General features: G+C 72.6%; 42 protein-coding genes and 2 tRNA genes (2 of these 44 cut by a window edge). 16 read left to right on the top strand and 28 right to left on the bottom strand.

The annotated features are described in order from the left end of the window. Together WME85_RS16870 and WME85_RS16865 are read right to left on the bottom strand one after the other, a co-directional pair. Positions 1–87 carry the 5' portion of a hypothetical protein gene (locus WME85_RS16870; protein ID WP_437839503.1) on the bottom strand. It extends 666 nt beyond the left edge of the window, so only the first 87 of its 753 coding nucleotides appear in the window; the start codon lies at positions 85–87; its stop codon lies off the left edge, out of view. After that, the gene (locus tag WME85_RS16865; RefSeq protein ID WP_437839500.1) at positions 80–1201 is read right to left on the bottom strand and encodes an AAA family ATPase; all 1122 of its coding nucleotides are present in this window, start codon (positions 1199–1201) and stop codon (positions 80–82) included. The genes WME85_RS16870 and WME85_RS16865 overlap by 8 nt, the downstream gene beginning before the upstream one ends. A gap of 403 nt (positions 1202–1604) precedes the next feature. Between WME85_RS16865 and WME85_RS16860 the strand changes: the two genes are divergently transcribed. Both WME85_RS16860 and WME85_RS16855 read left to right on the top strand, forming a co-directional pair. Then, positions 1605–3296 (top strand): L,D-transpeptidase, encoded by a 1692-nt coding sequence (locus WME85_RS16860; protein WP_437839498.1) that lies wholly within the window; start codon positions 1605–1607, stop codon positions 3294–3296. A gap of 155 nt (positions 3297–3451) precedes the next feature. Beyond that, complete coding sequence (locus WME85_RS16855) at positions 3452–4753, top strand: UDP-glucose dehydrogenase family protein (RefSeq protein ID WP_437839496.1); 1302 nt, start codon at positions 3452–3454, stop codon at positions 4751–4753. Between the two features lie 17 nt (positions 4754–4770). Here the strand turns inward: WME85_RS16855 and WME85_RS16850 are convergent, their stop codons facing one another. From WME85_RS16850 to WME85_RS16825, 6 genes are all read right to left on the bottom strand, one after another. Then, the gene (locus WME85_RS16850) at positions 4771–6318 is read right to left on the bottom strand and encodes a sigma-54-dependent transcriptional regulator (protein WP_437839493.1); all 1548 of its coding nucleotides are present in this window, start codon (positions 6316–6318) and stop codon (positions 4771–4773) included. After that, positions 6315–8663, bottom strand: coding sequence for an ATP-binding protein (locus tag WME85_RS16845; RefSeq protein ID WP_437839492.1), 2349 nt, complete (start codon positions 8661–8663; stop codon positions 6315–6317). Before WME85_RS16845 ends, WME85_RS16850 begins: the two co-directional genes overlap by 4 nt. A gap of 183 nt (positions 8664–8846) precedes the next feature. After that, positions 8847–10853, bottom strand: coding sequence for a hypothetical protein (locus WME85_RS16840; protein ID WP_437839489.1), 2007 nt, complete (start codon positions 10851–10853; stop codon positions 8847–8849). Next, positions 10850–11956, bottom strand: a complete 1107-nt coding sequence (locus WME85_RS16835) for a hypothetical protein (protein WP_437839487.1) — start codon at positions 11954–11956, stop codon at positions 10850–10852. The genes WME85_RS16840 and WME85_RS16835 overlap by 4 nt, the downstream gene beginning before the upstream one ends. Positions 11957–12130: 174 nt before the next feature. Beyond that, positions 12131–12439, bottom strand: coding sequence for a hypothetical protein (locus tag WME85_RS16830; protein WP_437310345.1), 309 nt, complete (start codon positions 12437–12439; stop codon positions 12131–12133). A 310-nt stretch (positions 12440–12749) separates the two neighbouring features. Continuing rightward, positions 12750–14225 carry a DUF4178 domain-containing protein gene (locus tag WME85_RS16825; protein ID WP_437839484.1) on the bottom strand — a complete coding sequence of 492 codons (1476 nt, stop codon included), beginning with the start codon at positions 14223–14225 and terminating at the stop codon, positions 12750–12752. A gap of 205 nt (positions 14226–14430) precedes the next feature. On the opposite strand from WME85_RS16825, the gene WME85_RS16820 reads away from it, so the two are divergent. From WME85_RS16820 to WME85_RS16810, 3 genes are all read left to right on the top strand, one after another. Further along, positions 14431–16023, top strand: a complete 1593-nt coding sequence (locus tag WME85_RS16820; protein WP_437839482.1) for a polyamine aminopropyltransferase — start codon at positions 14431–14433, stop codon at positions 16021–16023. A 4-nt stretch (positions 16024–16027) separates the two neighbouring features. Further along, entirely contained in the window at positions 16028–17668 is a 1641-nt protein-coding gene (locus tag WME85_RS16815; RefSeq protein WP_437839479.1) for an FAD-dependent oxidoreductase, read from the top strand. A gap of 289 nt (positions 17669–17957) precedes the next feature. After that, the gene (locus WME85_RS16810) at positions 17958–18776 is read left to right on the top strand and encodes a PP2C family protein-serine/threonine phosphatase (protein WP_437514176.1); all 819 of its coding nucleotides are present in this window, start codon (positions 17958–17960) and stop codon (positions 18774–18776) included. Positions 18777–18972: 196 nt separating this feature from the next. Here WME85_RS16810 and WME85_RS16805 read toward each other — a convergent pair whose 3' ends face one another. The 4 genes from WME85_RS16805 to groES form a co-directional block, all read right to left on the bottom strand. Beyond that, positions 18973–19740 (bottom strand): MBL fold metallo-hydrolase, encoded by a 768-nt coding sequence (locus WME85_RS16805; protein ID WP_437310340.1) that lies wholly within the window; start codon positions 19738–19740, stop codon positions 18973–18975. 4 nt (positions 19741–19744) lie between these two features. Continuing rightward, a complete protein-coding gene (locus WME85_RS16800) occupies positions 19745–19888 on the bottom strand; it encodes a hypothetical protein (RefSeq protein ID WP_437839477.1) in 144 nt (47 codons plus the stop codon). 195 nt (positions 19889–20083) lie between these two features. Further along, on the bottom strand, positions 20084–21772 hold the full coding sequence (groL, locus tag WME85_RS16795; protein WP_437839475.1) for a chaperonin GroEL: 1689 nt from the start codon (positions 21770–21772) through the stop codon (positions 20084–20086). A gap of 65 nt (positions 21773–21837) precedes the next feature. Next, positions 21838–22143, bottom strand: a complete 306-nt coding sequence (gene groES, locus WME85_RS16790) for a co-chaperone GroES (protein WP_436617414.1) — start codon at positions 22141–22143, stop codon at positions 21838–21840. Positions 22144–22690: 547 nt separating this feature from the next. On the opposite strand from groES, the gene WME85_RS16785 reads away from it, so the two are divergent. The 4 genes from WME85_RS16785 (at position 22691) to WME85_RS16770 (ending at position 24373) form a co-directional block, all read left to right on the top strand. After that, positions 22691–22764 (top strand) — tRNA-Gln (locus WME85_RS16785). Between the two features lie 39 nt (positions 22765–22803). Next, positions 22804–22878 (top strand) — tRNA-Glu (locus WME85_RS16780). A gap of 338 nt (positions 22879–23216) precedes the next feature. After that, positions 23217–23912 carry an NUDIX hydrolase gene (locus tag WME85_RS16775; protein WP_437839473.1) on the top strand — a complete coding sequence of 232 codons (696 nt, stop codon included), beginning with the start codon at positions 23217–23219 and terminating at the stop codon, positions 23910–23912. Between the two features lie 77 nt (positions 23913–23989). Then, entirely contained in the window at positions 23990–24373 is a 384-nt protein-coding gene (locus WME85_RS16770; protein ID WP_437839471.1) for a hypothetical protein, read from the top strand. Here WME85_RS16770 and WME85_RS16765 read toward each other — a convergent pair. Beyond that, positions 24365–25345 (bottom strand): hypothetical protein, encoded by a 981-nt coding sequence (locus WME85_RS16765; RefSeq protein ID WP_437839469.1) that lies wholly within the window; start codon positions 25343–25345, stop codon positions 24365–24367. The two genes, WME85_RS16770 and WME85_RS16765, sit on opposite strands and share 9 nt — an antisense overlap. A gap of 528 nt (positions 25346–25873) precedes the next feature. On the opposite strand from WME85_RS16765, the gene WME85_RS16760 reads away from it, so the two are divergent. After that, positions 25874–26761: a DNA adenine methylase gene (locus tag WME85_RS16760; protein ID WP_437839467.1), complete on the top strand. Its 888-nt coding sequence runs from the start codon at positions 25874–25876 to the stop codon at positions 26759–26761. Between the two features lie 27 nt (positions 26762–26788). On the opposite strand, the gene WME85_RS16755 is transcribed toward WME85_RS16760, so the two are convergent. Further along, positions 26789–27055: a hypothetical protein gene (locus tag WME85_RS16755; protein WP_437839465.1), complete on the bottom strand. Its 267-nt coding sequence runs from the start codon at positions 27053–27055 to the stop codon at positions 26789–26791. A gap of 295 nt (positions 27056–27350) precedes the next feature. Here WME85_RS16755 and WME85_RS16750 point away from each other — a divergent pair, with 295 nt between their 5' ends. The 3 genes from WME85_RS16750 (at position 27351) to WME85_RS16740 (ending at position 34743) form a co-directional block, all read left to right on the top strand. Further along, a complete protein-coding gene (locus WME85_RS16750; protein WP_437839462.1) occupies positions 27351–31988 on the top strand; it encodes a DUF2339 domain-containing protein in 4638 nt (1545 codons plus the stop codon). Positions 31989–32115: 127 nt separating this feature from the next. After that, entirely contained in the window at positions 32116–33009 is an 894-nt protein-coding gene (locus WME85_RS16745) for a LysR family transcriptional regulator (RefSeq protein WP_437759057.1), read from the top strand. Between the two features lie 42 nt (positions 33010–33051). Further along, the gene (locus tag WME85_RS16740; protein ID WP_437839459.1) at positions 33052–34743 is read left to right on the top strand and encodes a right-handed parallel beta-helix repeat-containing protein; all 1692 of its coding nucleotides are present in this window, start codon (positions 33052–33054) and stop codon (positions 34741–34743) included. A 24-nt stretch (positions 34744–34767) separates the two neighbouring features. Here the strand turns inward: WME85_RS16740 and WME85_RS16735 are convergent, their stop codons facing one another. The 3 genes from WME85_RS16735 to WME85_RS16725 all read right to left on the bottom strand — a co-directional run bounded on the left by WME85_RS16735 (position 34768) and on the right by WME85_RS16725 (position 38921). Further along, positions 34768–35493: a type II toxin-antitoxin system RatA family toxin gene (locus tag WME85_RS16735; protein ID WP_437839457.1), complete on the bottom strand. Its 726-nt coding sequence runs from the start codon at positions 35491–35493 to the stop codon at positions 34768–34770. Positions 35494–35926: 433 nt separating this feature from the next. Beyond that, positions 35927–37468 carry an aminopeptidase gene (locus tag WME85_RS16730; protein ID WP_437839455.1) on the bottom strand — a complete coding sequence of 514 codons (1542 nt, stop codon included), beginning with the start codon at positions 37466–37468 and terminating at the stop codon, positions 35927–35929. A gap of 340 nt (positions 37469–37808) precedes the next feature. Further along, positions 37809–38921 (bottom strand): S-(hydroxymethyl)glutathione dehydrogenase/class III alcohol dehydrogenase, encoded by a 1113-nt coding sequence (locus tag WME85_RS16725; protein ID WP_437839452.1) that lies wholly within the window; start codon positions 38919–38921, stop codon positions 37809–37811. Between the two features lie 430 nt (positions 38922–39351). On the opposite strand from WME85_RS16725, the gene WME85_RS16720 reads away from it, so the two are divergent. Next, positions 39352–40560 carry a hypothetical protein gene (locus WME85_RS16720; protein WP_437839449.1) on the top strand — a complete coding sequence of 403 codons (1209 nt, stop codon included), beginning with the start codon at positions 39352–39354 and terminating at the stop codon, positions 40558–40560. Positions 40561–40894: 334 nt separating this feature from the next. On the opposite strand, the gene WME85_RS16715 is transcribed toward WME85_RS16720, so the two are convergent. Then, on the bottom strand, positions 40895–41911 hold the full coding sequence (locus tag WME85_RS16715) for a serine/threonine-protein kinase (RefSeq protein ID WP_437839447.1): 1017 nt from the start codon (positions 41909–41911) through the stop codon (positions 40895–40897). 599 nt (positions 41912–42510) lie between these two features. Then, positions 42511–42933 carry a TerB family tellurite resistance protein gene (locus tag WME85_RS16710; protein ID WP_437839445.1) on the bottom strand — a complete coding sequence of 141 codons (423 nt, stop codon included), beginning with the start codon at positions 42931–42933 and terminating at the stop codon, positions 42511–42513. A 156-nt stretch (positions 42934–43089) separates the two neighbouring features. Between WME85_RS16710 and WME85_RS16705 the strand changes: the two genes are divergently transcribed. Further along, complete coding sequence (locus WME85_RS16705; RefSeq protein ID WP_437839443.1) at positions 43090–44136, top strand: serine/threonine protein kinase; 1047 nt, start codon at positions 43090–43092, stop codon at positions 44134–44136. 55 nt (positions 44137–44191) lie between these two features. On the opposite strand, the gene WME85_RS16700 is transcribed toward WME85_RS16705, so the two are convergent. From WME85_RS16700 to WME85_RS16660, 9 genes are all read right to left on the bottom strand, one after another. Continuing rightward, on the bottom strand, positions 44192–44677 hold the full coding sequence (locus WME85_RS16700; protein WP_437839441.1) for an SET domain-containing protein-lysine N-methyltransferase: 486 nt from the start codon (positions 44675–44677) through the stop codon (positions 44192–44194). Between the two features lie 6 nt (positions 44678–44683). Further along, positions 44684–46411, bottom strand: a complete 1728-nt coding sequence (ftsH, locus tag WME85_RS16695; RefSeq protein WP_437839439.1) for an ATP-dependent zinc metalloprotease FtsH — start codon at positions 46409–46411, stop codon at positions 44684–44686. 454 nt (positions 46412–46865) lie between these two features. Further along, positions 46866–47321, bottom strand: a complete 456-nt coding sequence (locus WME85_RS16690; protein WP_437839436.1) for a DoxX family protein — start codon at positions 47319–47321, stop codon at positions 46866–46868. Positions 47322–47473: 152 nt separating this feature from the next. Next, a complete protein-coding gene (locus tag WME85_RS16685; protein WP_437839434.1) occupies positions 47474–48310 on the bottom strand; it encodes an ABC transporter ATP-binding protein in 837 nt (278 codons plus the stop codon). Then, entirely contained in the window at positions 48307–49251 is a 945-nt protein-coding gene (locus WME85_RS16680) for an ABC transporter permease (protein WP_437839432.1), read from the bottom strand. Before WME85_RS16680 ends, WME85_RS16685 begins: the two co-directional genes overlap by 4 nt. Continuing rightward, positions 49248–50678, bottom strand: a complete 1431-nt coding sequence (locus WME85_RS16675) for an ABC transporter substrate-binding protein (protein ID WP_437839429.1) — start codon at positions 50676–50678, stop codon at positions 49248–49250. Before WME85_RS16675 ends, WME85_RS16680 begins: the two co-directional genes overlap by 4 nt. A 4-nt stretch (positions 50679–50682) precedes the next feature. Beyond that, positions 50683–51750 carry a HEAT repeat domain-containing protein gene (locus WME85_RS16670; protein WP_437839426.1) on the bottom strand — a complete coding sequence of 356 codons (1068 nt, stop codon included), beginning with the start codon at positions 51748–51750 and terminating at the stop codon, positions 50683–50685. Between the two features lie 21 nt (positions 51751–51771). Beyond that, complete coding sequence (locus WME85_RS16665) at positions 51772–52056, bottom strand: 4Fe-4S dicluster domain-containing protein (RefSeq protein WP_437310314.1); 285 nt, start codon at positions 52054–52056, stop codon at positions 51772–51774. A gap of 18 nt (positions 52057–52074) precedes the next feature. Next, positions 52075–53808, bottom strand: coding sequence for a fumarate reductase/succinate dehydrogenase flavoprotein subunit (locus tag WME85_RS16660; protein ID WP_437310313.1), 1734 nt, complete (start codon positions 53806–53808; stop codon positions 52075–52077). A 639-nt stretch (positions 53809–54447) separates the two neighbouring features. On the opposite strand from WME85_RS16660, the gene WME85_RS16655 reads away from it, so the two are divergent. Further along, positions 54448–57671, top strand: partial view of a serine/threonine-protein kinase gene (locus tag WME85_RS16655; protein WP_437839423.1) — the 5' portion only. It continues 1234 nt past the right edge of the window; only the first 3224 of its 4458 coding nucleotides appear in the window; it begins with the start codon at positions 54448–54450; its stop codon lies beyond the right edge, outside the window.

The raw sequence follows: 57671 nt of genomic DNA, 5'->3' as shown, positions 1-57671 counted from the left end.
CACTCGATCACAGAGCGCGCATGCCGTGCGCCGGTCGGCGTCCGCTTCACATACGACCGCTATCGCGTAAGCCGCTTGCTCAGGCATGGGGCTGCGCGCCTCGTTCGCGTACCCAGTCCTCACCCACCATGCTCCAGATCTCTCCGGGGCTCATGAACTCCTTCCAGCGTTCAAACTGCGGATGTTCGTTCAGTCGGGCCCACCTCACGGCACCGGTCTCGTCGGCGATCATCAGTCGAACCTCCTCAGGCTCGAGATGATCGATGAGGTAGGGGGAATGACTCGTCGCGACAATCTGCAGTTCAGGAAACGCTTCGAGGAGCTTGCGGACCTGCGCGACCAGATCGGCGATGGCCCTCGGATGGATCGCGCGCTCAAGGTCGTCGATGAGGAGCAAGTGGGCGCCCTTACGACTCATGATTGCCGTCAAGATACCCAACACGATGAGCGTCCCCTCGCTCGCGGCATGCGCTGGCAGGTTGGCCGCCCCCCGCATGTCCAGCACGGCACGATGGCCGACGTATTCTCGCTCGACGGTGCTTGTCATCGCCTGGCCATTGATCGTAACCCGCTGGATCTCGGGCCGCTTCACCGCTGAACGCTCCAGGCGGATCCTCTCCACAGAGGGGATGACTGCGCGCAGCGCCTCCTCCACGCGCCGGAAGTCGTCGGCACGCGAGATGAGCATCTCGGCGAGCACGGCGGCCAGACCATCGCCGTCCGGCTCTATTCGCGGGACGAGAGAGGCGCTGTAAGATGGCTGCGCGAGCTTGGACGCATCGAGCCTGAGCAAGTCCGCTGGAACGCGGACACCATCGATCACTTCGCGAGCCTCATCTGATAGATGAGAGCTAGCCCCCGGGTACGTGATCACGTGGTCGCCGTATTCAACGGTAACGCGCCGTTCCCAGTGGACATCGTCGTAGTCCTCTGCCCAGAGGTGGATCGAGCCCGCCCTGCCCTTCCAGATTCCTGTGCATCGAATCTCGATCGGCTCGCTGGCGCCGTGAGAGCGGAGCACCGACGGATGTCGTTCACCTTCCAGTAGCGACCAAGGGTCTTCCGCGTGGAGATACGCCAACCCTTGAAGCACGCTCGTCTTTCCAGAGGCGTTCGGCCCCACCAGCACCGTGAACCGCTCGAGCGGGAGGCAGATCTCCCGCAGCGCCTTGAAATTCTTGAAGCTGACGGTCTCGATCATGGCCCTGCACCGAGGTCCTCCACCGGTCCCCCGGGAGCCTAGACGACCCCGTCCATCCCGGCTACCTCGCGCGCCTGACCGGCTCGCCCTCCGGCTTCCGCCAGCATCGAGAGCGCCCGGCTCCTCGCTGCGCCGGGAAGTTGGACCGAACTCGCTTCCGTCTCGGCGTGGCTCTATGAAACGCCGCGGGGTTCAGTCGAGCGGCGCTGGCGCTTCGCGCTGCGCCTCGCCCGGCAACGGTCGCCTTCACGCGCACGTGTCACTCGTCTCAGCGCCACGATCTGTGCTGAACGCCACCATCCACGCGAACCGGGCAAGGGCGGGAGCGGATCGTCCCCAGGACACGCCCGGCCCGCCGAAAACTGGCCTGCCTCCCCCTCCTGTGCATTACGGTCGCCCTGCCATGGACACGCCGCCCCGAACGCGCGCCGCAGCCCCGCTCGCGGCGAGCCGCCATGCCCTCGCCCTCCTCGCCCTCGCCGCGCTCCTCCCGGGCTGCGGCCAGTCGTCCAGCAACACGCCCGAGTCGCCGGTCGAGCACCAGGGCGCCGGCGATGGCCAGAAGCCCGCGGGCGCCTCGCCCTCCGCCGCCGCCGCCGCGTCCCCCGCCGCCCCCGCCGCGGCCGAGGACGAGCCCCCGCCCGGCCAGCCCGCGGGCCCGCCGATCGTCTCGCTCTCCGGCGTCGCCACCCCGCCCCAGCCGCCCCCCGAGGGCAGCCCGCGGCTCGCCAGCATCGCGATGCTCACGCGCGTCTACGCCCGGCCCAGCACCGCCGCCAAGCGCGTCGGCTTCCTGCGCGCCGGCGCGGTCGTGGAGATGGATCCCGAGCCCGCCGGCACCGAAGGCTGCCCCGGGGGCTTCCGCAAGATCAAGCCGTTCGGCTACGTGTGCCTCGGCCTGGACGCGACCCTCGACCTCGATCACGAGATCGTCCGCGCCACGGCCCGCCGCCCCGACGTCACGCAGAAGCTCCCGTACATGTACGGCACCGTGACGCGCGGCGGCCCTGCCTACGCGCGCATCCCCACCGAGGACGACCTCGCGCGGTACGAGCCCAGCCTCAAGAAGCACCTCGACCGCTGGGCCAAGGACGAGCAGAGCGGCGCCACCTACGGCCTCGACGTGTGGCTCAAGTGGCGCACCGAGCCCGCGCCTCCCGCGCTCGACGCGCTCGCGCAGCGGATCACCGACCGCGACGTCCCCTGGTTCCTGCGCGACGGCCGGCGCGCCCCCAACCTCTCCGGCCTGATCAAGACCGACGACGCCGTGAAGATCGACGAGGTCTCGCGGCGCAACGGCATGGCCTTCATCGAGTCCTTCCTCCACGAGGGCCGGCGCTACAACGTCACCACCGACCTCCGGGTCGTCCCCGCCGATCGCTTCCGCCCCATCCGCGGGTCGGACTTCCACGGCGTCGAGATCGGCAAGGACATCGACTTCCCCTTCGCGCTCGTGCGCCGCGCCGGCGGCAAGCGGTGGCGCGTCGAGGGCAAGAAGCTCGTCGAGGGCGGCGAGCTCGAGTGGCGCGCGGCCGTGCCCCTCACCGGGAAGCAGCAGTTCTTCGGTGGAAAGCTCCACTACGAGACCAAGGACGGCGACTGGGTCGACGACCGCCACGCCGGCCGCATCGACCCCGCGAAGAAGATGCCGGCCTGGGGCAAGAACGGCGAGAAGTGGCTCGACGTCAACCTCACGAAGCAGGTGCTCGTCGCCTACGAGGGCACGAAGCCCGTCTATGCCACGCTCATCTCGAGCGGCGAGGCCGGGCTCGAGGATCACGAGTCCACCACCGCGACCAAGCGCGGGATCTTCCGGATTCACACGAAGTACATCTCCATCACCATGGACTCGGACGCGGTAGGTGAGGAGTTCGAGCTGCGCGACGTCCCCTACGTGCAGTACTTCGAGGATGGGTATGCGCTGCACGGCGCCTACTGGCACGACAAGTTCGGCCGCCCGAAGAGCCACGGCTGCATCAACCTGTCTCCGGAGGACGCGCGCCGCCTCTTCTTCTGGACCGAGCCCGCCGTCCCGCCGGGCTGGCACGGCGCGGCGCGCTCGCTCACCGGAACGGTGGTTTTCGTACACCCCTGAGCCACGCGGCCCCCGGCGCGTCAAGCGCCCGGCGGCCCCGCCCCGGGCGCGGCCGCCGTGCGCGCACGCTGCAGGAGCGGGACCTGTCGATCGCAGGCCACACTTCGCGCGACTGCCGGCTCGAACAGCAGCGGAGTCGTGGTAGCGTCCCGCCCATGCAGCTTGCCGTCGTTGGAACAGGGTACGTCGGCCTGGTGGCCGGCGCGGGTTTCGCGGATTTCGGGAACGACGTGGCGTGCGTCGACGTGTCCGCTGCAAAGATCGAGATGCTGAAGCGCGGCGAGGTGCCGATCTACGAGCCCGGCCTCGACGTGCTGATCGCGAAGAACGCGCGCGACGGCAGGCTCCGGTTCTCCACGGACGTGGCCGGCGCCATCCGCGACGCGGAGATCGTCTTCATCGCCGTCGGGACGCCGCAGGCCGACGACGGCTCCGCCGACCTCTCCGCCGTCGAGGCCGTCGGCGAGACGATCGGCAAGAACCTGAACAACTTCAAGGTGATCGCCACGAAGAGCACGGTCCCGGTAGGGACGGCGGACAGGCTCCGGCAGATCATCGGCGCGCACACCTCCCAGTCGTTCGCCGTCGCGTCGAACCCGGAGTTCCTCAAGGAGGGCGACGCGGTGAACGACTTCATGAAGCCGGACCGCGTGATCATCGGCTCGGACGACCCGAAGGCGCGCGAGATCCTGCGCCACCTGTACAACCCGTTCGTCCGGGCGAGCGACCGCATCCAGCTCATGGACGCCCGCTCGGCCGAGCTCACCAAGTACGCGGCCAACGCCCTGCTCGCGTCGCGCATCTCGTTCATGAACGACCTCGCCGTCCTGGCGGAGAAGGTCGGCGCCGACATCGAGCTCGTGCGCAAGGGCGTCGGGTCCGACCCCCGCATCGGCACGAAGTTCCTCTTTGCCGGCCCGGGGTTCGGCGGCTCCTGCTTTCCCAAGGACCTCTCGGCCATCCTCCACACGGCGAGCACGGTGGGGCACGACCTGGAGATCGTCCGCGCGACGGAGCGGATCAACGCGCGGCAGAAGCGGCTGCTCGCCAGCAAGGTGAGCGCCCACTTCGACGGCGCGCTGAAGGGCAAGACGATCGCGGTCTGGGGGCTGGCGTTCAAGCCGCAGACCGACGACATCCGCGAGGCGCCCGCGCTCACGCTGATCGACGCGCTGCTCGAGGCGGGCGCGACGGTCCAGGCGCACGACCCGCAGGCGATGCCGAACGTGCGCGCGATCTACGGCAACCGCATCCTCCTGAGCGACAACATGTACGGCGCGGCCGAGGGCGCGGACGCGCTGGTGGTCGTCACCGAGTGGCACGAGTACCGGCGCCCCGACTTCCACCGGCTGAAGCGCATCCTGAGCTCCCCCGCGCTCTTCGACGGCCGCAACGTCTGGGAGCCCGACGAGCTCCGCGGCCTGGGCTTCACCTACACGGGCATCGGCAGGAAGTAGCGCGCGGGCGCCGCCGCTCAGGTATCGCCCGGATCCGACGGCAGCGGAATGCGCCGGCTGCTCGGCGGCTCCTCGCCGAGGTAACGCGGCGCGTTCGCCGGCGTCAGCCGGCGGCTGCTCGGCGGCTCCTCGCCGAAGTAGCGCGGCGCGTTCGCCGGCGTCAGCCGGCGGCTGCTCGGCGGCTCCTCGCCCGTGTGCCGGTCCCAGCGCCGCTCGAGCATCTTCCGGTCGACCCCGATGAGCCGCGCCGCGGCCGCCTTGTTGCCGCCGCAGCTCTCGATGGCGTGGTGCAGCACCGCGCGCTCGATCACGCGCAGCTTCGACCCGAGCCGCTCGGGCAGCGCGAGCAGCGCGCGGGCCAGCCGATCGATCTCCGCGGTGGCGTCGACGACCGGCCGCTCGCGCGCGAGCTCCTCGAGCGTGGGCACGTCGATGAGATCGTCGTCCGCGAGCAGCGCCAGCCGCTCGACCACGTTCCGGAGCTCCCGCACGTTGCCGGGCCAGGGCCGCCGGACCAGCCACGCGATCGCGTCGTCGGTGTAGCGGAGCTTGCGCGGGAGCTCCGCGGTGAACGCCAGGAGGAGCTCGATGAGATCGGCGTCGCGCTCGGCCAGCGACGGGACGTGCACCGTGACGACGTTGAGCCGGTAGAAGAGGTCCTCCCGGAAGCGCCCCTCGTGGATGCGCTTCTCCAGGTCGACGTGGGTCGCGGCGAGCACCCGGGCGCGCAGCGGGATCTCCGACTCGGCGCCGAGCGGGCGGAAGCGGCGGTCCTCGAGGACGCGGAGGAGCTTCGCCTGGAGCTCGCCGGGCATCTCGGCGATCTCGTCGAGCAGGATGGTGCCGGCGCCCGCGAGCTCGAGCTGGCCGCGCATGCGCTTCTCGGCGCCGGTGAAGGCGCCGCGCTCGTGGCCGAAGATGAGCGACTCGATGAGCGTCCCCGGCAGCGCCGAGCAGTTGACCGCCACGAACGGCTCGCCGCGCCGCGAGCTCATCTCGTGCAGCGCGCGGGCGACCATCTCCTTGCCGCAGCCCGTCTCGCCCCGGATGAGCACCGTCTTGCTCGACTCCGCGACGCGCTCGATGATCCGGCGCACGCGCTCCATCGCCGCGGACGAGCCGAGCAGCGCCTTCGTGCCGAACGTGCGGTCGACCCGCTCGCGGAGCCGCACCACCTCGCCCTTGAGGAGCAGCCGCTCGCGCTGCCCCTCGACGATCGGCAGCAGCATCTCCGGGCAGAGCTCGTCCTTCAGCACGTAGTCCTGGGCCCCGAGCCGCATCGCCTCCCGGATCTCGGAGAGCTCGCTCACCGACGTGACCATCACCGCCGGCGTGCTGCGCCCCGAGGCCCGCACCCGCCGCAGGATCTCCAGGCCGCCGCGGTCGCGCGGGTCGTCCGAGAGGCGCACGTCGAGCAAGAGGAGGTCCGGCGCGCTCCGCTCCACGGCCGCGAGCGCGTCGTCCAGGCCGACCGCCTCCAGCACCTCGACCTCGTCGAGCGCGGTCAGGATCTGCCGCAGCGTGCGGCGGCCGCTCCGCTGATCATCGACGACCAGGATCTTCACGCGACCTCTTCCTCTGCAGTCTTGGAGACGTCGGCGGCGGGGATCGAGATCACGAACCGCGTCGCGCCGTCGCGCCGCTCCGCGTCGATGGTCCACCCGTGCGCGCGGACGATGCGGTGCGTGATGGCGAGCCCGAGCCCGGTCCCGCGCGGCTTCGTCGTGTACCACGGGGCGAAGATCCGCGACGCGTCGCCCGCGATGCCCGGCCCCGTGTCCCACACGATGAGCTCGGCGCCGCTCTCCTTCGGCGCCCAGATGACGCCGATCGTGCCCTTGTCGCCGGCCGCGTCGATGCCGTTCGAGAGCAGGTTGACGAGCACCTGCGTCGCCTGATCGGGGTCGCAGCGGAGCTTCGGGGTCGCGCTCACCCGCGCCTCGATCCGCCGCTCGCCCAGCTGATCGCGCAGGAGCATCTCCGCCCGGCTCACGAGCTCCTCGACCGAGAGGCGGCGGCGATCGAGCCGCCGGTGCGTGACCTTTCGCAGCCCCATCACCAGGCGCTCGAGGCGCTCGACCTCCTCGCAGCCGATCTCGACCTCCTCGGCGTCGAGGCTGTGGTTGCTCGGCCCGCGCTGGAACACGGACCGGAAGAAGTTGATCGGGTACCGCACCTCGTGGGTGATCTCGGCCGCGAGCGTCTCGATGAGCGCCGCGCGCTCGTCGCGCCACGCGGCCGCCTGCTCGCGCCGCCGCCGCTCCAGCTCGGCGTAGCTGTGGGCGTGCGCCAGGGCGAGCGCGGCCTGGTTGCCGATGGTGCGGAGCAGGTCGAGGTCCTCGCTCGTGAACAGGGCGCCGCCGCGCTTCTTGCCCACCTCGAGGACGCCGAGCAGCCGGCCGCGGAACATGACCGTCAGCGACAGCTCGCTCGCGCTCACCTCGGGCGGGCCGAGCCCGATGATCCGCTCGCCGCTCTGCTCGTCCGCCTCGGGCTCGCCGCTTTGCTGACCGGCGCCGGCGCCGGCGGCGTCGGCCGCGTCGATCGCGATGGCGCGGAAGGTGACCCGCTCGCACGGCAGCCAGCGCGCCACGGTGCGCTCGACGGCGTCCGCGACCTGCTCGGGATCGGAGACGAGCGTCAGGTCCTCGCTGAGCTGCTCCACGGTGGGCTTGTACTCCGCGCGCGCCGGGAAGAGCGTCCGATCGCCGGCGCCGAGCGCGAGCACGACGAGCACCGCGCTGACGACGGCGGCGGGCGCGGCGACCTTGAGCGCGCCGAGCAGCGGCAGGCCGGCGTACCCCGCGCACGCGGAGCAGACGATCACCGTCAGCGCGACCATCATGCCGGTGATGAGGATCCGCGTGAGCGGGCGCGACAGGAGCGCGCGGCTCCCCCAGAGGTCGTAGCGGATGAACGCGACGACGCTCGCGACAGGCGTGAGCGCGAGCGTCGGGATCGCGAACCACGCGAGCCGAGACGCCGAGACGCCGAGCATGGCCAGCATGAAGCCGAGGGCCATCACGACGTGCGGCGGCGCCATCGCGAGCAGCAGCGCGCGCAGCGTGCGGCGGCGATCCCCCTCGGCCATGGCGAAGCGGAGGATCAGGGTGGCCGCGAAGAAGAAGAACGACGCGACCATCAGCGTCGCGCAGACGCTCCGGAGCGGGACGGTGGTCCAGCCCATGGCGTGCGAGGCGAGCAGGCCGGCGGCGAGCAAGCCGCCGAGCGCGTCCGCGATCCGGCCGCAGGCGGGGTAGCGCGCGATGAGCGGGACGTCGTCCGGCAGCCGCAGCGCCAGGGTGAAGAAGCACATCGGCACGAGCGCGTAGGCGACGTGGAAGAACGGGACCAGGTCGCGCGAGCTGTGGTAGTCGAACAGCGTGAACTGGAAGAGCGCCGTGGACAGCGCGGCGGCGGCGAAGGCGCGGGCGAGCTTGCCGCGCGGGCTCGCGCTCATCGCGATGAGCGCGGCGCCCACGTAGAGCGAGCCGACGACCATCAGCCCGCCGGCGTAGAACCACCAGGCGAGCGGATCGAGCGGGACGAGGCCGAGCTCGACGTCGCGCAGCCCCTCCGCCGTCTCGACGCGCGCGCGCACCGAGCGCTGCCCCTCGCGCGCCGCCTGCTCGACCGCGGCGTCCCAGATGCTGGCGCGGTAACGCCCCGCGGCGCTCTCGAGGCGCCAGCCGTTCACCTCGATCACGCGGTCGGGATACCGGAGGCCCTTCTGGAAGCCCTCCCAGGAAGGCAGGCCCAGGCTCGAGACAACGCCGTCCGGGTCGACGAGGACGCCAGGGAACGGCCGCTCGTACCAGCTCAGGGCGTTCCTGATCCCGGAGCCGCCCAGAACGAGCGCCGCGATGACGACCGCCGCAAGGAGCCAACGCCGATTCTCGATAGCTGGCATCGGGAGACTCGACAGCGCGTAAATTGCGCCACGAGCCAACCACGATACGCTGGAACCCCGAGTGAACCAACGGGACTCGCGCCCCGGAAGCGGCGCGGCGCCTCGGTCCCCCGCGATCCCGGCGGCTCCGTCGGCGGTGTTACGCAATATTCATTACGTTCCACGGGGGAGATGCGAGGAGTATCACTCCGCGGGCGGGGCGGCGGAGCGCGCCCGGCCGGCGCCCTCGGGGGCGTCGCGCTCGGCGGCGCCGGCGAACACGGCGGCGGCCAGCGCTCCGAAGCGCGCCTCGGCGGCCTCGACGGCGGCGGCGTCGGCCGCCGTCCGCTCGATCTGGTCGAGCAGGGCGGCGAGCTCGTCCCGCACGCGCCGCGAACGCGCGGGCGCCTGGCGGCTCGCGGCGAGCGCGCGGACGAGGACCGAGAGCTGCCGCAGCACGGCGCCCGCGCCGTGGAAGCGCTGGCGCCGGGCGTCTCCCGCGGTGAGGCGGGCGTGGCGCGCGAGCGCGCAGACGCCGTGGCAGAGGATCGGGTCGGCGAGCAGCGCGCGGACGGCCCAGCGCGCGAGGCGGCGCGAATAGAAGCCGCGGGCGAGCGAGCGCGCGGCGCGGGCGTCGTGCCGGGCGTCGTGCCAGGCGCGCGCGGCGCCGTCCTCGCCGATGAGCAGCAGCGCGAGCGCGACCGGATCGCCGGCGGCGAGGCAGGCCCGGCCCGCGTCGATGCGCCCGTAGCCGTGCTTGGCGTTGTGGCCGTCGCGGTCGCGCCCGTCGGGGAGGAGGTCCCACCGGTCGGCCACCGGCTCGGCCGACGCGGGCGCCGCGGGCGGCACCGGATCGAGCGTGCGCAGGACGAGGGCGTCGAGCTCGGGCAGGCGGAGCGCCGGGTTCCGGGACAGGACGAGGAGCAGCACGCCCGCGGCGAGGGCCGAGGCCCCGCTCGACTCGGCGTGGCAGAGCCGCTCGGCCGCCGAGCGCGCGCCGGACGCGGCGGGGAGCGGGCACGTGAGGTCGTCGCCGGGCGCGAGCCACCGCACCGCCGGGCCGCGGTTCGCGAAGGGGCGGCTGCGCCCCCGGCGGTCCCGCCAGAGGAACCAGCCCTCCCCGCGGGCACCCGGGCCGACGCAGAACACCCGCGGGTCGCTCGCGGGCTCGCCGAGCCCGAGCGAGAAGCTCGCGTGCAGCGACTCGGGCGGGCTCGACGCCTCGCGGCCGGTGGGGAACACGACGGGGCAGCCGCGCCCGCGGCGGCCGAGGCGGGCGGCGAGCTCGAGCGCGTCGTCCAGCATCGGCGTCGTCGATCCCTCGACGTACGCGGCGCACACAACGACGTCCGCGCCGTCGCTGACGGCCTGGACGATCGCGACCGGGAGGGCGAGGACGCACCCGCCCGGCTTCGGGATCAGGTAGAGCCGCGGCGAGGCGTCCGGCGCGACGCCGCGGAACCCGCCGGCGCGGCGGACCCCGACGGCCCACGCGACCATGAGCGCGCCGTGCGCCTGGCTGCGGGGCGGGTGCTCGAGCATGACCAGCACCTCGCGGTCGAGGCCGAGCTCCTCGGCCGCCCAGGCGTCGTCGTCGATCACCGCGAGGCGCATCCCGGCGCCGCTCCCGCAGCGGCGGCGATCGACGCCGACCCCGCCCTCCCCCGCGCGCAGGAACCAGCGGCCTTCCGTGGCGGGGTCGTCCCCGCCCGACGCGCCGCGCGCCGCCCACCCGCGCTCCGGCCGCGCCGCGGCGGCCGGCGCGGCGTCGAAGCGCGGGGCGATGGCGGCGCTCGGGCGGCGCGCGGAGGCGACGTAGCGCACCGGGAGCGCCGCGGCCGAGAGCGCCGCGGCGACCTCGGCGCGCCGCCCGCCGTCGGGCGAGCGGACGCGGAGCCAGAAGATCGGCGCCCGCTCGACGACCCGCTCCACCTCGACCCGGGACCAGCGCGCCGCGAGCGCCGCGGCCACGGCGCCGGGCGCCACGGCGCACCGCGTGGCGACGACGAGGTCGAGCGGACCGCCGTCGTCGTCGCACGCGGCGGTGGGGACCGGGGCATAGCCGAAGTCCCACGGCGGGCGCTCGCCGCGCGGGGCGGCCGGCGCCGAGGGCGGAGCGCTCGGGCGGCCGCGTTCCCGGCGAGCGCTCGCGGGTATCTCCTCCGGCGGGCCTGCTTTCCCCCGGGTGGCCGCCCCGCGGCCCCGGCTCATGCCAGCACGGCCTTGGCCCAGGCGTTGAGCGCGTGGGCGCGGTTGGCGAACCCGGGGCTCTCGGCCTCGCACCGCGCGAGCTCCTGCGCCTGCGCCTCCTTGCCCTCCGCCCAGGCGGCGACGCGGCGGGCGCCGAGGGCGGCGGCGCGCCGGCGGGCGGCGCGGAAGCACCGGCGCTCGCCGTCGAGCATCACCCCGAGCACGCCGGAGTCGAGGACCATGCTGCGGACGGGGATCAGCGAGGAAGGCGCGCTGGACGCCGGCGGCTCGCTCCGCCCCTTCGGGGTCGCGGCGATGCCCCAGGGCGGCGTGCCGAGCGGCCCGTACGCGGCCGCGCGGCGGCTGTGCGCCCCGGGGGCGCGGTCCCGCCCGTCGGCGGGCGGCTCGGCGGGCTCGCCGTGCGCGCGCGATCGGAGCTCCGAGGCGAGGACGACGGCCCAGGCGCCGCCGCGCTGGTAGTCGTCCTGCCAGTCCATCACGTCGTCATGGAGCTGCAGCCCGAGCCACACCGACGAGAGCAGCCGCGCCAGCACCTCGCGCTGCGCGGCCGTCCAGCCGGCGGCGTGCGCCAGGGCGATCGACGCCGGGAAGCCGACGCTCTGCTTGGCGAGGGAGAGCGCGTAGTAGCGGCTGAAGCCGACGGGCTCGCCGCTCGCGAGCAGGGTGCGCTCGGCCTCGATGGCGAGCAGCGTGGCGTCGTCCGCGCGGGCGAAGTCGATGGCCGGGTCGTCGACGTCGGGGGCGACGCGGCGGAGGGCCTCGTCGCGCGCCCGCCGCGCGTGGGCCAGGATGGCCTCGAGCTGCCAGGTCGGGCGGACCTGCGCGTCCTGGATGCGGTCGGTGCCGAACGCCTCGATGACGGCCAGGAGGTGCGCGAGGAGGGCGTCCTGCACCGTGGCCCCCTTGACCCCCGGCATGGCCTCCGCGAGCAGCGCGGGCGCGGCCAGGGTGAACTCGTTCTTGAAAACGGCGCTCCAGGGCACGTCGCGCGACGGCGACAGGCCGAGCGTGTGGGCCAGCCCCTGCGCCTCGGCGTGCAGCATCCCGGGGAGCGTCCGCCAGAACGCCTTGTAGAGCTCGTCGACCCAGAGCGCCTCATCCATGCGCGGGCGCCTCCTTCGCCGGGCGCGCAGCGGCATCGCGCACGCCGCGCACGCCGCGCGCGCCGCGCGTGGCCCGGGCGCTCCGGGCGCCGGTAGATGGCACCGGGGCGGAGCCGCGCCGGTGAGACGTACGCCGATGGCGGTGCAACCCCGCCTGTCGCCTGCGCCGCAGCATCAATAAATGTTCGACTCCTTCCAGGGCGACAGGCACACGTTGATGCGCTCCTCGACCACGATCGCGCGCCACTGGAGCACCTGGGAGGCGCTCAGCCCGTCGAAGAAGCCGCCGATCCAGGAGCGGATGCGGCAATTGAGCAGCGCGCGGACACTGGCCGCATCCGCCGGCTCCTCGTCGGCCTCGGGCGCGACGATGTAGAGCGCGAGCAGCTGCTTGAACTCATCGAAGTGCTCCTGGTTCCGGAGCAGGGAGATGTAGAGCGCCCGCAGCTGTGCGTGCGGGTCGACCGAATTCACGGTTTGCATGGACCTCCGTCACCGGTCCGTGCCGGCTTCGGGCGCCACATTGCACGTCACGGGCCGCCGTCGACCAGCACGTAAACTGTTGAAATCATTCGACCGCTATGGCCGGCCGGCGGTGAGCGGTACCCGAAACCGACCATCGATTGCCCGAATCCGACCGTTCCGCCCGGCGCGAGATCGCGCCCGCCGCGGAGGTGGACATGAACATGTCCAACCCCGTCGCCGGCCGACTCGGCATCAGCCGGATCGCGTCACGCGCGCCGGAGCGACGTTGCTCGATTCACATCCAGCCGAATCGGGCAGTGAAGCTGGATCACTTCCCGCCGCCGAAGCTCGGACTGCCACCGCTCGGGACGAAGAGGATGCCGCCGGAGCCGCCGCCCCCACCGCAGTCGCTGAACGCGACGAGGAGGATGAGGACGACGATCACGATGACGATGAGGAGGAGGACCGAGCCGCCGCCCGAGCCCCCCCCGCCGCCCGGCGCGGCGCGCGGCGGCGGCGACAGGCTGAAGGCGGTGGCGAGCTCCTTGCCCGGCAGCGGCGAGCAGAACGACACGCTGACCTCGGTCGGGGCCTGCTCGATGCTGATCTTGCCGCCCGGGCCCTGGTACTCCGTGGCCTGGACCGCCTCGCCGATCTCGACCTTCCAGTAGAACTCGCCGATGACGTACTCCACCTCGGCGTTGACGCGCTGCTTGAACGAGTACGTCTGTCCCTTGTAGCTCGCGGTCCCACCCATCGGCTGGACCTCGCCGGGCGAGAGCGGCGTCACGAGCTGCCACGCGCCGTCCTCCTCCATGAGCCACAGGTAGCCGACGCTCGGCCCGCCGTAGAGCAGGTACTCCCGCCAGCGGTAGCGCTCGCCCTCCACCGTGCAGCCGCGGATGACGAAGCCGATGCAGAGCACGCGCATGCCGCGGAGCTGGCCCTCGGCGCCGAGGGGGACGTACGGCTCGACGGGCGGCCGGGGGACCTGGCCGAGCGCGACGAGGGCGCCCTTCGTGAGGTCGCTCGCGGTGCCGCAGTACCGGCAGACGATGCGCTCCGTGGTGCCAGGGGCGGCGAGCGGCAGGTTGCCGCCGCAGTTCGGGCACGCGACGGCCGTCACCTGCGCCGCGGGCTGGTCCACGGGCGCGCCGGAGTCGAGCCGCAGCTCGGCCGGATCGATCTGCCGTCCCAGGTAGAGCTTCGGCGGGATGCCCCGGCCGTCGCCGTAGTCGAGCGTCCCGAACTCGCCCCGCGGCCCCGCGATGTCGACGAACCCGGTCACCACCCCCGGCGGGGCGACGTGGGGCATCTCACCTTCGGCCGAGATGACGCGCCGGCGGCCGACCTCGACGACGGTGAACATCCCGTGCCCCTCGAGGTGGACGCGGCCGCCGGGCTGGAGAGAGGTCCACTGCGGCAGCCCGTTCAGCGGGAGCGGCGCCTCGCTGGTCGCGTACCAGCGCCCCTGGGCGAAGGCGACCCACGTCCAGCGGCCGCTGCTCGGGAACGCGATGAAGATCTCCTGCCAGGGCGCGCCGGGCGCGCCGGCGCGATCGAGCTGCACGCGGCCATCGACGACGAACGGCTCGTTGCCCCAGCGTCCGGTGACCCCGACCTGCAGGGGCGTCGGGATCTCGACGAGGTCGGCGACGCGCCCGACGGCGCGGAGGTCCCGGTCGGTGCGGGCGACGACGAACTTGCAGTGCTTGCACACCTGCGCCATCGCGCCCGCGAAGCGAAACGTGATCGGCGCGCCGCACGAGGGGCACGCGGCTGCTCGGTCGAAGGGCGTGCTCACGCGAGCACCATACTAGAAGCGAAGGCCAGGGAAGAAAAAGCGTTTCGACCGCTGGTGGGGCTTGTCTTCGCTCGTCTTCACTCATCTTCGCTCGTCTTCACTCATCTTCCCTCGTCTTCCCTCGTCTCCCGCCGCGGCGTCATCACGCGCGGAGGCGCGTCCGAGGAGGCTGTGGTCCAGCACGAGCGGTGCTAGGACCGCGCCGATGCCGGCCACCACGGAGAGCTCGACGGGAGCCGACGGCGCCCCTCGCGGAGACGCCCCGGCGGCGCAGCCGCTGCCCCGGCTCGTGCACCCGGCGCTCCTCGCGAGCGTGTTCGTCATCGCCACGTCGGGGCTCATCTACGAGCTCATCACCGGCACGCTCGCGAGCTATGTCCTCGGCGACTCGGTGACGCAGTTCAGCTTCGTCATCGGCCTCTACCTGTTCGCGATGGGGATCGGCTCGTACCTCTCGCAGTACATCGAGAGCCGCCTGCTGGAGCGCTTCGTCGAGATCGAGCTCGGCCTCGCGCTCGTGGGCGGGCTCTCCGCGCCGATGCTCTTCCGCGTCTACACCGCGGTCGGGGCGTTCCGCGCGCTCCTCTACTCGCTGGTGCTGCTCACCGGCGTGCTCGTGGGGCTCGAGATCCCGCTGCTCATCCGGCTGCTCAACTTCTCCCTGGACCTCAAGCGGCTCGTCGCGCGGGTGCTCACGCTCGACTACGTCGGCGCCCTCGCCGCGAGCCTGCTCTTCCCCTCGATCTTCCTGCCGCGCCTCGGGATCCACCAGACGAGCCTCTTCTTCGGCCTGCTCAACGCGGCGGTCGCGCTCACGAGCACGTTCCTCTTCCCGCTCGAGCGCGCGGTCGTCGTCCGGCTGCGGACGCTCTGCGTGGTCGTGATCGCGGGGCTCGGGGTCGCCTTCGCGCTCGTCTCGCGCTTCGTCGAGCGCTCGGAGGCCCTCTACTTCGGGGCGCCGATCGTCTACGCGGCGCAGTCGCCGTACCAGCGCATCGTCGTCACGAGGAGCCCGCGCACGACGCGCCTCTTCCTGAACGGCAACCTCCAGTTCTCGTCGGACGACGAGCACCGCTACCACGAGGTGCTCGTGCACCCGGCCGTCGCCGCGCTGGGGCGCGATCCGCGGCGCGCGCTGATCCTCGGCGGCGGCGACGGGCTCGCCGCGCGCGAGCTGCTCCGCTACCCGTCGGTGGAGCAGATCCTGCTCGTCGACCTCGACGCCGCGGTCACCAGCGCCTTCCGCGACCTGCCGCTCGCCGCCGACCTGAACGGGGGCTCGCTCCGCGATCCGCGCGTCGTCGTCCGCAACGAGGACGCGTTCAAGTACCTCGAGGAGTCGACCGAGTCGTTCGACCTCGCGATCGTCGACTTCCCGGACCCGGGCAACTACGCCGTCGGCAAGCTGTACACGGACGCCTTCTACCACCTGCTCCGGCAGCGGATCTCCGTGCGCGGGCTCGCCGTCGTCCAGGCGACGTCGCCGCACTACGCGCGCGAGTCGTTCTGGTGCGTCGTGACCACGCTCGAGGCGGCTGGCTGGAAGACGGCGCCGCTGCACGTCTACGTGCCGAGCTTCGGCGAGTGGGGCTTCATCCTGGCCGGCGGCGAGGGGCTCTCCGCGCCCGGCGTCCTCCGGATCGATCCGACGCGGCTCCGCTACCTCGACTCGAGCGGCCTGCCGGAGCTCTTCCGGTTCCCGCGCGACCTCGGCCGGGTCGAGGCGCCGGTGAACCGGCTGAACGACCAGAAGCTCGTCTCCGTGTACACGCGCGAGTGGGCGGAGTGGTCGCGGTGATCCCGTGAACCGCCGCGGCTTCCTGAGCTCCGTCGCCGCGGGCTGGCTCGTGCACACGGCCGCCCCGGGCCGGCCGCCGCTCGCCGGCGATGTCGTCGGCGCGGCGCACGGCGCGGGTCACCTGCTCCGGGGCGGCGCCCCGCGCGCGCCGGCGTCAGGCCCCGCGGAGCGCGCGGACGTCGTCATCGTCGGCGGCGGGGTGAGCGGGCTGTCGGCCGCGTGGCGGCTCGCCGGCGCCGGGCTCGACCTGCGGGTGCTCGAGCTCGAGCCGCGGCCCGGCGGCACGAGCGCCTGGGGCGAGGACGGCGTCGTGCCGTACCCGTGGGGCGCGCACTACCTCGCGGCGCCGAACGTCGAGGCGCGCGCGACGCTGCGGCTGCTCGAGCAGATGGGCGTCCTCACCGGCTGGGACGCGGCCGGGCGCCCCACGTTCGATCCGCGCAGGCTCTGCCACGCGCCGGGCGAGCGGCTGTTCTACGAGGGCGCGTGGCACGCCGGCCTCGCGCCTGTCGACGCGCTCCCGGCCGACGCGCTGGAGGAGCTCGATCGGTTCCACGCGCTCGAGGAGGAGCTCACCGAGCTCACCGGCCGGGACGGGCGCGCGGCGTTCCAGATCCCGCTCGCTCGCTCGTCGCGCGATCCCGATCTCCTCGAGCTCGACCGGATGAGCATGGCGGCGTGGCTCGACCGCGAGGGGTACAGCACGCCCTTCCTGCGCTGGTACGTGCGCTACGCGATGCTCGACGACTTCGGCGGCGAGCCGGAGGAGATCTCGGCCTGGGCGGGGCTGCACTACTTCGCGGGGCGCAAGGTGCGCACGCCGGAGCTCGCGGGCAGCCACTACCTCATCTGGCCCGAGGGCAACGGCCGGCTCGTGAAGGCGCTGCTCGAGCGCGCGGCGCCGCGCGTGTCGCTGGGCGCGCTCGTCACGTCGGTGCGCTCGCGGCCGGAGGGCGGCGTCGAGGTCGTCTACACCGACGTGCAGCGCGGCGAAGCGCGCCGCGTCGAGGCGCGCGCGGCGATCCTCGCGGCGCCCGCGTTCGTCGTGCGCCGGCTCCTCGCGGGCGGCGCGTCCGGCGAGCTGCCGGAGCGGACCGCGTCGGCGTGGCTCGTGGCGAACCTGCACGTCGAGCGGCCCATCGACCCCAATCACGCGTGGGATTCCGTTCTCTACGGCGCCGAAGGGCTCGGCTACGTGGACGCGCGCCACCAGCTCACCGATCTCGCGGCGGCGACGACGCAGCGGTCGCGCCTCGCGACGCCGGTGCAGCGCACGGTGCTGACCTACTACCGCGCCTTCGGCGGGCCCGACGTGGCGGCCGCGCGCGCGGCGCTGCTCGGCGCGCCGTGGGCGTCGCTCGCCGACGGCGTGCTGCGCGATCTCGCGCCGGCGCACCCGCACCTGCGCGACGACGTCGAGCGGATGGACGTGATGATCTGGGGCCACGCGATGCCGCGCCCGCGCCCAGGCTTCCTCGGCGCGCGGCCGTTCGAGCCGCCCTGCGCGCTCGCCGAGCGCGTCGCGTGGGCGCACGTCGATCAGCCGGGGATGGCGCTCTTCGAGGAGGCGCAGGCGTGCGGCGTGCGCGCCGCCGAGACGATCGCCGCCGAGCTCGAGGTCGCGATCGGCGAGAGCTGGCTCTGAGCGCGCGCGCGGCGAGCGTCGCGCGGCGCGCGTCCTGCGGTCCAACGCGTCCGAAGCGGGCGGCGCGCGCTCGTCCGGGCGTGCGCGGCGGGGAAATCCACGTCCCACCTCATCTTTCAAGAGCAAAGTGCGCGCGGCGAGCGGACGCCTCCGGGGTGGTCCGTAGCCCCCCGACCGGCCGCTTCTTGCGGGCGCGAAGCGGCTCCTGTGGGAGATCCGGCCCAGGATTTCAGCTTTGCCCTCGCCTTGAACTTGCGCTGCCCCCCTGCTCCGCGTCTACTCTCTGCCCATGTTGCGGACCCGGTTTGCCGGGATGACGGATACCGGGCTCCTCCGGGACCACAATGAGGACAACCTCCTCGTCAGCGAGGAGTACCGTGTCGTGGCCGTGGCGGATGGCATGGGCGGACACCGCTCGGGCGACGTCGCGAGCCAGCTTGCTGTGAGCACGCTCTCGGACTTCCTGTCCGTGACGGTCGGGAGGGACGCGACGTGGCCGTTCCCCGCCGATCCGAACCTCACGGAGGAGGAGAACTACGTCGTCACCGGCCTCAGGCTGGCGAACCGGCGCATCTTCGATCGCTCGCTGAAGACGCTCGCGGACTTCGGCATGGGCACGACGATCGTGGCGGCGATGTTCTCCAAGGACGCGGAGCACGTGACGGTGGGCCACGTGGGGGACAGCCGTTGCTATCGCCTGCGCGACAGCCAGATCACGCAGCTCACGCGCGACCACTCGCTCGTCAGCGACGCGGCGCACATGGCGCCGTGGATGACCGAGGAGGAGGTCCGGCAGCTGCCGGCGAACGTCATCACGCGCGCGCTCGGCATCCGCGAGGACGTCCTCGTCGATCTCGTGACGGACGAGACGCGCCACGGTGACGTGTACCTGCTCTGCTCGGACGGCCTGTCCGGGATGGTGAGCGACGATCAGATCCTCGAGCTCGTGATGTCCAGCGGCTCGCTGGACGCGGCGTGCAAGGCGCTCATCGATCGGGCGAACTACTTCGGCGGCACCGACAACATCACGGTCGTCCTCGCCCGCGTCGAAGAGGTCCCCGACGGCAAGCGCACCTTCAACGACGAGCCCACCCAGGAGAGCCGCTAGCTCCGCCGCCGCCTGGGCCGGCGAAGCCGGGGGAACGCGGGCTCAGGCGAGTTCGGCGGGGCCCCCGCGCCGCGCGACGAACACGCTCTCCTCGGGCCGGGCAGCTCGGCTCACCTCTCCCGCCGCACCCCGGGACGCCGACGCGGCGCCAGCGCGCGCCGCGCGCGCCACGCCCCCGTAGCCGCCGACGCGCCGGTTACAGGACGAAGTGGTCCATGAGCTGAAGGACCTCCAGGTTCAGCCCCTTCAGCGCCGCGCACTCCCGCTCCACCTCGGCCTGGAAGACCGGCTTGATGTGGTAGAGCATCGTCGGCAGGTCCTTCGGCGCGCGGTACTTCTGGAGCTCGAGCGCGAGCGTCTGCGGCGTGTGATGGCCGCTCACCGTGGCGAGCCGCTGCTCGCGATCCGGGAAGCTGACCTCCATGAGCAGCGCGCGGAGGTCCTGCTGCTGGTTCAGCACCTCCCACAGCCGGTCGGTCGGCCCCGTGTCGCCGCTGTACGCGATCGCGCCGCCGCTCCCCTCGATCACGAACGCCGACGCGTCGATCGTGTGCGTCACGTGGACCGCGCGCACGAGCCGCCCGGCGACCATCGTGGGGCGCTCCGGCTTGAGCTCGAGGTACTGGATGGTCGGCTGCGCCGGGGTCGGGATCACCGCGAAGTCGGGCCACAGCACGCCGTTGAAGAAGTGCTTCTTGAGTGTCCGCAGCGTCTCGCGCGTGCCCGCGATCACGAGCGGCGGGGACCCGAGCTGGCAGCGGTTGTCGGCGATCGTGGCCAGATCGCGGATGTGATCGAGGTGCGCGTGGCTCACGAGGCACGCCTCGAGCCGCGCCTGCTCCTTCACCTCGAGCCCGCTCGTCAGCGAGCCGGCGTCGATCGCGAGGACCTCGTCCACGATGAACGCGCACGTGCGATGCCTGGGAGTCTCCCCGCCGTGGCAGCCGATGACGCGCAGCTCCACCGGCTCAGCTCTCTCCGCCGAACGCGATGTCTGCGTCGCGCTGCAGCATGGCCTGGAGCCGCCGCGACCCGAGCGCGAGGCAGCGATAGGAGAGCACGTCGCCCGGCAGGGACTCGCGGCCATTGCGGGCGAACGACGACTCCGACATTGCCCGAGAGTCTAGCGCCGTGCGCGACCGCGGGTCAAAAACCCAGGCAAAAGCTCTCGACCTCACAAAAACGCGAGGGGCCCTCCAAGCCAATACGCTTTGGAGGACCCCTCGGACCGCTGCTCGGCAGCGGCGCGCTCGCGCGGACCGGCGCCGCCCGGAAGCGGCGCCGACAGCAGCGCGGACGACAGGCGATCAACCCATGTCGAAGTCGCCCATGCCGCCCATGCCACCCATGCCGCCCATGCCGCCCATGCCTCCCATGCCGCCCATGCCGCCGGGGGCCCCGCCGGCCGCCGCCTTCTCCTTCTTGGGCTTGTCGGCGATGAGCGCCTCGGTCGTGAGCATCAGCGCCGAGACGCTGGCCGCGTTGGAGAGCGCGTGGCGCACGACCTTGGCCGGGTCGATGACGCCGCCCGCGAGCAGGTCCTCGTACGTGTCCGTCGCGGCGTTGTAGCCGAACGTGGCCGCGCCCGACCGGACCTTCTCCACGACCACCGTCCCGTCGATGCCCGCGTTCTGGGCGATCTGGCGGACCGGCGCCTCGAGGGCGCGGCGCACGAGGCGCACGCCGGCGTCGCGCTCGTCGTTGAACTTGAGCGACTCGAGCGCGGAGGCCGCCCGGAGCAGCGCCACGCCGCCGCCGACCACGATGCCCTCCTCGACGGCCGCGCGGGTCGCGTGCAGCGCGTCCTCGACGCGCGCCTTCTTCTCCTTCATCTCGACCTCGGTCGCCGCGCCGACCTTCACCACCGCGACGCCGCCGGCGAGCTTCGCGAGCCGCTCCTGGAGCTTCTCGCGATCGTAGTCGCTCGTCGTGTCCGCGATCTGCTTGCGGATCGCCTCGATGCGGCCCTTGATCGCGTTCTTGTCGCCCGAGCCGTCGACGATGACGGTGTTGTCCTTGTCGATCTCGACGCGCTTGGCGGTCCCGAGGTCGCGCACCGTGGCGCTCTCGAGCTTCTGCCCGAGGTCCTCCATGAACGCCGTCGCCCCCGTGAGGATGGCGATGTCCTTGAGCATGTCCTTGCGGCGGTCGCCGAAGCCGGGCGCCTTGACGGCGGCGACCTTGATGGTGCCGCGCAGCTTGTTCACGACGAGCGTGGCGAGCGCCTCGCCCTCGACGTCCTCGGAGAGGATGAGCAGCTCGCGCCCCTGCTTCACCACCTGCTCGAGCAGCGGCAGGAGGTCGGCCATGGCGGAGATCTTCTTCTCGTGCACGAGGATGAGCGGGTTCGTGAGCACCGCGGTCATCTTCTCGGGATCGGTCACGAAGTAGGGCGAGAGGTAGCCGCGGTCGAACTGCATGCCGTCGACGGTCTCGAGCTCCGTCGTCATGCGCTTGTTCTCCTCGACCGTGATCACGCCCTCCTTGCCGACCTTCTCCATGGCGTCGGCGAGGATCTGGCCGATCTCCTTGTCGCCGTTGGCGCTGACCGTGGCGACCTGGGCGATCTGGTCCTTGTCCCTGGTCGGCTTCGCGGTCTGCTGCACGGCCTCGATGACCTTCGCGACCGCCGCGTCGATGCCGCGCTTCAGGTCCATCGGGTTGTGGCCGGCCTCGACGAGCTTGAGGCCCTCGCCGAAGAGCGCCTGCGCCAGCACCGTCGCCGTCGTCGTGCCGTCGCCCGCCTTGTCGCTGGTCTTCGAGGCGACCTCGCGCACCATCTGGGCGCCCATGTTCTCGAGCTTGCCGGCGAGCTCGACTTCCTTGGCCACCGTGACGCCGTCCTTCGTGACGACCGGCGCGCCCCAGCTCTTCTCGATGACGACGTTCCGCCCCTTCGGGCCGAGGGTCACCTTGACCGCATCGGCGAGCGTGTTGACGCCCTTCAGGATCGCGGCACGGGCGCCGCGGCTAAAAACGATCTGCTTCGCAGCCATCTCTCAATCCCCTCGCGGCCGCGCGGCCGCATTGCAACGCTTGGGTTCGGTTGCCTGGATCCGGTTCACGTCGCGGCGGAGGCGGACTCGGTCACGGCGAGCACGTCGTCCTCGCGGAGGAGCACGTGCTCCTCGCCGTCGAGCTTCACCTCGGTGCCGCTGTACTTGCCGAACAGCACCTTGTCGCCGACCTTCACCTCGAGCGGGCGAACCTTGCCGTCCTTCAGGACCTTGCCGTTGCCCACGGCGACGACGCGCCCCTCGATCGGCTTCTCCTTCGCGGCGTCGGGGATGATGATGCCCCCCTTGGTCTTCGTCTCGCTCTCGACACGCTTGACGACAATCCGATCCTGCAGCGGCCTGATTTTCATGGTGGCTCCCTCGTCCTCGGCTGGTTGACTGACCATCGGCTCGCCGGAGGTCCCGCTCGCCCCCGTCGCTGCGGCCTTCCGCCCACACGACGAGAGCTAAGTGCCCGGGATCACAGTTGCTTGGCACTCTCCTAGGCCGGTGGCTAAAACCGCGCCGAAAGTAAATCAGGCGCCCGGCGCGTCAAGGGCGCGCGGCAGGCAGTCGCGACTTTTCAGCCGTCACAGCTCCAGGGCGGCTCCAGGGCGGCGAAACGGGAATCTCTGGAGATGCCACGGCAACCAGAGCGCGACGCCCGCAACGTGGGAGGGTAGTACGTCGGGACCGGCCCCGACGCGGCGACGCGGACCGGCGCGGCGTCCGTGACCGATGCCCGATGAACGACGACCGATGCGCGATGAACGACGACCGACCGATCGTGGCGCGAAACGCGGGGGATTTTCGGCCCCGAGGACTTTTCTTCACCGGGCACGATTTTGATCGCTTGACATACCGGGCAGCCCGAGTAGATTCCGCGGCCCGTGGCGCTGATGCAGAGCGCTGACCCCTTGGGGGATCGTCTAACGGCAGGACGCAAGATTCTGGCTCTTGCTATCAAGGTTCGAATCCTTGTCCCCCAGCCAGGCCGATCAGCTTTGCTGCCGGCCTTCTCGACAGAACAAGGTCCCATCGTCTAGCGGTTAGGACATCGGCCTCTCACGCCGGTAACGCGGGTTCGATTCCCGCTGGGATCGCCACGTCGGCATCAGCTTGCCTCGCCAGCCCCCGCGCTGTCCCTCTCGGACGGCTGCACCTGCGCTGGCCTCCCTGCCCCAGCAGCGCACCGTGTCGCCCCTTCGCGACGGTGGCCGCGCTGGATGCTCCTGGCTCACGGTCCGCCGGCGCGGGTGCCTCTCTCGTCGGCGTCGCCCTCGGGGTCGGTCGCCCTCGGGGTCGAGCGCCCCTGGCGCTGCGCGGTTGGCGCATCGTCCTCGGGCCGCCAACGCGTCCCCGGAGCGGGCGCTGGAGCAGCTGAGCGGAACACAACGGAGTAGCAAAGGCGCCCCTCCGTGCGGCTTGCGCTACGCTCGATCGCATGGCGGCGCAGGACGGGGACGAGCCCTTCGATGTCTTCGATAGCAGCGGCAAGCCGCTCGGCGTGCGCAAGGCGCGCAGGCTCGTCCACCGCGACGGCGACTGGCACCGGAGCGTCCACGTGTGGGTGGTCATCGAGCGGGAGGCCGACGCCCGGCGCGGCGACGCGGAGCCCTGGGTCCTCTTCCAGCAGCGCAGCCCGGACAAGGACACCTGGCCCGGCGCGCTCGAGGTCGCCGTGTCGGGGCACTACCGCGCCGGCGAGGATCTCGCGGAGGCGCTGCGCGAGGCGGAGGAGGAGATCGGCCTGCCGCTCTCGCCGGCCGACGTGATCCGGCTGGGCGTGCGCCGCAGCGTCGACGATCACGCGCCGGGCATCGTCGACCGCGAGCTGCAGGACGTGCTGCTCGCGACGACCCGCCACGCGCTCGCGGCGTTCCGTCCGCATCCGGACGAGGTCACGGCGCTGCTGTCGCTCCCGCTCGCCGCGGCGCTGCGCCTCGTCCGGGGCGAGGCAAAGAGCGTGAGCGGCCTGCAGATGCAGGCGCCGGACGCCGCGGGCGCCGTGAAGATCGCGCCGCGCGACGTGCGGCTCGACGAGTTCGTCGTCGCGCGCGACGGCTACTACGAGCGCGCGCTCGAGAGCATCCGCCGCCGCCTCGCCGGCGAGACGCCTTCGCTCTGGTCGCTCGGCTAGGAGCGCTCTCGGCGCCGGTCGCCGATTTCTTGGGCATCCGCGCCCGGCGGGGCAGAGTCGCGGCCGGAGGCACAGCGATGAAGCAGCAGAAGACGCCGAGCGATGGCCCTCGAGATGCGGTGGGCCGTTACCTGGCGGAGGCCATGCAAGGGAGCGGCGCGCGCGCCGTGGCCCTCGCCGGCGAGGAGGGGTCGCTGCTCGGGGGCGCGGGCGGCGTGGAGGGCGACGACGACCTGGCGCTGCTCGCGGCGCTGGGCGCCGGCTGCGCCGACAAGGTCGCCGGCTACGCCGAACTCGACGAGCTCGTGGATGCCGTCGCTGGCGGGGACGACTTCTACGCGACGCGGCTCACGGTGTGCGACCGGACCGTCTACCTCGCCTCGATCGGCGCGCGCGTGCCGCAGCAGAAGAAGGTCGCCGCGGAGCTCGGGAAGATCCTGGCGCCCGTGCTGTCAGCCTGAGCCGCGGCGCGCCTCGACCGGCGCCGGCCGACGGGGCCGCTCGGACGGGCCCGCCGTGGCGAGGAGGAACCCCTCGGCCCGGTGCGGCGCGAGGCCGCACCGCGCGTTCATGCGCTTCGCGATCTCGTCGCCGGCCCTGACGAGCGCGTAGAACCACCGGATCCCGAAGCGCTCGTGCCCCTCCCGGAGCGCCGCGGCCTGGAGCGGGGCCCCGAGCCCGCGGCCGCGGTAGTCCTCGCGCAGGCAGGTGCAGATCGGCATCCCCGTCCACGAGGGCGCCTCGCCCACGTCGGAGATCCAGAGCGGCGGGGCGCCCAGCAGCCCGAGCTGCGAGAGCGCCTCGCGCCCGCCGGCCTCGACCGACTGCGGGCGCGTCACGACGCACAGGGTGGTACATCCGACCAGCGCGCCCTTGCCGTCGCGCAGCGCGAGGGTCAGGGAGCGTCCCTCCCCGCCGCGCAGGTACCAGCCAGGGAGCGGCGCGTGACCGCTCTCGGCCTGGAGCTCCTGGATCGCGCGGATCGCGTCGTCGTCGTCGTCGTCCGGCGACACCCTGGACAGGCGGAGGCCCGCCGGGAAGGAGCGAAAGCGACCGAGGCCCTGCACGGCGGCGCGCACCTCGCCGGCCGGGGCGCCCATCACCGAGAGGCCCTCGTCCACGGAGAGCCCCGCCTGGCGCAGCGACGCGGCGAGCGCCGGCAGCTCCGGCCGGGGGGCGTGCAGGAGCACGCGCTCGAAGCAGCGCACGAGCGCCTCGCGCCGCTCCGGGGGCGTCCTCTGGGCGTGCAGCACGAGGAGCGAGCGCCCGTCGGTGGTGATGCCGTCCTGCTCGGCGATCCAGCCGCGCGCGGCGTAAAGGATCCGCTGAGCACGGTAGTCGGCCGCCTCACCGAAGCAGCCCGGTCCATCCGCCGGCGCGGGGCCGCGCCGCCGCGGGGCGTCGTCGCGATCGAGGTCGAAGGCAAGCATCATGGCGGCATTCCTCCTGTCGAGAGGGAATGGCGGCTTCCACAAAAGCCGCCCTCCGGCGCGGGGCGCCCGAGCGAGCCCCTGCCGCGCCGCCAAGGTCCACCGCGAGATGGGCCGAGGCGGCGGTGCGTGAATGCGGGAGAACGCCGCTCCACCTGGCGGCTGATCGGCCCGCGTGACGAGACTTCAACTTATCCCTGCTCGGCTGCCGCGCAAGCGACGACATGCCGTGATCCGGGCAGCGTCGAGAGCCGGTCACGCGCGCTCACGCGTGCTTACAACTATCCGGAATGACTCATCTATTTGTCCAACAACCGCGCTTCTCCACAGGCCACCTCACCGTCCGTCGAGCCCGGCTTGTGGACATAGAACGACCTAGCCTGGAGCGACGCGTGGAGCGGCCCGTCGCGCCGGGGGTCTCGGACGCCGGGGGCGCCGGCGAGGCGCCGTGGACGGGGAGGTCGCTCGCCCTGAGCCTCGGCGGTTGAGGACGATCGCGCGCCCTGGTAGGTTGCCGTCCAGTATTGCGCGATGACCACCGCACTTGTCACCGAACCCGACAGCGCCGCGCCCCAGCTGGCACGCCCGTTCCTCAAGTGGGCCGGCGGCAAGGGCCAGCTCCTCCGGCAGTTCCAGCCGCTCCTGCCCGCCTCGTACGGGCGCTACTTCGAGCCGTTCGTGGGGGGAGCGGCGCTGTTCTTCTGCCTGCAGCCGAAGCGGGCGGCCCTGACGGACGTCAACGCCGAGCTCATCGACTGCTACCGGGCGGTGCGCGACAAGGTCGAGGAGGTCATCGCGGCGCTGGGCAGCCACGCCTATGAGCAGGCGCACTATTACAGGGTGCGCGACCTCGACCCGGCCACGCTCTCGCTGCCCGAGCGGGCCGCCCGCACCATCTTCCTGAACCGGACCGGCTTCAACGGGCTCTACCGGGTCAACAGCGCCGGCCGCTTCAACGTGCCTTTTGGCCGCTACGTGAACCCGTCCATCTGCAATCCGCCCCAGCTGCGGGCCTGCTCGGCGGCGCTGCAGGGCGTCGAGCTCGAGGTTCGCGACTTCGAGCGCGTGCTCGACCACGCCGCGGAGGGCGACTTCGTCTACCTGGACCCGCCGTACTCGCCCGTCTCGTCGACAGCGAACTTCACGTCCTACAGCGCGGGCGGCTTCAGCTTCCGCGACCAGGAGCGCCTCGCGGCGCTCTTCGCGGCGCTCGACGCGCGGGGGGTCCAGGTGATGCTCTCGAACTCCGATGTTCCCGAGATCCCGCCGCTCTACAAGCGGTTCAGGATCGACCGGGTCGCGGCGCTCCGGAGCATCAACGCGAAGAGCGACGCCAGGGGCCGCGTGGGAGAGATCGTGATCCGGAATTACGGGACCAAGCGAGGCCGCAAGGCGGCGCAGGCGGACAAGCCGGGCTGAGCCCCGCGCCGCGGCGGGGCGTGTCCGTCAGTCGATGGTCTTCGACTCGTGCTTCTCCGGATCGGGGGCCACGCGCTCCTCGGCGTGCGCCATCGCGACCTCGATCTCCTCGTGGACCTCGCCCGAGGTGATCTTCTTTCCCGACGGATCGACGGCCTCCCACACGAAGCCGCGCAGCTCGCCCGGGCGCTCCGGTATCCAGCGGACCCGCAACGTCCAGCCGCGTATCTCGGCCTGATAGCCGCCCTCCTCGTGATCTCGCTGCCATGCGGAGATGGTCGGGTGCCTCAGCATCGCGAGATCTCCTGTGCAGCGGGGCGAGAGGACAAAAGAACTGTTCCCGAATGGCCGCGCTCCCCCCCCGAGCAACGCCGCCGTCCGGGAACACGGGGAAGATAGCAGGCGCCTGGCGCGCGGCGATCAGGCAGGCGTGTGTTCCTCATGAGGATGCACCTTACTCCAGTCCCGGCGCGCGCCGAAAGGCCCTCGCTGTCCCGCTGGGCCGTCGGCGAGAACCGCGTGAACAGCACAGGCGTCATCGCGCGGACGGGCGACGCCGGCGGCGTGGGCCCTATGCTACGAAGTCTGCATGGGGGCAGGCATCCTCGTCTTTTTCGGGCTCGCGATCGTCGCTTATCTCCTGGTTGCCCCCCTCGCGGCGTTCGTGTTCGCCGTCCGGGCCAACCGACGCAATGAGGATCTCCTGCTGCGGATCCACGCCCTCGAGCACCGCGTGGCCGAGCTCTCCGGCCAGCGCGACGGCCAGCGCGACCGCGCCGCGCTGGCCGCGACGGCGCAGAGCCTGCGGGGGGCGAGCGCCCTCGGGCCCGGGCAGGCAGCCCAGGCCAGCGTCACGCCCCTGGCGGTCGCGCCGCCCGCGGCCGACGCCGGTACAGCAGGCGTGTTCCCCGCGGTCGACACCGGCGCGGCAGGCGCGTTCCCTGCGGTCGAGGTCAGCGCGGCTGGCGCGCCGCCCGCGATCACGGCCGAAGAAGCCGGCGCGCTTGCCGCTGTCGACGTCAGCGCAGCCGGCGCGTTCCCCACGGGCGACGTCGGCGCGGCTGGCGCGCTTGCCGCGGCCTTCGCCGGTGCCGGCGCGCCGCCAGCGCTCGCGCAGCCAGGAGAGGCCAGCGCCGCCGTTGCGCTGCCGACGGCCGCGCCCGCGGCGCTCGCCGCCGGCGAGGCAGGCGCGCCCCCAGCGGTCGCGCCGCCGGACGTCGCCGCCCCGGCGGAACGTCGCCCCGCCGGGGCGGTCCACGAGGGCGCCTTCGGCGCCGGCGCGCTCTCGCACCGCGGAGCCCCGGAGAGGCCCTCCATCGAGGAGCAGCTCGGCATCACGTGGCTCACCCGCGCAGGAGCGGCCACCTTCCTGCTCGGCGCGCTCTTCTTCTTCAAGTACGCCTCGGACAACGCCTGGATCGGGCCCACCGGTCGCGTCGCGATCGGCGCCGCGACAGGCGCCGCGCTCCTCGGGGTCGCCGAGGCGATCCGCGGACGAACGCAGCGCCGCTTCGTCCACGCGCTCATCGGGCTCGGGCTCGCGGTCCTGATCGCATCGGTGTGGGCTGGCGCGGTCCTGTACGAGCTCATCCCGATCTCCGCCGCCTTCGCGGCAGAGACGGCGCTCCTCCTCCTCGGCGCCGCGCTCGCGCTCCGCCACCGCGGCGAGGCGATCCTGCTCCTCTCCCTGGTCGCCGGGTTCCTCAACCCCGTCGTGCTGTCCACCGGGCAGGACCGGCCGCTCGTCCTGTTCGGCTACCTCCTGCTCATGACGAGCGTCGTCCACGCGGTCGCAGCGAAGCTCGGCTTCCGCGTCGCGCCCTGGCTCGCGCTCGCCGGACACACGGCGCTGTTCTCGGGCTGGTACGATCGGTACTTCGACGCGAGCGCCCCGCCGGTCGCCGGCGCAGTCCCGGACGCGGCGCCCTGGCTCGACCAGCCGGCCGAGGCGCTCGCGGGGCCCTACCTCCCGCTCGCCGCGCGCGCCGTGCCGCTCGCGTTCGTCGCGCTCGCGGCAGCGCAGGGCGTCCTGCGCGCGCTGTGGGCGCGCCGCGCGCAGGCCCGGAGCGCCGCCGCCACAGGCGCCGCGCCGGCCGCCGCCGCGCCGGCCGGCGACCCCCGCGCCGCTGCGCCCGCGGACGCCATCGCGCTCGGCGTCGCCGCGCTCGTGCTCGCGCACGCCGGCGCGGGCGCGCTCCTCCTCGACTCCCCGCGCGCGCTCGGCGTCGCCGCGATCGCGCTCGCCGTCGCGGCGACCGCCGCGCTGCGCGCGCTCGACGCGAGCCTCTGGCTCCTGGCGCCGATGGGCTCCGCCTTCCTCGCCTTCGCCGCGACGATCGCGGACGCGCCGGCGCGGCACCGGACGGCGCTCGTCGCGCTGGTCGCGGCCTGGACGCTCGTCTACCTCGCGGGCTGGCTCCGCGGCGCCGGGCTCGCGCGCCTCGACCGGGGGATCGCCGTCGCGTGCTCCGCCGGCGCGGCGCTCTTCGCCTGCACCGCGGGCATGCTGCTGCTCGGGACCGACGCGGCCCTCTTCGCGCTCACGCTCGCGTGCGCCGCCGCCTTCGTGGCCTGGATGGCCGCGCGCGCGGAGCTCCCGGCCCTGCTCCTCGCCGCGGCGACCGCCTCGGCCGGCGCGCTCGCGGCCGCGGCGCCCGGCGCGCTCGCGCCGGCCGCGGGCGCGTCCACGGCCGCGGACGCGCCCGCGGCCGTGGACGCGGGCTTCCTCGGCGCCGCGGCCCTGGTCATGCTGGTGTTCCTCGGGGCCGTGGGCGCCTCGGCCCGGCGCCAGCGTGAGCCCGGCGCGCCGGCGCTCCCGTGGCCCGCCGCGCTCGCGGCCAGCGTCGCGACGCTCGGGTTCGTCGCGGCCGCGCTGGGCGCGACGCCGGACGACACGCCGACCCTCCGCGCGCTGCTCACCGCCGGCGCCGGCGCCCTGGACCTCGCGCTCGGCGCGGCGCTCCTGCGCGCCGGTCCGGCGCTCCCGCGCGCCGGCGCCAGCCGCGCGGCCGCCGCGCCCCCCGCGGACCGCATCGCCCTGCTCCTCGGGCAGGCGCTCGCCCTCTTCGCCGCGGCCGTGGCGTTCGGGCTCGGCGGGGCGACGGTCACCGTGGCCTGGGGCATCCTCGCGGCGGTCGCGGCCGCGATCGCGGCGCGCACCGGCGAGCGCGCCTGGCTCGCCGTCACCCTGCTGCTCTTCGTCGCCGCCCTCGCGCGGGCGCTCGTCGTCGATCGGGCCCAGGCCGAGGCGCTCGTGACGACCTGGTTCGCGACAGGCGGCCGCGACGGGGCGATGGCCGTCCCCGTCCTGCTCAACGCGAGGGCCTACGCGTTCGCGGGCGTGAGCGCGGCGCTGCTCGCCGCGGGGCGGCTCTTGTCGCGCGGCGCGACCGCGCGCGCCGAGGGCCCCGCGCGCGCCGAGCTGCGCGCGGTGGCACTCGGCGCGCTCGGCGCGCTCGGCGCCGGCTATGCCCTGCTCATCACCACCGTGGTCCTCGAGGTGCGGAGCGCGATCACCTCGCTCCCTGCCGCGCCCCCCGCCCCGCTCGACGAGGCGGAGTTCACCGAGCTCCTCGTGCAGCACCGGACCGCCGTCGAGGCCCAGGAAGGGAGCCTCGCGATGGCGACGACGCTCGTGCTCGCCGTCGCGGCGATCGCGCTGCTCACGGCGGGGTTCGCGGCGCGCGACGCCTTCCACCGCTACGCCGGGCTGTGCCTGTTCGCCATCACCATCGCCAAGCTCGTGGTCTGGGACGTCTGGCACGTCGAGCGCATCTATCAAATCGCGCTGTTCACGGGCGTCGGCGCGCTGCTCGTCGGCGGGGGCTTCCTCTACGCGCGGTTCGGCCGGCGCCTCGTGACGCTGCTGCGCGCCGGCCCGAAGGGCGCGGCCGGGCTGCTCGCGCTGCTCGCGGCGACGGGCCTCGCGCGGCCCTCCGAGGCGCAGACGAGCGCGGCGCTGCCGACCGGGAAGCACGCGCTCGTCCGGTCCATCGAGGGCGTGGACGCCGCCGGCGACCATCGCGTCGACGTCGACCTCGACCTCTACCGCGAGAGCCGCGCCGCGGAGCTGCTCGCCGATGTCCGCATCGCCGGCCCCGACGGCGCCGAGGTGCCGTACGTGCTCCGCGAGCCTGGCGTCGCGCCCGGCGCCGGGCGGATCGCCGCCACGATGCTCGACCCGGGCGTCGACACCGCCGGCGCGACGCACGCGACCTGGGCGCTCGACGCGCCCGGCACGCGCCACTGCCGGATCGAGCTCACCGTCCTCGGCCGCACCTTCCTGCGCGAGGCGCGGGTCGACACAGGCGCGGACCCGCGGTCGCTCAGCGAGGTGGCGCGCGGCGTCTACGTGTACCGGATCCCCCAGGGCTCCGAGACCGTCGAGCACCTCTCGGTCTCGTATCCCCTCTCACGCGCCGCCCTGGTCCGCGTCCGCCTCCTCCCCGAGAGCGCCCGCGCGCGCGACGCGGCGCGCGACACGACGACGGACGTCCGGATCACCGGCGGCGCCGTCTCGTGCGAGCCGCTGGCCGACGCCGGCAAGACGGCGCTGCTGCCGCTCGCGATCGTCGAGACGGAGCGGAACAGCGAGGCGAAGACGACCCTCGTCACGCTCGACGCCGGCGCCGAGGGCGCGCCGCTGGAGGCCGTCCTGCTCGACGTCGCCACGCCGGAGTTCAGCCGCCGCGTCGACGTCGCCTCCACCACCTACCGCGCGGTCTGGCCCTCCGTCGGGGGCGGCCTTATCCATCGGATCCGGCCCCACGGCGAGTCCGGGGTGGCGCTCGCGCTGACGCGGATCCCGCTGACCCCGACCCGGAAGCGCTTCCTGCGCCTCACGATCCACGACGGCGACTCCGCGCCCCTCTCCCTCTCGGGCGCGCAAGGCGAGGTGCGGGCCCGCGAGATCGTGTTCCGCGCTGCCCAGCCGGGCCCGCACCGGCTGTACATCGGTGACGCCCTCGGCGAGCGGCCCCGCTACGACCTGGCCGACGTCCTCGACCGGGGCGAGCCCGAGCAGCCGCCTGTCGCGGCGCGGCTCGGCGCCGCGCAGGCCAACCCCGCCCTCGGCGCCGCCGGCGTCGCGCGCGATCTCCCGTTCACCGAGCGCCACCGCAAGCCGATCGGGATCGCGCTGGCGCTCGGGCTGCTCGCGCTGTCGGCGTGGACCGCGCGGCTCCTGCGGCAAGGGACGCCGCCCGACGAGCCCGTGCCGCCGCGGTGAGGGGAACAAGGGGAAGAGGACGGGAAACCTCGACCAGGATGCGCTCCCTCGCGCTGGCGACGCCGGACGGCGTCCGCGCGCCGTATTTCATGGCCAGGATTGTTGTGGCGAACGATACAATGCGGCCATGCTGCTTCCCTCCTTGGAGAACCTCGCCTGCTTCGAGGCCGCGGCGCGGACGCTGAATTTCCGGACCGCGGCGCGCGCCGTCGCGCTCAGCCCCGCCGCGTTCGGCCAGCGCATCAAGCAGATCGAGGAGCAGGTGGGCGCGCCGCTGTTCGAGCGCACCACCCGCCGGGTGCAGCTCACGCCGCTCGGGCTCGCCATGCTGCCGCGCGCGCGACAGTGCCTGGCGATCGCCGAGGACTGCCTCCGCACCGCGATGAGCCCTGCGCCCGCGCCCGTCGAGCTGACGCTCGGCACGCGCTTCGAGCTCGGGATGTCCTGGATCGTCCCCCAGCTCGGCAAGCTGACGCGGCGGCGCCCCGAGCTGACGCTGCACCTCTACTTCGGCGCGTCCGACGATCTGCTGAGGCGCCTCCACGACCGCAGCGTCGATTGCGCCGTCACCAGCGCCCGCTGGAGCGCCGCGAGCCTCGCGGCGGAGACGCTGCACGAGGAGCGCTACGCGTTCGTGGCCTCGCCCCGGCTGCTCCAGCGCGAGGAGTTCACCCGCCCGGAGCACGCCTCGCGGCACTGCCTGCTCGACATCGACGCGACCATGCCGCTGTTCCGGTACCTGGCGGACCAGATGGGCGGCGTCGGACGCTTCGCGTTCGCGCGCCACCGCTGGGTGGGGCTCGGCGCCGCCATGAAGACGCTGGTCCTCGCCGGCGAGGGCGTGGCCGTGCTGCCGCTGCACATGGTCGCCGCCGAGCTCCGCGCGGGCAAGCTGAAGCGGCTGCTCCGGTCCGCCGTCCTCGCGCGCGACCACTTCCGCCTTGTCTACCGGCGGGACGACCCGCGGAGCGCGCTTTACGCGAAGCTCGCCGAGTCGCTGCGGGCGGCGCCGATCCAGTGACGATCGCGCCGCGCCCGTGGCGTAGACTCGCGACGAGGAACCATGAGCGAGCTCACCCACGGCGCGGCGTGCTGCCGGAGGACGCCGATCACGGCGCAGGACATCAACGGCGGACCGGACCCGGACCGCCGTGTCCCCTTCGTCATCACGGCGCCCGGACAGTACGCCCTCGCGGAGGACGTCGACTGGGTGGCGGCGGACGCGGACGCGAGGGCGATCACGATCGCGAGCGACGACGTGACGCTCGATCTGTGCGGGAGGACGCTGCGGCAGGTCAACCATCCGGCGCCTCGGACCGTCCCCGACCCGGCCGCGAGGCCCTGCCGGGGCGAGGTGGTCTCCGGCAACGTCGGCGTCTTCGCCGAGGGGCGGAGGCGGCTCGTCATCAGGAACGGCAGCGTGGTCGGGGTCCAGGGGGTCGGGATCGTGGCCAAGGACTGCCGCCAGGTGGATCTGCTCGGTCTCTCGGTCAGGGGGTGCGGCGGCGACGGGGTGATCGACACGAGCTTCCTGTGCCGCAACGGCGGGATCTTCGTGATGGGGACCCAGGACGCGAGCAACAACATCACGTTTGCTTCCGACATCCGGGTGCTCGACTGCGTGTGCTCGGAGAACACGAGCCGGCTCGATCACGTCGTGACGCTGGGGGCGCTCGTCCTGTTCTGCGACGACGTGGAGGTGAAGCGGTGCGTGTTCAACCACACGGCGAACACCAGCGCTCGGCCGAGCGGCGTGCAGTTCAACGTCGTCGGCGTCGACTTCGTCATCTGCCGCAACGTGCTCGTGGAGGACTGCGAGGCGCACGACAACACGTCAGGCGGCGAGCCGGCCGGCTTCTTCGCGTGGGGGGAGAACTACAAATTCCTGCGCTGCCGGGCGAACCGGAACTTCACGCTCACCGGCAACCGGGCGTGCGGATTCAACATCTCGACCACGAGCAACCTGGAGATGGTCGACTGCGAGGCGGACGGGAACTACAACGCGAACCCGGGCGCGTCCGCCGATGCGGTGAAGGACTTCTCCGCGCTGGGCTTCCGCATCGGCAGGGCGGTGTACCGCGCGTCGATCGAGGGTTGCCGCGCGATCGGCAACCACAGCGTGGGCGTGAGCGCGCCCGCGGGGGGCTTCGCGCTCCACTCGACCCGCCAGGTGGTGCTGCGGCGCTGCACGGCCGTGGGGAACAGGAACGCGAGCGGGACGGCCGAGAACGACGGGCTCGCGGCCGGGTTCATCGCGTCGGCGCCGCTCCCCGATCCGGAGGGCGGCTTCGTCGGCGGGGACGACAACGCCTTCATCGACTGCATCGCTGACGGCAACACGGTCCACCGTATCCCCTTGTTCGTGCAGGCGCCGGCCCCTCCGGTCGACGCCGGCCTGTCGCGCGGCGATCCGCAGAAGGGCGCCGGGTTCCTGCTCGACGGCCAGAGGGACGCGCGGGTCATCGGTTGCCAGGCCGCCGGCAACGACGGAAAAGGCATCTGGCTGAGGGCGTGCGCGCGCGCGATCGTCGAGGGGAACACCCTCTCGAGGAACACGCTGTACGGCATCCAGAACGAGGACCCCGCGGGGCTGAGCGCTTTCGCGGGCAACCGGGCGCACCTGAACGGGACGCGCCATCGCCACAACTACGTTGGCCTGCCCCCCGGGACGCCGGTCCGCAAATGGACGCTCGGCTCCCCTCCCCTCCAGCGCGCCTCGGATGGGATCGACAACCTCAGCGTCCGGCTGCCCTGACGGGAACGCCGGCCGACGCGCGCGTCAGCGGTTCGCGTCCTGTGGCTGCTCGATGCGCGTCCGTATGGCGGCGACGGCGCTCGCCGAGCCCTCCAGGTTCTCCGCGTTGAGGAGGCTCTTCGGCAGCGGCAGCTTCGGCCGGAGGAAGACGTCGAGGGACAGGCGCGTCGTCTGGGCGTCGATCTTCTCCAGCCGCCAGGTGGCCTGGAGATCTTGCACGTTGCCGGAGACGAAGCGGGACGAGTAGGTCTCGGCGCCGTCCGCGAGGGCCGGCTTCTGGATCTCGACGCGCGCCCACATGGTGACCGCGCCTTGCAGCGCGGAGACCTCCATGTAGACGTCCCACCCGCCCGGGGGCGTGCGGCCGAGCAGGCGGCACTTCTTGTAGTGCGGCATGAACTCCGGATAGCGATCGAAGGAGAGCACCGTGGCGCGCACGCGATCCATCGACGCCTTGACGACCGCCGTCGATCGTCCGCGCGTGAAGCCGGTGCTGCCGATGGGGACCGCGACGCTCGTGACCCCCGCCCGGTCGGGCGCCGGCTGCGCGCGCTCCGCCGTCAGGTCATCGCCCGCGGCGGCCGGGAGGACATCGCCGCTGTCGCGCTGCGACGCCAGCAGGCGCGGTGAATCCAGGGTGTTTCCCCCGTCGCCCGCCCCGCACGCGATGGCCGCGAGGGCGAGCCATCCGGAGAGCGCGGGCCGGATCAGGGCGCGATGGTAGGTGGCGGTCGAGCGACTTGTCCCCATGACCGCCGAGCTTGCCAGCCACGTGCCGGCCGCGACCGCGGCGCCCTGATACCGCGCAACACATCCCCGCTCAGGCCCCGCCCCACCACGTCACCAAGGACGGATCTAATGCTCCGCCCCGCGCATCCGCGCGCAGAAGAACAATGCCCCTCTGCGTCCCCTGCGGCGCCCCGGAACAGGCAAACTGCCCGACGCCAGGAGAACCCAGACCCTCTCTTCCCGGCCTTCCACCTTTCTCTCGCCCGATCACCAGAGCGCAGGGAATGGCGAGATCCCTTCCTCTTCACCTGATCCCCCGACGACGTTTGCCGGGGCTCACCCGCACAGGAGACGGGCCCAGATCGGCGTTTTCGGCGCGGAGGCGTACTTCATGTACGCCGAGCACCGAAAACGTCGAGATGGGCTCGTATCCGAAGCGGGTGAGCCCCCAAGACTAAGATTCACCGGAGAGGTAGGCTGTCAGGCTGGGGATCGGGACGCCGGTGGGGCGACCGAACTGCCAGTCCACCGAGTCGACCCCGACGCCGCCGATGTCGAGGTGGATGAACGGCAGCGTGCCCCCCTTGAGCCCGGAGGCGATGTCGAGGAACGCGAAAGGGAACTGGTGCCCGCGCGGCGTGCTCACCGAGGCGAGGCGGTTCGAGGACACGACGTCCTCGGCGCTCGACCGGGGCGCGACGAACGCATAGTCCTCGCGCCGCGGCCGCACGCGCTCCATCGGCTCACCCCAGCGCTCCGCGAGCACGTCCAGCCGGTCGAGCTCGGGCCGCGCGGCGGAGTTGCAGATCGCGCCCGTGTAGGGCCCATGGGCGCGGTAGACGTGCCCCGTCAGCGTCGCGACCGAGAACAGGATCGGGTCGGCGGCGCCGCTCATGGCGAGCTCCCGCGCGAGCGCGAGGAGGTCGGCCTGGATGAGGCGCCCCTCGGCGTCGGTGTTGCCGATCCGCACCCGGACGCCGGCGCGGCTGCGGATGATCTCGTCGCTGACGTAGGACTCCTCGCCGATGCTGTTGCGCACGAGCCCGAGCAGCCCGACGATGCGCACGCCCTCCAGACCCAGCGCCGCGGCCGCGCGCACGAGCCCGGCGACCGCGCCGGCACCTCCCTTGTCGCGCGACATCCCGGCCATGTTCCCGTCCGTCTTCAGGTCGACGCCGCCGGTGTCGTAGGTGACGCCCTTGCCCGCGAGCAGCACCGTGCGCCGGATCTCCCCGCGAGGCCGGTAATCGAGCCTCACGACGCACGGCCGGTGGCGCTCGACGACCCGCGACGCCCGCGAGACCGCGCTGATGAGCGGGTAGTCATCGACGTTGCGCTCGATCTTGACGAGCACGCCCGTCCTGGCGAACGCCGCCTCGCACATCTCGGCCACGCGGCGGGGCGCCATCCGCTCCGGCTCGGTGCCGGTGATGTCGCGGCAGAGCGCGCGGCCGACCTCGATGGCCGCGAGCTCGCGGGCGCGCGCCTCCGGCAGCCCGAGCACCGCGACCGACTCGGCCGACCGCGGGGCCATCTCGGCCTCACGCGCCTCGAGCGGCGTCCACTGGCTCCCGAGCGCGGCGAGCGCCCCCACCTCGATCGCCCGCGCGAACCGCGGCGCGGACGGCGCGCGCACGACGAGGAGCGGCCGGCTCGCCCCCGCCTCCACCGCGCGCGCGAAGCCGGCCGCCGCCGCCTCCGCCACGGAGCGCACGTCGTCGACCTCCTCGGACAGCGCCCCCGTCGGCGCGAGCACCAGGCGCCCGCCAGGCACCCCGGGCGCGGGCAGGACCAGCGGAGCACACTTGCCCTCCAGCGCGCAGTCAGCCCGCACGGCCGCCTCGACCAGCGCGCCCACGGCGGCCCCGAGCCCCCCCGCGTGCTTCGCGATCGGCGAGGGCGCGACGAGGACGACAGCATCGCAGGCCGCGGTCGCCGCGGTCGCCTCGGCGAGTGCGTTGGCGGGCAGCCCCGCCAGGGAGGTGACATGAACCATGGCGGCGGATGATGTCACAGAGGGCAGCATTTTTGCAGCACCAGTCGCCGCCGACTGGGCACCGGCATGGCCGCCTGAGCGCGCGACAGGCGCGCAGGACGCCGCGCGCCCCGCGCATCACACCTGTCCACGTGGGCACGTGGGCACGTGGGCACGTGGGCACATGGGCACGCAGGCACCCCCGCGCGCGTCCGCCCCGGTGGTCACGCGCGCGGCGGACGGATCGGACCACGCCGCTCGCCAGCCGGTCTCCCGCCTCACTTCCCGCGCGCTGGATCGCGCTCCTTACCCGCGCGCGAGATGGGGGAGCGCTGGTAAGGAGCGAGGCGGGCGGGCGCCTTCAGGAGAAGAGCACGACGCTGCGGATCGACTCGCCTTCGTGCATGAGATCGAAGGAATGGTTGATGTCGTCGAGCGGCATCGTGTGGGTGATGAGCTCGTCGATCTTGATCTTGCCCTCCATGTACCAGTCGACGATCCTGGGCACGTCGGTGCGCCCCCTGGCGCCGCCGAACGCGGTGCCCTTCCACACGCGCCCGGTGACGAGCTGGAAGGGGCGCGTGGAGATCTCCTCGCCGGCCCCGGCGACGCCGATGATGATGCTGGTCCCCCAGCCCTTGTGGCAGCACTCGAGCGCCTGGCGCATCACCTTGACGCTGCCGATGCACTCGAAGCTGTAATCGGCGCCGCCGCGCGTCAGGTCGACGAGGTAGGGCACGAGATCCCCCGCCACCTCATTCGGATTGACGAAGTGGGTCATCCCGAACTTCTCGGCGAGCTCACGGCGCTTCGGGTTGATGTCGACGCCGACGATGAGATCGGCGCCGGCCATCCGCGCGCCCTGGATCACGTTCAGCCCGATGCCGCCGAGCCCGAAGACGACCACGTTGTCGCCCGGCCTCACCTGGGCGGTGTTGATGACGGCGCCGATACCCGTCGTCACGCCGCAGCCGATGTAGCAGACCTTGTCGAAGGGGGCGTCCTCGCGGATCTTCGCGACGGCGATCTCCGGCAGGACGGTGAAGCTCGAGAACGTCGAGGTGCCCATGTAATGATGAATCCGCTCGTTGCCGATCGAGAAGCGGCTCGTTCCGTCCGGCATCAGCCCCCGGCCCTGCGTGGCGCGGATGGCCTGGCACAGGTTGGTCTTTCCGCTCGTGCAATACGAGCATTGCCGGCACTCGGGCGTGTAGAGGGGGATGACGTGATCGCCCTTCTTGAGGCTCTTCACGGACGGGCCGACGTCGACGACGACGCCGGCGCCCTCGTGCCCGAGGATCGCGGGGAAGAGGCCCTCCGGATCCTTGCCCGAGAGGGTGTAAGCGTCGGTGTGACAGACGCCCGTGGCCTTGATCTCGATGAGGACCTCGCCCTCGCGAGGGCCCTCCACCTGGACGTCCTCGACCGTGAGCTTCTCGCCGGCCTTGTGGGCCACGGCTGCGCGCGCTTTCATGATCGGTGGTTCTCCTCCCGCTAGCGGGGCGTTCGGGGCCCGAGCGGCGCCCGAGCCCCTCCAATAGCCGGCCGGGGAAGCAGGTTTCAAGGGGAACCCGGGCGGCTCTGGCCGATGCCGCCGCCCGGCCTGCCCGCGCGGCCGCGCCCTGATGACCGACGACGACCGACGACGACCGACGACGCAGCCCGCTCGCCGGGCGCTACCCGCGCGCGCCGGCGCTGCCGTGAGCGGCCTACTCCCACTCCACCACACAGGCGACGTGCGCTGGTCGTGGGGCAGATGACCGCCATGGTGCAGGCGCATTGCGAGCGGTTCAAAACTGGCCAGCTCGGCGCCACGGAATCGCGGAAAGGTGCTCTCGACCAGCGCGGCAGGGAATCGGATGGCGCTCGTTCACCAGCGAGCGTACCATCGCCCCGTTACTCTTATGCACACCCCTCATTGTCCACTCGGTCGCAGCGCGCTCCTCACAGCCGCCTTCCTGGCGCTCACCGCCTGCTCTGTGGTCTCCGAGCCGGACAGCAAGGCGGCGGGCGATCGGGGCGGCGGCGGCGGCGCGCCGCCCGAGGGCGGCCACGGCGGAGAAGGCGGCGGCCACGGCGGCGAGGGCGGCGTCCCCGCCTGTGTCGACGAGTGCCCCGCGGAGAAGGGGGGTATCACGGTCGGCTGCGAGACACGCTTCATGTTCGGAATGAACTATGCGTGGCACAACTTCGCCGGTGATTTCGGCGGCATCGCCGGGTGGGGCAAGCGCGGTGTCACGGCCGAGGCGGACACGCACGCAGAGAACCTCGCCGGCATCCGCGCCCACGGGGCGACGGTCGTGCGGTGGTGGGTGCTGCCGGAGCTCCGGGGCGAGAGCGTCGCCTTCGACGCGAACGACGACCCGACCGGCCTCGGCGCGACGACGCGCGACGACGTCCAGAGGGCGCTCGAGCTCGCCAACGAGGCGGACGTCAACGTCATCTTCTGCCTCTTCTCCTTTGACAACTTCCACCCGAGCCGGGTCGACATGGACGTGAAGACCGTGGGCATCACGCCCATCGTGACCGACGCGGCGCGCCGGGCGAAGCTGATCGCGAACGTGGTCAAGCCGCTCGCCCAGGCGGTCGAACAGAGCCCTTACCGGCACCGGATGATCGCCTGGGACGTGATCAACGAACCCGAGCTGGCCATGACCGGCTCGAGCCCGTACGGCGACCCGGACTACGACCCGGACCCCCAGGTGGACGCGATCTCCCATGAGCAGATGGAAGCGTTCCTCCGCGACACGATCGGCGCGCTTCGCGCCGAAAGCCAGGCGCTCGTCACGGTCGGCTCGGCGTCGATGAAGTGGTCGCTGGCCTGGTCGACAACCGACATCGATTTCTACACGTTTCACATGAACGACCGTGTCAACCGGTACTGGCCTTACAACCAGTCGCCCGCGGACTACGGCATCACGGACAAGCCGGTGGTGATGGGCGATTTCCCTGTCGGCGGCCTGGCGACGGCCAGCTTGCCGATGCTCCTGGAGAGCTGGTACAGCCAGGGATACGCCGGCGCGATCGGCTGGTCCTACAGCGACGCGACCACGACGGAGCTCGAGGCAATGAAGGCCTTCGCCGACGCGAAGGGCTGCGACGTGCAGTACTGAGCCGCCCGCCGAGCCCTCGCACCTGCGCAGCAGACAGGAGCGAGAGAGGAAGAAAACCGCCAAGGCGCCGAGGACGCCAAGAAGAGAGAGAGAGAGAAGAATGAACGTTGATTCTCTTTCTCGTCTTGGCGCTCTTGGCTGTTCAACCCTTCTCGTGCGAACGCCGCTTTAGAACATCGATCACGTTGAAACCCGGAGAAATTTAACAGGGAGGCGGGGAGGCGGGGAGGAAGAAAAAAAAATGAATTCTCCCTCTTGCCGTCTCTCGCTCCCCGCCTCCCCGCCTCCCTGTTAAATTTCTGCTTTTTCTCGTGGTTTCAACCCGTTTGTCGCTCTAGGGAAGCCAGTAGTCGACGAGGGACGCGCCGGTCACGTCGTGGGCGACGCCGCTCGCGATCGCCCACTGGGCCAGGGCGCGGCCCAGCGCCGCCATCGTGGGGAAGCGGTCGTCAGGGGCCTTGGCCAGGCCCCGCTCGATGACCTCCCAGAGCCGCGGGTGCGCCTCCAGGGCCTCCGGGCGCGGCGGCTCGACGCGCAGCACGTCGTGCACGATGGAGATGCTGCCAGGACCGCCGAACGGGCGCCGGCCGCTCACGAGCTCGTACAGCACGACACACACGCTCCACACGTCGGAGCGCGCGTCGGACTCCTGCCCGCCACGCACCTGCTCGGGCGCCATGTAGGCCGGGCTCCCGACCAGCGCGTCCCGCTGCTCCCCGACGACGCGGGTCGCCGTGAAGGCGATCCCGAAATCGATCAGCTTGGGGACCGTCCTGCGCCCGTCGCGCACGAGGACGATGTTCGCCGGCTTCACGTCCCGGTGCACGACCCCCGCGCCGTGCGCGGCGCTCAGCGCCCCGATCACCGGCAGGAGCAGCTGGACGCCGGAGATCGGCGACATCGGGCCAGACTCGGCGATCGCCTGGGAGAGCGACCGGCCCTGGAGCAGCTCCATCACGACGAACGGCTCGCCCTCCTCCGTGACGCTGAGGTCGAAGACCCGCACCGCCGCGCGGTGAGAGACCCGCGCCGTGGCCTGCGCCTCCCGGAGCAGCCGCGAGGCGGCCTCCGGGGCGGCGCAGTCGCGACGGATGAGCTTCAGCGCTACATCGAGGTTCAGGGCGAGATTCCGCGCCTTCCAGACGGCGCCCATGCTCCCCTCGCCGAGGATCTCCGTGAGGCGATAGCGCCCCGCGAGGACGTCGCCTGGGGCGTAGCGCCGCAGCGCGACCGCCGGCGCGCTGGCGGCCTCCGGCTGGCCGGCAGCGGCCGGCAGGGCGGCGGCCGGCGACAGGCCAGCAACGCCGGTCCGCAGCGTCGCAGGCGGCGCGCTCGCCGGCGTGTCGTCCACAGAGTCCAGGGGCGCGACATCACCGCCAGGGCGCCAGACGGAGCCAGACGGCCTCGACAGCGGGCCAGTGGTCCGGATGTCGACAGGCTCGAACGGTGGGCGGTGCGCCACCGACCAGCGCGGAGATCGCGGTGAGCGGTACGCGCGCGGCGACGCTCTGCCGCCGCTGGCAGGACGGGATCGATTCGACGTGGGATCCATCGATGCGCCATGTGGCGTCGTGGAGCTGTCAGTTCGTTGGCTGTCCATGACCTTGTACAGGAAGTATTAGCAAGGAGCAGGCCGATAGAAACCGTCGCGAATGCGCTCCTTCCGCGCCCGCCGCGGCGCCAGGGTGCGGGGTCGAGGCCTCAGCTCCGGCGCCTTGCGCCGCCATCTCCCCTCAGGCCAGGCGTGTCGCCCACCGGAGCGGCCCAGGACAGCGCGCGGCCGGCTCCGGTGACGCAAGGGCCGGACGGCGGCGCATTCCCTGCGTGTGGCACACAGCCAGACACATCAGGGGCCGGTGTCAGCCACTCACCCTTGCCCTCGCCCGCTGCCGCAACCCCGGGGCCAACGACAACGCGGAGAGCCCCGCGCCGACGCCGCCGCGGCCCCGCTCAGCGCTTCGAGCCGGGCGCGACACGCCCCTTGAACGCGATCGGCACCTCCAGCGCCTCGGCCGCCTCGACGAGCAGGGCGTACTCGCTCGCGTGGATCACGCCGTCGGCGGCGACGAGCCGGACCGCCAGCTCGATCGCGGCCTCGCGCATCCGCACGTCGGGCAGGCGCGCGCGGAGCGACGCGAAGCGACCGCGCTTGCCCTCCTCGCGCACCGAGCGATGGACGACGGCGATCAGCGACTCGACGACGTCGGCCCCGAGGCGGCCCTCGCTCATCGCCGCCGCGTGCCCCGCGAGCTCGGCGCACTCAGCCTCGTTGATGGATCCGTCAGCATAGGCGGCGAGGAACATGATCTCGACCATCGCCTCGAGCTTCGTGATCTCGAGGTGAGGAAAGGAGAGCTGTGTTTCTTCCATCATGAGGTCCTCGGGCTACCGTATCACGACCGCGGGGCACGGCGCCCCCGCGCTCGCCCGGCGCGGCGATCGCGCGCGGCGCGTCGGTCGGTCGTTCGATCGCGCGCGGTAAAACTTCTCATCGAGCGCGGCGCCGGTTGGTGCTCAACTCCTCCCACCATGAGCGCCACCACCCCGACCGACCTCTTCCTGTCGCTGACCCCGCACAAGGTGATCGAGGCCGTCGAAGCCGCCGGCGTCCTCTGCAACCGCGTCTGCTATCCGCTGAACTCGTTCGAGAACCGCGTCTACGAGGTCGAGCTCGAGGACCGCACCCGCATCATCGCCAAGTTTTACCGCCCCGGCCGCTGGACGCGCGAGCAGATCCTCGAAGAGCACCGCTTCCTCGCGGAGCTCGCGGACGCCGAGATCCCCGTCTGCCCGACGCGCCCGTTCCCGGACGGCGAGTCGCTCAAGCAGATCGACCACATCCAGTATTGCCTCTTCGAGCGCATGGGCGGCCGCGCGCCCGACGAGCTCGGAGACGAGCTCTTCGCGCGCCTCGGCCGGCTCGCCGCCCGCATCCACAACGTGGGCGCAGGGCGGACCGCCGAGCACCGCGTGCGGCTCTCCGCCGACACCTACGCGCGCGAGGACCTCGGCTGGCTCGCCGAGCGCAAGGTCATCCCCGCGGCCGTCGAGCGGCGGTACATGGCGGCCGCGCGCGCCGTCGCCGACGCGGCCGAGGAGCGCCTGCGCGGCGTCGACGTGCACCGCATCCACGGCGACCTGCACCCGGGCAACCTGCTCCTCCGCGACGGCGCGCTCCGCGTGCTCGACTTCGACGACATGGTCGTCGGCCCCGCCGTGCAGGACCTCTGGCTCCTCCTCCCCGGCCGCGACGCGACCGCCCGGCGACAGCGCGAGCTCTTCCTCGACGCGTACGAGGAGCTGCGCCGCTTCGATCGCTCGACCCTCGGCCTGATCGAGCCGCTGCGCGGGCTCCGCCTGATCCACTACGCCGCCTGGATCGCGCGGCGGTGGCACGATCCCATTTTCCCGAGAACTTTCCCGCACTTCGGCACGGAAGCGTACTGGCGCGACGAGGCGAGCTCGCTCGAGGAAGTGATCCAGCTCACGCGCGCAGGCGATTCCGGCGGGCCTGGCGGGGGCGAGGAGGAGGCGGCGCCGCCGAGCGGGGGCAAGTACTTCTGGGACCTGAACTGAGGGAGCGCGGCGTCGCTCGCGCCTCGCGCCGCCGGCGGCCCCGCGCGGGGCTCGCTCAGCGGCCGCCGCTCGACGGCGGGACGCGCTGCGCGAGCTGGCGCGCGACGTGCGGCGCGACGCTGTGCCCCGAGAGCGCGCCGGGCGGCAGCTGAGAGGCGCCCGCGATCTGGCCGAGGCAGCGGGCGCTCCCGCAGTGGCACTCGAACGGCGACGCCATGGTCCACTCCGTGGAGGGGTAGAAGAACGTGACCTCGTCGCCCGGCGCGATCGGCCGCAGCGCGACGAGCGCGCGCCGCTCGACGTCGAAGCAGGCGTTCGGATCGCAGCTGTGGTTGGTGAACGCCAGGAACGCCGGCGTGAGCTCGATGTGCTGGTGCTGGGAGACCTGGAGCGTCATCCGGGACGGCCGGTCGTGCACGGCGGCGGCGCCGAAGGTCACGAGCACGTCGCCCGCGGCGAACGCCACCAGGCTGCGAACGCAGCGCTGGCCGAGCCGATCGCGGGCGTCCTGCTCGAACCGAAGGTCCTCGGCCGGCGCCACGGCGGCTCAGGCGGCTTCGGGGGTGGCGCGCTGCCGTCGATCGGCCGGGAAGCAGGCCTCGATCTCGTCGCTCCCGAGCGTCTCCTTCTGGAGGAGCGCGCTGACCAGCGCCTCGATCTCCGCGCGCCGGGACTTCACGATGTCGATGGCGCGCGCGAGCTGGGCGTCGGTGAGCGCCCGCGCCGTCTCGTCGACGCGATCGAGCAGGGCGGGGCTGCGCGACGGGTGCCCGTCGCCGACGCAGATCGGGCCGAGGTGGCTCATGCCGAGCTCCCCGACCATCTTCCAGGCGATCGTCGAGGCGCGCTGGATGTCGTCCGAGGCGCCGGCCGTCATCGTCCCGAGGATGACCATCTCGGCGGCGCGGCCGCCCATCAGCATGCAGATCTGGTCCTCGAGGTACTCCTTCCGGTACATCAGCCGGTCCTTCTCGGGCAGCGCCTGGGTGACGCCGAGCGCGCGGCCGCGCGGGAGGATCGACACCTTGTGCACCGGATCGCAGTTCCGGGCGAGGAGCCCGACCGCGACGTGCCCGGCCTCGTGCACGGCGGTCGCGTGGCGCTCCTCCTGGTCGACGAGCACGCCCTTGCGCTCGAGGCCCATGAGCACCCGGTCGCGCGCGCGGTCGATGTGCGAGGGGTCGACCGCCTCGGCGCCCTCGCGGGCCGCGAGGATGGCCGCCTCGTTCAGCAGGTTCGCCAGATCGGCGCCCGAGAAGCCGGGCGTGCTGCGGGCGATGTAGCCGAGGTCGACCTCGCCCTGGAGCGGGATGGGCCCGGCGTGGACGTTGAGGATCTCCTCGCGGCCGCGCACGTCGGGGAGCGGCACGGTGACCTTGCGATCGAAGCGCCCCGGCCGGAGCAGCGCGGGGTCGAGCATGTCGACGCGGTTCGTCGAGGCGATCACCACGATGCCCGTCGCGTGGTCGAACCCGTCCATCTCGACGAGCAGCTGGTTCAGCGTCTGGTCGTGCTCCGCGGAGGCGGAGTCGCCGTGGCCCTTCGCGCGGGCCCGCCCCACGGCGTCGATCTCGTCGATGAACACGATGCACGGGGCGGCCTTGCGCGCCTCGGCGAAGAGCGCGCGCACGCGGGAGGCGCCGACGCCGACGAACATCTCCTGGAAGCTCGACCCGGACGCGGAGAGGAACCGCACGCCCGCCTCGCACGCGACCGCGCGCGCCAGCAGCGTCTTGCCCGTCCCGGGCTCGCCCGTGAGCAGCACGCCGCGCGGGGGGCGGCCGCCGAGGCGCGCGAAGCGCTCGGGGCTCTTCAGGAACTCGACCGTCTCGGCGAGCTCCTGCTTGACCTCGTGCATCCCCGCGACGTCGGCGAAGCGCACCGGCGACCGCGCGACCCCGGCCTTGGCGTCCGAGAAGTTCTTCGGGCTGCGGCGCCGGCTCACCGTGAAGAGCGCGAAGCCGATCGCGGCGAGGACCACCACCGGGAGCACGGCGGCCGCGGCGCGCGACCGCTCCTCCCGGGAGGCGAAGTCGACCGAGGCGCCGGCGCCCGCGAACCGGGAGACGAGCTCCTGCCGGAGCGTCGGCTCGTCGACGATGGCGGTCACGGCGACGCCGCCCGCCTGGCGCACGAAGAAGCGATCGCCGCTCACCTCGACCGAGGTCGCCTGCCCCGACTGCGCGATCTGGAGCAGCTCGGTGTACGTCGCCGCGCGCTCCCTGGGGGCCGCGCGGAGCGCGAGCCCCAGAGTCACCGCGAGCACCACCCCCATGATCCCGAGTACCCAAAGCCGGCGACCCGCGGGCCCCAGCCGCCTACCCACGTGCAAGAACCAGGAATTCACTGCTGCGCCACCTCACTACCCCGACGTCGGGCCGGAGCGGATCTCAGGTGTAGCAAGGATATGGACCTCAGGAAGTTCCTTCTGCGATCATTCTGAGCGGCCTGAACGCAGAATACTGCGAAAGGATGGTGGTACCGCAAATGAGAACGGGGAGAACCGACAGGCCTGTAATGAAACTCGCGAAGGTGCTGACGAGCCCGCCGCTCGACTGGCGAGCTCTTCAGTCGACTGAAGAGCTCGCCAGACGTTCTGCCAGCGACTGAAGAGCTCGCCAAACGATTTGCCGGGTGCGATTGACCTGATCAGATCGCGCGGAAGCGCGTCAGATCGCGCGAGAGCGCGTCAGATCGCGCGAGAGCGCGTCAGATCGCGCGGGAGCGCGTCAGATCGAGCGAGAGCGCGCGACGAGGGTCGGCTCCTTCGTCCCGAAGATCGCCGCGTCGGCGGAGAACCTCCCCGGGCCGACGAGGAGCAGCACGAGGGAGATGCTGAGGTAGACCGCCGCCACCTCGTAGGAGGAGGCGCCCATCGCGAAGAATGGATCACCGCGCATCAGGTGCGTGGCGACCGCGACGGCCATGGTGGCGGCGATGCCGAGCGACGCGAGCGGCGTCAGGAGGCCGAGGATCCACGCGAGGCCGCCGCCGACCTCCGAGAGCGCGGCCAGCGCCTGCAAGAACCCCGGGACGGGCGCGGTGGGCCCCATCCAGCTGAAGGGGGCCTGGATCTTCCCCCAGCCGTGGAAGATGAACGCAATGCCGGTGACGACGCGAAGCACGAGCAGCGCGGCCGAGGCCGAGGACGGCAAATCGGTCACGCGCAGGAATCTCTTGAGCATCGGGGATCACTCCTCTCCGCTCGGTAGTAAGGAAAATCGCGTGCAACATCAAGCGCGTACGCGCGCGATCCGGCGCGCCGGGACGCGAGGCGCCGCGCCCCCGTCGCCGCGCCGCGGGACGGCCCCGGCGAGCCGGCGCGGCGCGCCGCGCTTCAGGCGCTCGGCCGCTGGTCGTGGCCGCGCGCGGCGCTCGCGGGGGCCGCGGCGGCCGCGCGCTCGTCGCTCAGGGCCTCGAGGCACCGCCGCTTGATCGACGCGAACTCGCTCGAGCCCACGATGGACGCGCTCCTCGGCCGCTCGAACGGCACCTCGATCTCGGCGCCGACGCGGCAGGGGCGGCGGGTCATCAGGGCGATGCGGTCGGAGAGGAAGATCGCCTCGTCGATGTCGTGCGTGACGAACAGCACCGTCGTGCGCACCTGGCGGAAGACGTCGAGGAGCAGCTCGTGCATCGAGAGCCTCGTCTGGGCGTCGAGCGCGCTGAACGGCTCGTCCATCAGCACGACCTTCGGCTCGTTGATGAGGACGCGCGCGATCTCGACCCGCTGCTGCATGCCGCCGGAGAGGTGCGCGGGATAGGCGTCCTCGAACCCCGAGAGCCCCACGAGGCCGAGCAGGCGCCGCGACGCCTCCGCGCGCTCGCGCGCCGGGACGCCGCGCATCTTGAGGCCGAAGCCGACGTTGTTCAGCACCGTCTTCCAGGGGAGCAAGGAGCACTGCTGGAAGACCATGCCGCGCTCCGGCCCGGGCGCCTCGACGCGCTCGCCGCCGACGAGGATGCTGCCGCGCTCCGGCGCGACGTAGCCGGCGACGGCGTTCAGGATCGTCGACTTGCCGCACCCGGAGGGGCCGAGCAGGCTCACGAGCTCGCCGCTCTCGACGGTGAGATCGAGGTCCCGCACCGCCTCCGTCCGGCGCCCGCCCGACCCCAGCACGACCGACAGGCCCTGGATCTCGACCCTGCCCCCCGAGCTCACGCCGGGCCTCATCGGCTCTTCTCCTCGGGCCGGTGCCAGGGCGTGAGCCAGGCGCCGATCCGCTGGACGAGCGCGCTGCTGAGCATGCCGAGCAGGCCGATGAGCAGCATCCCGAGGACGATGTCCGGGTAGCGCTGCAGGTTGTACGACTCCCACGTGAAGTAGCCGATGCCGTACTGCCCGCCGATCATCTCGGCGGTCACGAGGCAGAACCAGGACGTGCCCATGCCGATGCTCATCCCCGTGATGATGCTGGGCAGCGCGCCCGGCAGGACGACCTCTAGGAAGAGGCGGAACGGGCGCGCGCCGAGGCTGCGGGAGCTCGCGATGAGCCGCGGATCGACGCCGCCGACGCCGTGGATCGTCGCGAGGAGGATCGGGAACAGCGCCCCCATGTAGGTGATGAACATCATGCTCATCTCGGCCGACGGGAACATCAGGATCGCGAGCGGGATCCAGGCGACGCCCGGGATGGGGCGCAGGAGCTCGAGCGGCGGCAGGAGGGTGTCCTCGGCGAGCCGCGACCTGCCGATCACGAGCCCGAGCACGACGCCCGTGACGCCCGCGGCCACGAAGCCCGCGAGCGCCCGCAGGAGGCTGTTCTGGAGGTGCAGCCAGAGCTTCGGCGAGGCGAAGAGCTCGCGGGCCGCGACGAGGACGTCGGTCGGCGCCGGCACGTTGACGAACGAGACGACCCCGAGGTCCGCGCGCGCCACGGCGGCCCACTGCCAGAGGGCGACGCACGCGGCCGCCGAAAGGACGCGCAGCGCGGCGCGGCGCAGATCGCGCCCCGCGCGCCGCTCGCGCACCGCGCCGCCCGGCGCCGCAGGGGACGCGCGGCGCCCGGCGGCGCTCGCGGCGCCCTCGCGCGCGGGCGCGAGGGTCGCGCGGCGCGCGCGGCTGCCGAGCGCCGCCGCCCCGGCAGGTGCGCTGGGATCGGACACCATCGTCATGGCGCCACCGCCGTGAGCTTCGCGGCGTCGGCCCGCAGGGTCGCGAAATCGACGACCGACGCCGCGTTCTCCGCGGCCCACCGGTCGGCGTCCTCCTTCGCCAGGAACGCCGAGACGCTGCCGTCGGGGCGCCTCGCGTACCACGCGCGGTCGGCGAGGAGCTTCACCCCGCTGTCGCGATCGTGCACGAAGACGACGCGGATCTCCTTGCCCTCGGCGGTCAGCTGCCGCAGCGCGGCGAGCGCCGACACAGGGCTCCGGTACGCGCGCACCTTCGGCTCGCCCCCGACCCAGATCTGCGCGGCCTGGGTCGGCTCGGAGATCGGCTCGCCGGACAGCGCGTCGCTGCCGGTGAGCGGGAGCTTCGCGTAGCTCACGAGCCGGGCCTCGTAGTCGAGCCCGAGCTCCTGGGCCGCGCGCCGGATGAAGCGGTCGTCCACGAACGTGCCCACGTCGAGGCTCGTGTCCGTGCGCTTCAGCAGCGTGAGCGTGTCCACGGCCACCTGGAGGGCGCGGCGGACCTCGGGCTTGATCGTGAAGTCGCGCGTCTGGATGCCGAGCGGGCCGTGGAACATGTAGGCGACCTCGGCGTCCACGCCGGTCACCTTCTCGATGAGCTCGCTGTACTTCTCGGGCTCCTCCGCGAAGAGGCGATCGGCCTCGAGCGACGCCTTGAGGAACGCCACGACGATCTCCGGGTACTTCTCCGCGTACGCCGCGCGCACGAGCACGCCGTGCGCCGTCGGCACCTTGACGCTGGATCCGTCGTAGATCTTCCGGGCGACGCCGCGGAACGGGAACAGCTCGGCGAACGGGACGAAGTCGGCGTGCGCGTCGATCTTGCCGGCCTTGAGCGAGGAGCCGCCGACCTCCGGCGACTGCGAGACGAGCGTCACGTCCTTGTCCGGGTCCCAGCCGAGGTCGCGGATCGCCCGGAGCAGCATGCCGTGGGCCGACGAGCCGAACGGCACCGAGATCTGCTTGCCCTTGAGGTCCTTCAGGCCCTGGGCCGGGGAGTCGACCGGCACGACGACGCCGTTGCCGCTCCCCAGCGCGCTGCCGGAGAGGGTGGAGATGAAGAGGCTGCGGCTCCCCTGCTTCTGGAACGCGACCCCGTTCAGCACGCCGGGGAAGTCGGCCATCGCGCCGATGTCGAGCTTCTCGGCCACCATCTCGGTCGTCAGCGGCGGACCGGAGGTGAAGTCCTTCCACTCGATCTCGTAGGTGACGTCCTTGTACTTGCCGTCCCTCGGCAGGTGCTTCTCGAGCAGCTTGAGCTCCCGGATCAGGAGCCCGCCGGTGGCGCAGTTGATGGTCGTGTCCTGCGTCCCGATGGCGATGCGGATCGTCTGCTTCGCGTCCGGCTTGCACGAGAGGCCCACGAGGACCACCGCGAGGAGCAGGAGCGCGCGGATACCATGCGTCATCGACTCAATCCCTCGCGAAGGTCTCATGTCGTCCGGCTCCGGTGCGGATGGCGTCGAGCGCGCGGGACGCCGCCTTGCGCACCTCGACGTCGGCGTCGCCGAGCAGCCCGCGCAGCGGCGCCTCGGCGGACGCCGCCCGGAGCTCGCCGAGCGACTGGGCGGCGGCCTTGCGCAGATCCGGGAGGTCGCTCCCGAGCAGCCGGATGAGGTCCGGCGCGGCCGAGGCGGCCCGGAGCCGGCCGAGCGCGAGCGCCGACTCCTTGCGGACCTGCCAGGCGCCGTCGTCGAGCGCGCTCCGGAGGTGCGGCGCGGCGAGGCCGTGCGCCGAACGGCCGAGCACGATGGCGGCCTCGACGCGGACCCGCCAGTCGGGGTCGGACAGCAGCGCGGCGAAGTCCTCGACGAGCGCGGGGGCATCGGGCGCGCGGAGCACGTCGACCGCGCCGCCGGACGCGCGGAGGGCGTCGAGCGCGCCGCCGGACGCGCGGAGGGCGTCGAGCGCGCCGCCGGACAGCGCGTCGAGCGCGCCGACCGCGACCTGCCGCACCTGCGCGTCGGGATCCCGCAGCCGGGCGCGCAGGGCAGGCGCCGACTCGGGCCGCCGCAGGTAGGCCAGGGAGAGGACCGCCTCGCGCCGCACCTCGGGCACGGGGTCCTCGAGGGCGCCCTCGAGGTGCGCGAGCGCGCGCGGGTCGCGGAGCTCGCGCAGCGCCACGATCGCCGAGGTGCGCACGAACGGCCGCTCGTGACGCATCGCGTCAATCAGGTACGGGACCGCCTCGGAGCCGCGGATCTCGCGGAGCGTGGCGGCTGCCGCCTCGCGCACGTGGGTCTCCTCGTCCTCGAGCGCCCCGAGGATGGCCGGCACCGCGCGGGGGTCGCCGAGGTCCTCGAGGTGCCCGAGCGCGAGCGCCCGCACGGTCGGGTCCTCGTCGCGGACGGCCGCGACGAGGGGGTGGATGAGCTCCGGATCCGAGAGGTCCTCGAGCTGCGCCAGCGCGAGCTGGCGCGCGCCGGGGTCCGGATCCCGCAGGGCGCTCTCGAGCTCCTGCGCAAGCGAAGGCTGTGTCATGTCGTCTCGGCCTCCGGGCCGTTACCGGATGAGAAAGGGGATCTTCACGGTGATGGCCTCTTTGGGGCAGTCGATCTCGCACGCGAGGCAATACCAGCACTCGTCGTAGGCCATGTGCGCCTTGCCCGTGTCGGGGTTGACCGCGAGGCAGTCGACAGGGCAGGAGTCGATGCAGATGCGGCAGCCCTTGATGCAGGACGCCTCTTCGACGACGACCGGCAGATCGAACCGGACGACGGCCTCGGCGTTGCCCGCCGTCCTGGCGCGCTTGGCCTTGACGGACTCTCTATCAAGAAGGTGACCCATGGATTGACCTCGTGCGCGTCAGAGCGACGCGCTTTGCTCCTCGGACGGGATGCGCAGCCGCTGGTAGGTCTTGCGCTCGCCGTCGTCGATCGGGAAGAGATACGGCTCCACCGGCCGCTTGAAGGCGACCATCTCGCCGTCCTCGCCCTTCTTGAGGTTCACGTGCGCGAACCACCGGCGGTCATCCATCTCGGGGTAGTCGAGCCGGTAATGGTAGAGGCCCCAGCGGCTCTCGGTCCGGAAGAGCGACGCGCGCGCGGCCATCTCCGCGCAGTCGCGGATGAAGTGGCACTCCATGACCCGCATGAGCTCGTGGGGGCTCGACGCGGTGACCTCCTCGAGCTCGTCCCGCGCGCGCAGGAAGTACTCGAGGCCGAGCGTCATCCGGTTACCCGTCTTGGGCGGCTGCAAATAGTCGTTCACGAGGCGCCGCACCTTGTATTCGTACTGGTGAGGGGCCACCCCGCTCTTGCGGGACAGCGGGGCGAGGATGCGCTCGCGCTCGGCGTCGACCGCCGAGGCGAGCGGCTCGACCGCCGGCGTGCGATCGAGGTAGCCGAGCGCGCTCTGGGCGCAGATCTTCCCGTAGGTGAGCGCGCCGAGCAGGTAGTTGTGCGGCACGCACGCCATGTCGCCGGCCGCGTAGAGCCCGGGCACGGTGGTCTCGCCCTTCTCGTTGACCCACACCCCCGAGGCGCTGTGCCCGCTGCACAGGCCGATCTCGGAGATGTGCATCTCGACGAGGTCGCTCGCGTAGCTGTGCCCCCTCCCCTCGTGGAAGCGCCCGCGGCTCGGGCGCTCCGTCTGGTGCAGGACGCGCTCGACCTCCGTGATCGTCTCCGGGGCGAGGTGCGTCAGCTTCAGGTAGACAGGGCCGTTCGCGGAGTGGAGCTCCCGGTAGAACTCGAGCATCATCTGCCCGCTCCAGTAGTCGCTCTCGATGAATCGGTGCCCCTTCGCGTTGACCGTGTGTCCGCCGAGCGGGCCGGTCACGTAGGCGCACGCCGGACCGTTGTAGTCCTTGATGAGCGGGTTGATCTGGAAGCACTCGATGCCAGAGAGCTCGGCGCCCGCGTGGTACGCCATCGAGTAGCCGTCTCCGGCGTTCGAGGGGTTCTCGTACGTGCCGTGGAGATAGCCCGACGCCGGCAGCCCGAGCCGCCCGGAGGCGCCGCAGCAGAGGATGACCGCCCTCGCCTTGATGACCTCGATATGGCCCTCCCGGGTGTCGAAGCCCATCACCCCGGCGACCTGCCCGTCGGCGACGAGGATCCGCGTGGCCATGACGCGGTTGACGACGCGCACCCCGGCGCGCTTGACCATGCGCGTGAGGATCTTCTTGAGGTCGTAGCCCTCCGGCATCGGGAGGACATAGCTCCCGTTGTGGTGGACCTTCTTGACGTCGAAATCGCCCGAGCGCGTCTTCTGGAACTTGACGCCCCAGGAGTCGAGCTCCTGGATCATCGCGAAGCTGTTCCGCGCGTATTCATAGATGGCGCGCTGGTTCACGATCCCGTCGTTGGCGACCGTGATCTCCTTCACGTACTGCTCGGGAGTCGAGTGCCCGGGGATGATCGCGTTGTTCAGCCCGTCCATGCCGATCGCGATCGCGCCGCTCCGCTTGATATGTGCCTTCTCGAGGAGAACCACTCTCCCGCGCGGGAGCCGCTGCTGTGCCTCCACCGCTGCAGTGGAGCCTGCGCTTCCGCCGCCGACGACGACGACGTCCGCCTCTGTCACGCGAATGTCCATTGCGAGTCCTCAGGTATTCGGGCGCGCGCGCACGCAGACGACCCCGCCACGGAAGGTTCCAGTGGCCCCGGGTCGGACGCCCGGCGTCTCCTATCGCAGACGCGGCATCCGTTTTAACAGACGAAGACTACCTGGGCAATCGCTTTGTGCCGCGCGGGCAGCAGTCTGTGGTTCCGGAGCAGCAGCGGGTGGCTCTGGGGCAGCAGTCTGTGGTTCTGGAGCAGCAACGGGTGGCTCTGGAGCAGCAGCCCGATGGCTCCCGGGCAGCAGCCGTGAGCCTCAAGCAGCAGCCGTGCCGCTCGGGTCGCAGCGGCAGCCGGCCGGGGTGAAGCGCAGCCCCGGGGTGCCTTGCAAGCGAAAACTCAGGGCCGCGGGGGACGGCGGCGCGACCGCGGAGCCGCGGCGGCCGCGGTGCGCGAACAGGCTCACCGCCCGTGCGGATCCCCGACCCGCCCAGAAAGATTCGCCTTTCCACCATGGTTGTCTCCCCGAAGGCGGGGGCGGGACGCTACGATGCAGGTCAACCCGTAGTCCTCCCATGGATCGGGGGAACCGCGCGCGGTCCTTCTTCTCATCGGTCACCCTGATCCGCCGCGCCCGGCGCCTCCCAGCCACGGCGCGAGCGCGCCGCTTCGCTGCATGGCCAAGCACCCGTCCCAGCTCGCCGACCTAGAGATCCAGCGCCGCCTCGGCGCTGGCGGCATGGCGGAGGTCTTCCTCGCCAAGAAGCGCGGCGCCGAGGGCACGTACAAGCTCCTCGTCGTCAAGCGGATCCTCCCGGCGCACGGGTCCTCGCGGCGCTTCCGCGCGATGTTCGTGGAGGAGGCGCACCTCGCGACGCGCCTGAACCACCCGAACATCGTCCAGGTCTACGAGTTCTCCGACCACGGCGAGGACGGGCTGCTCCTCTCGATGGAGTACGTCGAGGGCTTCGACCTCGGCAAGCTGATGCGGGCCGCCCAGCAGAAGGAGTCGCGGATCCCGCCGCTCGTGTCGGCGTTCGTCGTCTCCGAGGCGGCGAAGGGGCTGCACTACGCGCACGAGCGCAAGGACGAGGGCGGGATGCCGCTCGCGATCGTCCACCGGGACGTCTCGCCGCAGAACATCCTGATCTCGTTCGAGGGCGTCGTGAAGATCGCCGACTTCGGCATCGCCAGCGCGAACCTCTTCCGCGAGGAGCCTGGCGTGCTGAAGGGCAAGTTCGGGTACATGTCGCCCGAGCAGGCGCGCGGCGAGCGCGTCGACAGGCGGAGCGACATCTACGCCCTCGGCGTCGTGCTCTACGAGCTGCTCGCCATGCGCTCGCCGTACGGCAAGCTCGACGACGAGGCGCTCCTCCAGGCCGTCAAGGAGGGCCTCTTCGACCCGCCGTCCGCGCACGCGCCCGACACCCCCGCGGAGCTCGAGGCGATCGTGATGCGCGCCATGGCGCACGCGCCCGAGGACCGCTTCCAGACGGCGCGCGACCTGGCCGGGGCGATCGCGCGCGTGCTGCTCGCGAAGCAGGAGCTCGTCGACAACGCCTCGGTCGAGCAGACCGTCGCCCACCTGCTCGGCCGCGAGCGCGAGCAGGACGCGCGCGCGAACGCCGCCGCCGAGGGCGCGAGCGGCGCGAAGCAGGAGGAGCAGGACGAGGGCTCGGTGGTGCAGCCCCAGACGCTCGCCGCGGTGCCGGCCGCGCGCACGGGCGGCGACGGCGAGGGCACCGGCGCGCCGCGCGTCGTGCGCGAGGTGCGCCACGTGGCCGTGGTCACGATGCGCATCGAGGGCGTCGACGCGCTGCTCGGGGCGCAGGGGCGGCTCGCCGGCAAGCGCAGCGGGCGCTCGATCCGCACGACGCTCGACGCGATCGCCTTCAAGCACGGGGCGATCTGGTCGTGGGAGTCGCACGCGAGCGCGCGCGCCGTCGTCGGGCTGCTCGCGAACCCGTCGCGCGCCGCGGCCGACGCCGCGTCGCTGGCGGTCGACGTGCACGAGGCGCTCGCGGGCGCGTCGGAGGACCTGCCGGTCGAGCTCCGCGCCGCGATCGGCATCGTGCGCGGCATCGCGTACGGCGAGCGCGACGAGCAGGGGCACCTCATCAACCACGCGCTCAAGGAGCCCGCGAACTTCCTCGCCGAGCGCCTCGGCAGGAGCACGCCGTTCGGCAAGACCTGGGTCGCCGGCGGCGTCTACCGCCTCGTCCGGCGCGACTTCCGCTGGGGCGACGCGCCGTCGCTCGACCTCGACGACGCGCGCGGCTACCAGGTCCCGCACCAGATGCGGCTCTACGCGCTGCAGCGCCCGCTGACGCGCGAGGAGCGGATCGCGGAGATCGCGCTCTCGCCGAACGACCTCGTCGGGCGCGACGCGGAGCGCGCCGACCTGCACGCGGCCTACCACCGCGCCGTCTCGCCGCCCGTGAAGGGCATCGTCGAGCCCCCGGCGCGCTTCGGCGAGAGCGAGCCGCCGCCGAGCCGGCCGAGCAAGCCGCCGAGCCCGCCGGGCGGCGCGCTCCGGGGCCAGTCCGTGGCGCGCGTGCTCGTCGGCGAGATGGGCATCGGCAAGAGCGCGCTCATCTCGACGTTCCTCTCGGAGCTCCCGGGCGAGGCGCGCGTGCTGCACGTCGAGTGCTCGCCGGTGAAGAGCGAGCTGCCGCTCGCCACGATCTGCGACGTGCTCCGCGACGTCACCGGGATGGGGCTCGACCACGCGATCGACGACGCGGCGCACGTCATCCGCGCGCTGCTCGGGCCGATCGCGCGCTCGCCCCTCGGGGCGCGCATCGTCACGCGCCTGGCCGAGCTCGTCACGGGCAAGCAGGTCGAGCACCCCGAGGAGGACGCGACGGCCTACGGCCGCGACACGGTGGCGCGCGGCGTCAAGTACCTGCTCGGCTCGCTGGCGCGCCACCAGCCGCTCGTCGTGGTCATCGACGGCCTCCAGTGGGCAGACCGCCCGAGCCTGGAGCTCATCTCGGAGCTGCTGAAGCAGCGCTCGGAGCGGCTGCCGGTGCTCGTGCTGCTGCTCACGCGCCCCGAGGAGCGCGTGACCCCGTTCATCGAGGGGCTCGTGCGGATCGAGCTCCGCGGGCTCAGCGCCGAGGAGCAGATGCGCCTCGTGGAGGCGCGCCTCGGCGTGCGCGAGGGCGTGGCCGCCGTGTGCGGCGAGCTCGTGCCGCGCGTCGCCGGCAACCCGTTCTTCCTGCTCGAGATGGTCGACGCGCTCCTCGAGCGGGGGACGCTCGAGATCGTCGAGCACCCGGGCGGGCGGCACGAGCTCGTCCGCCACGACCGGACCGGCGACCGCGGCGAGCCGCTCCCGTCGACCCTGGAGCAGCTCATCGGCGACCGCCTGCGCGAGCTGCCGCCGGCGGAGCACGACGTCGTGAACTGGCTCGCGGTCGCCGGGGGCCCGCTGCTCAAGGACGACATCCTGAACCTGACGCGCCTCGCGGACGACGAGGCGGTGACGCGCCTCTGCGCGCGCGGCCTCTGCGATCGCCGCGCCGGCGCGGTGGACTTCCGGCACCCGCTCGTGCGCGACGTCGCCTACCTCGCGCTCGACAGCGCGAGCCGCGTGCGCATGCACCGGCGGCTCGGCGAGCACCTGTCTACGACGCCGCTGGCGCAGGGGCTCTCGGCCGCGATCGTGGCGCAGCACCTCGCGCGCGGCGAGGCGCCGGGGCCGGCGGCGGAGCTCTACCTGGACGCGGCGCGGGCCGCGCGCGCCGGGCACCAGGCGCAGCTGTCGCGCCGGTACTACGAGCGCGCGCTGTCGCTCCTGCCGACCGGCGACACCCGCCGGATGATCGCGCACGAGGCGCTGGAGGCGATCTTCCGCCACCTCGGCCGCCGGCGCGAGCGGCGGAAGCACCTCGCGGC

Origin of the sequence: Sorangium sp. So ce1153 (assembly GCF_051521595.1) — a bacterium.
In the GTDB taxonomy this organism is placed as follows: Bacteria; Myxococcota_A; Polyangia; order Polyangiales; family Polyangiaceae; genus Sorangium.
Note: the sequence above shows the minus strand (reverse complement) of the source record. Positions and strands in the feature narration are given on the sequence as shown.

Bases quoted from the DNA above. Each gene is read 5' to 3' on its own strand.
- WME85_RS16865 (WP_437839500.1), bottom strand. From the start codon at position 1,201: ATGATCGAGACCGTCAGCTTCAAGAATTTCAAGGCGCTGCGGGAGATC.
- WME85_RS16860 (WP_437839498.1), top strand. From the start codon at position 1,605: ATGGACACGCCGCCCCGAACGCGCGCCGCAGCCCCGCTCGCGGCGAGC.
- WME85_RS16855 (WP_437839496.1), top strand. From the start codon at position 3,452: ATGCAGCTTGCCGTCGTTGGAACAGGGTACGTCGGCCTGGTGGCCGGC.
- WME85_RS16845 (WP_437839492.1), bottom strand. From the start codon at position 8,663: ATGCCAGCTATCGAGAATCGGCGTTGGCTCCTTGCGGCGGTCGTCATC.
- WME85_RS16840 (WP_437839489.1), bottom strand. From the start codon at position 10,853: ATGAGCCGGGGCCGCGGGGCGGCCACCCGGGGGAAAGCAGGCCCGCCG.
- WME85_RS16835 (WP_437839487.1), bottom strand. From the start codon at position 11,956: ATGGATGAGGCGCTCTGGGTCGACGAGCTCTACAAGGCGTTCTGGCGG.
- WME85_RS16830 (WP_437310345.1), bottom strand. From the start codon at position 12,439: ATGCAAACCGTGAATTCGGTCGACCCGCACGCACAGCTGCGGGCGCTC.
- WME85_RS16820 (WP_437839482.1), top strand. From the start codon at position 14,431: ATGCCGGCCACCACGGAGAGCTCGACGGGAGCCGACGGCGCCCCTCGC.
- WME85_RS16810 (WP_437514176.1), top strand. From the start codon at position 17,958: ATGTTGCGGACCCGGTTTGCCGGGATGACGGATACCGGGCTCCTCCGG.
- WME85_RS16800 (WP_437839477.1), bottom strand. From the start codon at position 19,888: ATGTCGGAGTCGTCGTTCGCCCGCAATGGCCGCGAGTCCCTGCCGGGC.
- groL (WP_437839475.1), bottom strand. From the start codon at position 21,772: ATGGCTGCGAAGCAGATCGTTTTTAGCCGCGGCGCCCGTGCCGCGATC.
- groES (WP_436617414.1), bottom strand. From the start codon at position 22,143: ATGAAAATCAGGCCGCTGCAGGATCGGATTGTCGTCAAGCGTGTCGAG.
- WME85_RS16775 (WP_437839473.1), top strand. From the start codon at position 23,217: ATGGCGGCGCAGGACGGGGACGAGCCCTTCGATGTCTTCGATAGCAGC.
- WME85_RS16770 (WP_437839471.1), top strand. From the start codon at position 23,990: ATGAAGCAGCAGAAGACGCCGAGCGATGGCCCTCGAGATGCGGTGGGC.
- WME85_RS16765 (WP_437839469.1), bottom strand. From the start codon at position 25,345: ATGATGCTTGCCTTCGACCTCGATCGCGACGACGCCCCGCGGCGGCGC.
- WME85_RS16760 (WP_437839467.1), top strand. From the start codon at position 25,874: ATGACCACCGCACTTGTCACCGAACCCGACAGCGCCGCGCCCCAGCTG.
- WME85_RS16755 (WP_437839465.1), bottom strand. From the start codon at position 27,055: ATGCTGAGGCACCCGACCATCTCCGCATGGCAGCGAGATCACGAGGAG.
- WME85_RS16750 (WP_437839462.1), top strand. From the start codon at position 27,351: ATGGGGGCAGGCATCCTCGTCTTTTTCGGGCTCGCGATCGTCGCTTAT.
- WME85_RS16745 (WP_437759057.1), top strand. From the start codon at position 32,116: ATGCTGCTTCCCTCCTTGGAGAACCTCGCCTGCTTCGAGGCCGCGGCG.
- WME85_RS16740 (WP_437839459.1), top strand. From the start codon at position 33,052: ATGAGCGAGCTCACCCACGGCGCGGCGTGCTGCCGGAGGACGCCGATC.
- WME85_RS16735 (WP_437839457.1), bottom strand. From the start codon at position 35,493: ATGGGGACAAGTCGCTCGACCGCCACCTACCATCGCGCCCTGATCCGG.
- WME85_RS16730 (WP_437839455.1), bottom strand. From the start codon at position 37,468: ATGGTTCATGTCACCTCCCTGGCGGGGCTGCCCGCCAACGCACTCGCC.
- WME85_RS16725 (WP_437839452.1), bottom strand. From the start codon at position 38,921: ATGAAAGCGCGCGCAGCCGTGGCCCACAAGGCCGGCGAGAAGCTCACG.
- WME85_RS16720 (WP_437839449.1), top strand. From the start codon at position 39,352: ATGCACACCCCTCATTGTCCACTCGGTCGCAGCGCGCTCCTCACAGCC.
- WME85_RS16710 (WP_437839445.1), bottom strand. From the start codon at position 42,933: ATGATGGAAGAAACACAGCTCTCCTTTCCTCACCTCGAGATCACGAAG.
- WME85_RS16705 (WP_437839443.1), top strand. From the start codon at position 43,090: ATGAGCGCCACCACCCCGACCGACCTCTTCCTGTCGCTGACCCCGCAC.
- ftsH (WP_437839439.1), bottom strand. From the start codon at position 46,411: ATGGGGGTGGTGCTCGCGGTGACTCTGGGGCTCGCGCTCCGCGCGGCC.
- WME85_RS16690 (WP_437839436.1), bottom strand. From the start codon at position 47,321: ATGCTCAAGAGATTCCTGCGCGTGACCGATTTGCCGTCCTCGGCCTCG.
- WME85_RS16685 (WP_437839434.1), bottom strand. From the start codon at position 48,310: ATGAGGCCCGGCGTGAGCTCGGGGGGCAGGGTCGAGATCCAGGGCCTG.
- WME85_RS16680 (WP_437839432.1), bottom strand. From the start codon at position 49,251: ATGACGATGGTGTCCGATCCCAGCGCACCTGCCGGGGCGGCGGCGCTC.
- WME85_RS16675 (WP_437839429.1), bottom strand. From the start codon at position 50,678: ATGACGCATGGTATCCGCGCGCTCCTGCTCCTCGCGGTGGTCCTCGTG.
- WME85_RS16670 (WP_437839426.1), bottom strand. From the start codon at position 51,750: ATGACACAGCCTTCGCTTGCGCAGGAGCTCGAGAGCGCCCTGCGGGAT.
- WME85_RS16665 (WP_437310314.1), bottom strand. From the start codon at position 52,056: ATGGGTCACCTTCTTGATAGAGAGTCCGTCAAGGCCAAGCGCGCCAGG.
- WME85_RS16660 (WP_437310313.1), bottom strand. From the start codon at position 53,808: ATGGACATTCGCGTGACAGAGGCGGACGTCGTCGTCGTCGGCGGCGGA.